Source organism: Pseudomonas sp. Marseille-QA0332 (genome assembly GCF_054950175.1).
The window spans coordinates 2,720,392-2,775,685 of the sequence record NZ_CM143106.1 but is presented as its reverse complement, the minus strand read 5'-3'; the positions used below and the strand labels follow the sequence as shown (position 1 = coordinate 2,775,685).

General features: G+C 62.3%; 54 protein-coding genes, 4 tRNA genes and 2 pseudogenes (2 of these 60 running past the window's edge). 32 read left to right on the top strand and 28 right to left on the bottom strand.

Translation table 11 applies throughout. From position 1 onward, the window contains the following. On the bottom strand, positions 1-606 hold the 5' portion of the coding sequence (locus ACY8GK_RS12910) for an outer membrane protein assembly factor BamD (RefSeq protein WP_196181463.1). 414 nt of this gene lie to the left of the window's left edge; only the first 606 of its 1,020 coding nucleotides appear in the window; its start codon is at positions 604-606; its stop codon lies beyond the left edge, outside the window. Positions 607-755: 149 nt separating this feature from the next. On the opposite strand from ACY8GK_RS12910, the gene rluD reads away from it, so the two are divergent. The 6 genes from rluD to ACY8GK_RS12880 all read left to right on the top strand — a co-directional run bounded on the left by rluD (position 756) and on the right by ACY8GK_RS12880 (position 5,723). Beyond that, the gene (gene rluD, locus ACY8GK_RS12905) at positions 756-1,718 is read left to right on the top strand and encodes a 23S rRNA pseudouridine(1911/1915/1917) synthase RluD (RefSeq protein ID WP_196181462.1); all 963 of its coding nucleotides are present in this window, start codon (positions 756-758) and stop codon (positions 1,716-1,718) included. Further along, positions 1,715-2,455 (top strand): peptidoglycan editing factor PgeF, encoded by a 741-nt coding sequence (gene pgeF / locus ACY8GK_RS12900; RefSeq protein ID WP_196181461.1) that lies wholly within the window; start codon positions 1,715-1,717, stop codon positions 2,453-2,455. Before rluD ends, pgeF begins: the two co-directional genes overlap by 4 nt. Positions 2,456-2,602: 147 nt before the next feature. Continuing rightward, the gene (clpB, locus tag ACY8GK_RS12895) at positions 2,603-5,167 is read left to right on the top strand and encodes an ATP-dependent chaperone ClpB (RefSeq protein WP_196181459.1); all 2,565 of its coding nucleotides are present in this window, start codon (positions 2,603-2,605) and stop codon (positions 5,165-5,167) included. Positions 5,168-5,484: 317 nt separating this feature from the next. Continuing rightward, positions 5,485-5,560: transfer RNA gene (locus ACY8GK_RS12890), tRNA-Asn, on the top strand. A gap of 4 nt (positions 5,561-5,564) precedes the next feature. Then, positions 5,565-5,641, top strand: a tRNA-Pro gene (locus tag ACY8GK_RS12885). A gap of 6 nt (positions 5,642-5,647) precedes the next feature. Continuing rightward, positions 5,648-5,723: transfer RNA gene (locus tag ACY8GK_RS12880), tRNA-Lys, on the top strand. Positions 5,724-5,901: 178 nt separating this feature from the next. On the opposite strand, the gene ACY8GK_RS12875 is transcribed toward ACY8GK_RS12880, so the two are convergent. From ACY8GK_RS12875 to ACY8GK_RS12845, 7 genes are all read right to left on the bottom strand, one after another. Next, positions 5,902-7,197: an NAD(P)/FAD-dependent oxidoreductase gene (locus tag ACY8GK_RS12875; protein ID WP_462401398.1), complete on the bottom strand. Its 1,296-nt coding sequence runs from the start codon at positions 7,195-7,197 to the stop codon at positions 5,902-5,904. A gap of 84 nt (positions 7,198-7,281) precedes the next feature. Then, the gene (locus ACY8GK_RS12870; protein ID WP_196181455.1) at positions 7,282-7,455 is read right to left on the bottom strand and encodes a DUF3094 family protein; all 174 of its coding nucleotides are present in this window, start codon (positions 7,453-7,455) and stop codon (positions 7,282-7,284) included. Between the two features lie 133 nt (positions 7,456-7,588). Next, positions 7,589-8,218, bottom strand: a complete 630-nt coding sequence (locus tag ACY8GK_RS12865; protein WP_196181454.1) for a DUF1780 domain-containing protein — start codon at positions 8,216-8,218, stop codon at positions 7,589-7,591. Between the two features lie 132 nt (positions 8,219-8,350). Next, on the bottom strand, positions 8,351-8,551 hold the full coding sequence (gene yacG / locus ACY8GK_RS12860) for a DNA gyrase inhibitor YacG (RefSeq protein ID WP_196181452.1): 201 nt from the start codon (positions 8,549-8,551) through the stop codon (positions 8,351-8,353). After that, positions 8,548-9,171, bottom strand: a complete 624-nt coding sequence (gene coaE / locus ACY8GK_RS12855; protein ID WP_462401397.1) for a dephospho-CoA kinase — start codon at positions 9,169-9,171, stop codon at positions 8,548-8,550. Before coaE ends, yacG begins: the two co-directional genes overlap by 4 nt. Further along, positions 9,168-10,037: a prepilin peptidase gene (locus ACY8GK_RS12850; protein WP_196181448.1), complete on the bottom strand. Its 870-nt coding sequence runs from the start codon at positions 10,035-10,037 to the stop codon at positions 9,168-9,170. Before ACY8GK_RS12850 ends, coaE begins: the two co-directional genes overlap by 4 nt. Beyond that, the gene (locus ACY8GK_RS12845) at positions 10,037-11,245 is read right to left on the bottom strand and encodes a type II secretion system F family protein (protein ID WP_462401396.1); all 1,209 of its coding nucleotides are present in this window, start codon (positions 11,243-11,245) and stop codon (positions 10,037-10,039) included. The genes ACY8GK_RS12850 and ACY8GK_RS12845 overlap by 1 nt, the downstream gene beginning before the upstream one ends. Before the next feature lie 191 nt (positions 11,246-11,436). Between ACY8GK_RS12845 and ACY8GK_RS12840 the strand changes: the two genes are divergently transcribed. The 6 genes from ACY8GK_RS12840 (at position 11,437) to trfA (ending at position 15,375) form a co-directional block, all read left to right on the top strand. Beyond that, a complete protein-coding gene (locus ACY8GK_RS12840) occupies positions 11,437-11,853 on the top strand; it encodes a pilin (protein WP_196181444.1) in 417 nt (138 codons plus the stop codon). An 81-nt stretch (positions 11,854-11,934) separates the two neighbouring features. Continuing rightward, a tRNA-Thr gene (locus ACY8GK_RS12835) sits at positions 11,935-12,010 on the top strand. 166 nt (positions 12,011-12,176) lie between these two features. Then, positions 12,177-13,382 (top strand): tyrosine-type recombinase/integrase, encoded by a 1,206-nt coding sequence (locus ACY8GK_RS12830; RefSeq protein ID WP_462401395.1) that lies wholly within the window; start codon positions 12,177-12,179, stop codon positions 13,380-13,382. Beyond that, on the top strand, positions 13,375-14,124 hold the full coding sequence (locus ACY8GK_RS12825; protein ID WP_462401394.1) for a hypothetical protein: 750 nt from the start codon (positions 13,375-13,377) through the stop codon (positions 14,122-14,124). Before ACY8GK_RS12830 ends, ACY8GK_RS12825 begins: the two co-directional genes overlap by 8 nt. 118 nt (positions 14,125-14,242) lie before the next feature. After that, positions 14,243-14,452 carry a helix-turn-helix transcriptional regulator gene (locus ACY8GK_RS12820; protein ID WP_462401393.1) on the top strand — a complete coding sequence of 70 codons (210 nt, stop codon included), beginning with the start codon at positions 14,243-14,245 and terminating at the stop codon, positions 14,450-14,452. 8 nt (positions 14,453-14,460) lie between these two features. Next, entirely contained in the window at positions 14,461-15,375 is a 915-nt protein-coding gene (gene trfA / locus ACY8GK_RS12815) for a plasmid replication initiator TrfA (protein WP_462401392.1), read from the top strand. 798 nt (positions 15,376-16,173) lie between these two features. Here the strand turns inward: trfA and ACY8GK_RS12810 are convergent. Further along, positions 16,174-17,100, bottom strand: a complete 927-nt coding sequence (locus ACY8GK_RS12810; protein ID WP_462401391.1) for a site-specific integrase — start codon at positions 17,098-17,100, stop codon at positions 16,174-16,176. Further along, entirely contained in the window at positions 17,093-17,335 is a 243-nt protein-coding gene (locus ACY8GK_RS12805) for a hypothetical protein (protein ID WP_008091975.1), read from the bottom strand. The genes ACY8GK_RS12810 and ACY8GK_RS12805 overlap by 8 nt, the downstream gene beginning before the upstream one ends. 636 nt (positions 17,336-17,971) lie before the next feature. Here ACY8GK_RS12805 and ACY8GK_RS12800 point away from each other — a divergent pair. The 3 genes from ACY8GK_RS12800 to ACY8GK_RS12790 all read left to right on the top strand — a co-directional run bounded on the left by ACY8GK_RS12800 (position 17,972) and on the right by ACY8GK_RS12790 (position 21,560). Continuing rightward, positions 17,972-18,289 (top strand): hypothetical protein, encoded by a 318-nt coding sequence (locus ACY8GK_RS12800; RefSeq protein ID WP_462401390.1) that lies wholly within the window; start codon positions 17,972-17,974, stop codon positions 18,287-18,289. After that, on the top strand, positions 18,289-20,148 hold the full coding sequence (locus ACY8GK_RS12795; protein ID WP_462401389.1) for a hypothetical protein: 1,860 nt from the start codon (positions 18,289-18,291) through the stop codon (positions 20,146-20,148). The genes ACY8GK_RS12800 and ACY8GK_RS12795 overlap by 1 nt, the downstream gene beginning before the upstream one ends. A gap of 899 nt (positions 20,149-21,047) precedes the next feature. Beyond that, positions 21,048-21,560 carry a hypothetical protein gene (locus tag ACY8GK_RS12790; protein ID WP_462401388.1) on the top strand — a complete coding sequence of 171 codons (513 nt, stop codon included), beginning with the start codon at positions 21,048-21,050 and terminating at the stop codon, positions 21,558-21,560. A 250-nt stretch (positions 21,561-21,810) separates the two neighbouring features. Here the strand turns inward: ACY8GK_RS12790 and ACY8GK_RS12785 are convergent, their stop codons facing one another. Both ACY8GK_RS12785 and ACY8GK_RS12780 read right to left on the bottom strand, forming a co-directional pair. Continuing rightward, entirely contained in the window at positions 21,811-22,944 is a 1,134-nt protein-coding gene (locus ACY8GK_RS12785; protein WP_462401387.1) for a hypothetical protein, read from the bottom strand. A 567-nt stretch (positions 22,945-23,511) separates the two neighbouring features. Beyond that, complete coding sequence (locus ACY8GK_RS12780; RefSeq protein ID WP_462401386.1) at positions 23,512-24,006, bottom strand: N-acetyltransferase family protein; 495 nt, start codon at positions 24,004-24,006, stop codon at positions 23,512-23,514. A 116-nt stretch (positions 24,007-24,122) separates the two neighbouring features. On the opposite strand from ACY8GK_RS12780, the pseudogene ACY8GK_RS12775 reads away from it, so the two are divergent. Continuing rightward, a pseudogene (locus tag ACY8GK_RS12775) lies at positions 24,123-24,761 on the top strand (IlvD/Edd family dehydratase); the annotation flags it as partial. An 83-nt stretch (positions 24,762-24,844) separates the two neighbouring features. Here the strand turns inward: ACY8GK_RS12775 and chrA are convergent. Then, on the bottom strand, positions 24,845-26,050 hold the full coding sequence (gene chrA, locus ACY8GK_RS12770; protein ID WP_462401385.1) for a chromate efflux transporter: 1,206 nt from the start codon (positions 26,048-26,050) through the stop codon (positions 24,845-24,847). A gap of 260 nt (positions 26,051-26,310) precedes the next feature. Here chrA and ACY8GK_RS12765 point away from each other — a divergent pair, with 260 nt between their 5' ends. Then, positions 26,311-28,170, top strand: coding sequence for a DUF3857 domain-containing transglutaminase family protein (locus tag ACY8GK_RS12765; RefSeq protein WP_462401384.1), 1,860 nt, complete (start codon positions 26,311-26,313; stop codon positions 28,168-28,170). Positions 28,171-28,357: 187 nt separating this feature from the next. Here the strand turns inward: ACY8GK_RS12765 and ACY8GK_RS12760 are convergent, their stop codons facing one another. Together ACY8GK_RS12760 and ACY8GK_RS12755 are read right to left on the bottom strand one after the other, a co-directional pair. Then, positions 28,358-28,513, bottom strand: a complete 156-nt coding sequence (locus ACY8GK_RS12760; protein WP_230375677.1) for a DUF3077 domain-containing protein — start codon at positions 28,511-28,513, stop codon at positions 28,358-28,360. A 225-nt stretch (positions 28,514-28,738) separates the two neighbouring features. Beyond that, positions 28,739-30,550 (bottom strand): putative bifunctional diguanylate cyclase/phosphodiesterase, encoded by a 1,812-nt coding sequence (locus ACY8GK_RS12755; RefSeq protein WP_196176827.1) that lies wholly within the window; start codon positions 30,548-30,550, stop codon positions 28,739-28,741. A 158-nt stretch (positions 30,551-30,708) separates the two neighbouring features. On the opposite strand from ACY8GK_RS12755, the gene ACY8GK_RS12750 reads away from it, so the two are divergent. From ACY8GK_RS12750 to ACY8GK_RS12740, 3 genes are all read left to right on the top strand, one after another. Further along, positions 30,709-30,942: a hypothetical protein gene (locus ACY8GK_RS12750; protein WP_196176829.1), complete on the top strand. Its 234-nt coding sequence runs from the start codon at positions 30,709-30,711 to the stop codon at positions 30,940-30,942. 146 nt (positions 30,943-31,088) lie between these two features. After that, positions 31,089-31,553 (top strand): hemerythrin domain-containing protein, encoded by a 465-nt coding sequence (locus ACY8GK_RS12745; protein WP_196176831.1) that lies wholly within the window; start codon positions 31,089-31,091, stop codon positions 31,551-31,553. A 68-nt stretch (positions 31,554-31,621) separates the two neighbouring features. After that, positions 31,622-31,891: a hypothetical protein gene (locus ACY8GK_RS12740; RefSeq protein WP_196176834.1), complete on the top strand. Its 270-nt coding sequence runs from the start codon at positions 31,622-31,624 to the stop codon at positions 31,889-31,891. A 257-nt stretch (positions 31,892-32,148) separates the two neighbouring features. Here ACY8GK_RS12740 and metE read toward each other — a convergent pair whose 3' ends face one another. Next, complete coding sequence (metE, locus tag ACY8GK_RS12735) at positions 32,149-34,455, bottom strand: 5-methyltetrahydropteroyltriglutamate--homocysteine S-methyltransferase (RefSeq protein ID WP_462401383.1); 2,307 nt, start codon at positions 34,453-34,455, stop codon at positions 32,149-32,151. A gap of 263 nt (positions 34,456-34,718) precedes the next feature. Here metE and fabV point away from each other — a divergent pair, with 263 nt between their 5' ends. Then, positions 34,719-35,930, top strand: coding sequence for an enoyl-ACP reductase FabV (gene fabV / locus ACY8GK_RS12730; protein WP_462401382.1), 1,212 nt, complete (start codon positions 34,719-34,721; stop codon positions 35,928-35,930). Between the two features lie 159 nt (positions 35,931-36,089). After that, entirely contained in the window at positions 36,090-36,770 is a 681-nt protein-coding gene (locus ACY8GK_RS12725; RefSeq protein WP_462401381.1) for an N-acetyltransferase, read from the top strand. Positions 36,771-36,814: 44 nt separating this feature from the next. On the opposite strand, the gene ACY8GK_RS12720 is transcribed toward ACY8GK_RS12725, so the two are convergent. Genes ACY8GK_RS12720 through folM form a run of 3 tightly spaced genes read right to left on the bottom strand, consistent with a single transcriptional unit; the run spans position 36,815 to position 38,147 of the window. Further along, complete coding sequence (locus tag ACY8GK_RS12720; RefSeq protein ID WP_462401380.1) at positions 36,815-37,156, bottom strand: HopJ type III effector protein; 342 nt, start codon at positions 37,154-37,156, stop codon at positions 36,815-36,817. Then, positions 37,149-37,445: a DUF1244 domain-containing protein gene (locus tag ACY8GK_RS12715; RefSeq protein WP_196176842.1), complete on the bottom strand. Its 297-nt coding sequence runs from the start codon at positions 37,443-37,445 to the stop codon at positions 37,149-37,151. Before ACY8GK_RS12715 ends, ACY8GK_RS12720 begins: the two co-directional genes overlap by 8 nt. 9 nt (positions 37,446-37,454) lie before the next feature. Then, complete coding sequence (folM, locus tag ACY8GK_RS12710) at positions 37,455-38,147, bottom strand: dihydromonapterin reductase (RefSeq protein ID WP_462403020.1); 693 nt, start codon at positions 38,145-38,147, stop codon at positions 37,455-37,457. A 176-nt stretch (positions 38,148-38,323) separates the two neighbouring features. Here folM and ACY8GK_RS12705 point away from each other — a divergent pair, with 176 nt between their 5' ends. Continuing rightward, a complete protein-coding gene (locus tag ACY8GK_RS12705) occupies positions 38,324-39,265 on the top strand; it encodes a MerR family transcriptional regulator (protein WP_462401379.1) in 942 nt (313 codons plus the stop codon). Here the strand turns inward: ACY8GK_RS12705 and ACY8GK_RS12700 are convergent. Further along, positions 39,250-39,864: a PilZ domain-containing protein gene (locus tag ACY8GK_RS12700; protein WP_462401378.1), complete on the bottom strand. Its 615-nt coding sequence runs from the start codon at positions 39,862-39,864 to the stop codon at positions 39,250-39,252. The genes ACY8GK_RS12705 and ACY8GK_RS12700 overlap by 16 nt on opposite strands. Before the next feature lie 62 nt (positions 39,865-39,926). Continuing rightward, complete coding sequence (locus ACY8GK_RS12695) at positions 39,927-40,364, bottom strand: PAS domain-containing protein (protein ID WP_196176849.1); 438 nt, start codon at positions 40,362-40,364, stop codon at positions 39,927-39,929. A 108-nt stretch (positions 40,365-40,472) separates the two neighbouring features. Between ACY8GK_RS12695 and ACY8GK_RS12690 the strand changes: the two genes are divergently transcribed. Together ACY8GK_RS12690 and ACY8GK_RS12685 are read left to right on the top strand one after the other, a co-directional pair. Then, positions 40,473-40,928 carry a flavodoxin gene (locus ACY8GK_RS12690; RefSeq protein ID WP_196176852.1) on the top strand — a complete coding sequence of 152 codons (456 nt, stop codon included), beginning with the start codon at positions 40,473-40,475 and terminating at the stop codon, positions 40,926-40,928. Positions 40,929-41,200: 272 nt separating this feature from the next. Next, positions 41,201-42,118, top strand: a complete 918-nt coding sequence (locus ACY8GK_RS12685) for an alpha/beta fold hydrolase (RefSeq protein WP_462401377.1) — start codon at positions 41,201-41,203, stop codon at positions 42,116-42,118. A 234-nt stretch (positions 42,119-42,352) separates the two neighbouring features. Here ACY8GK_RS12685 and ACY8GK_RS12680 read toward each other — a convergent pair whose 3' ends face one another. Then, positions 42,353-43,135, bottom strand: a complete 783-nt coding sequence (locus ACY8GK_RS12680) for an IclR family transcriptional regulator (protein WP_196176856.1) — start codon at positions 43,133-43,135, stop codon at positions 42,353-42,355. Positions 43,136-43,317: 182 nt separating this feature from the next. Between ACY8GK_RS12680 and hmgA the strand changes: the two genes are divergently transcribed. From hmgA to maiA, 3 genes are read left to right on the top strand one after another with little or no spacing between them, the layout of a single operon-like run. Continuing rightward, complete coding sequence (gene hmgA / locus ACY8GK_RS12675; RefSeq protein ID WP_196176858.1) at positions 43,318-44,619, top strand: homogentisate 1,2-dioxygenase; 1,302 nt, start codon at positions 43,318-43,320, stop codon at positions 44,617-44,619. Positions 44,620-44,621: 2 nt separating this feature from the next. Then, positions 44,622-45,917 (top strand): fumarylacetoacetase, encoded by a 1,296-nt coding sequence (gene fahA / locus ACY8GK_RS12670; RefSeq protein ID WP_196176860.1) that lies wholly within the window; start codon positions 44,622-44,624, stop codon positions 45,915-45,917. Positions 45,918-45,928: 11 nt separating this feature from the next. Beyond that, positions 45,929-46,561, top strand: a complete 633-nt coding sequence (gene maiA, locus ACY8GK_RS12665; protein WP_462401376.1) for a maleylacetoacetate isomerase — start codon at positions 45,929-45,931, stop codon at positions 46,559-46,561. 8 nt (positions 46,562-46,569) lie between these two features. Here maiA and ACY8GK_RS12660 read toward each other — a convergent pair whose 3' ends face one another. Beyond that, positions 46,570-47,376: a SirB1 family protein gene (locus ACY8GK_RS12660; RefSeq protein WP_462401375.1), complete on the bottom strand. Its 807-nt coding sequence runs from the start codon at positions 47,374-47,376 to the stop codon at positions 46,570-46,572. Between the two features lie 263 nt (positions 47,377-47,639). Here ACY8GK_RS12660 and ACY8GK_RS12655 point away from each other — a divergent pair, with 263 nt between their 5' ends. Further along, the gene (locus ACY8GK_RS12655; RefSeq protein WP_196176866.1) at positions 47,640-48,692 is read left to right on the top strand and encodes a Glu/Leu/Phe/Val dehydrogenase; all 1,053 of its coding nucleotides are present in this window, start codon (positions 47,640-47,642) and stop codon (positions 48,690-48,692) included. Between the two features lie 25 nt (positions 48,693-48,717). Here ACY8GK_RS12655 and ACY8GK_RS12650 read toward each other — a convergent pair whose 3' ends face one another. After that, the gene (locus ACY8GK_RS12650) at positions 48,718-48,981 is read right to left on the bottom strand and encodes a YebG family protein (RefSeq protein WP_196176868.1); all 264 of its coding nucleotides are present in this window, start codon (positions 48,979-48,981) and stop codon (positions 48,718-48,720) included. 244 nt (positions 48,982-49,225) lie between these two features. Here ACY8GK_RS12650 and ACY8GK_RS12645 point away from each other — a divergent pair, with 244 nt between their 5' ends. Further along, on the top strand, positions 49,226-49,696 hold the full coding sequence (locus ACY8GK_RS12645) for a phosphate-starvation-inducible PsiE family protein (RefSeq protein ID WP_196176870.1): 471 nt from the start codon (positions 49,226-49,228) through the stop codon (positions 49,694-49,696). 1 nt (position 49,697) lies between these two features. On the opposite strand, the gene ACY8GK_RS12640 is transcribed toward ACY8GK_RS12645, so the two are convergent. Both ACY8GK_RS12640 and ACY8GK_RS12635 read right to left on the bottom strand, forming a co-directional pair. Beyond that, positions 49,698-49,997: a DUF3509 domain-containing protein gene (locus ACY8GK_RS12640; RefSeq protein WP_196176872.1), complete on the bottom strand. Its 300-nt coding sequence runs from the start codon at positions 49,995-49,997 to the stop codon at positions 49,698-49,700. Positions 49,998-50,138: 141 nt separating this feature from the next. Then, the gene (locus ACY8GK_RS12635; protein WP_196176874.1) at positions 50,139-50,489 is read right to left on the bottom strand and encodes an HPF/RaiA family ribosome-associated protein; all 351 of its coding nucleotides are present in this window, start codon (positions 50,487-50,489) and stop codon (positions 50,139-50,141) included. A gap of 276 nt (positions 50,490-50,765) precedes the next feature. On the opposite strand from ACY8GK_RS12635, the gene ACY8GK_RS12630 reads away from it, so the two are divergent. Beyond that, positions 50,766-51,689: a LysR substrate-binding domain-containing protein gene (locus ACY8GK_RS12630; RefSeq protein ID WP_196176876.1), complete on the top strand. Its 924-nt coding sequence runs from the start codon at positions 50,766-50,768 to the stop codon at positions 51,687-51,689. Between the two features lie 87 nt (positions 51,690-51,776). Continuing rightward, positions 51,777-53,444: a gamma-glutamyltransferase gene (ggt, locus tag ACY8GK_RS12625; protein ID WP_462401374.1), complete on the top strand. Its 1,668-nt coding sequence runs from the start codon at positions 51,777-51,779 to the stop codon at positions 53,442-53,444. Between the two features lie 252 nt (positions 53,445-53,696). Here ggt and ACY8GK_RS12620 read toward each other — a convergent pair whose 3' ends face one another. Together ACY8GK_RS12620 and ACY8GK_RS12615 are read right to left on the bottom strand one after the other, a co-directional pair. Then, a complete protein-coding gene (locus tag ACY8GK_RS12620; RefSeq protein WP_462403019.1) occupies positions 53,697-54,560 on the bottom strand; it encodes a methyl-accepting chemotaxis protein in 864 nt (287 codons plus the stop codon). Then, positions 54,552-55,294: pseudogene (locus ACY8GK_RS12615) on the bottom strand (methyl-accepting chemotaxis protein); its annotated part runs 187 nt beyond the window's last position; the annotation flags it as partial. The pseudogene ACY8GK_RS12615 and the gene ACY8GK_RS12620, both read right to left, overlap by 9 nt.

Below are 55,294 nucleotides of genomic sequence, written 5' to 3'. Positions count from 1 at the left end.
CTCCACCACGTAGCGACCACGGTTGGCGGCGGCGACATAGGCCTGGCGGCTCAGGTAGTAGTTGGCGACATGGACTTCGTAGGCGGCCAGCAGGTTGCGCAGGTAGATCATGCGCTGCTTGGCATCCGGCGCGTAGCGGCTGTTGGGATAGCGGCTGGTCAGCTGGGCGAACTCGTTGTAGGAGTCGCGGGCCGCGCCCGGGTCACGCTTGGTCATGTCCAGTGGCAGGAAGCGCGCCACCAGGCCGCGATCCTGGTCGAACGAGGTCAGGCCCTTGAGGTAGTAGGCGTAGTCGACGTTCGGGTGCTGGGGGTGCAGGCGAATGAAGCGCTCGGCGGCGGACTTGGCGGCCTCCGGCTCGGCATTCTTGTAGTTGGCGTAGATCAGCTCGAGCTGTGCCTGGTCGGCATAGCGGCCGAACGGATAGCGCGACTCCAACGCCTTGAGCTTGCTCACGGCGTTGTTGTAGCTGTGGTTGTCCAGGTCAGCCTGCGCCTGCTGGTACAGCTCGGCCTCGCTGAGGTTCTCGTCGATGATTTCCTTGTTCGAGGAACAGGCAGCGGTGACTCCGAGGATGGCGATCAGCAGCAGGTGTTTCACTTGCATGGCGGCTTGCGTCCCTTTGACGGCCGCTGTCTTGGGCGGAGCCGTCCTGTTATGATGAGCGCCCCCGGACAGACCGGGGCGAAAAAGAGACCGTATTTAACCACAAGCGCGCAGCCGAAACCAAAGGCTGTGCGCCCGCCGATTCGAGCATGTCCGAGATCATCCAACTTAGCGCAGAAGTACCGTCCGAACTGGGCGGTCAACGGCTCGACCAGGTCGCCGCCCAATTGTTCGCCGAGTACTCGCGTTCGCGCCTGTCCTCGTGGATCAAGGAGGGCCGTCTGACGGTGGACGGCGCCGTCCTGCGTCCGCGCGACATCGTCCATGGCGGCGCGCTGCTGGCGCTGGAGGCCGAGCACGAGGCCCAGGGCGAGTGGGCCGCGCAGGACATCGAGCTGGACATCGTCTACGAAGACGAGCAGATCCTGGTCATCAACAAGCCGGCCGGGCTGGTGGTGCATCCGGCCGCCGGGCATGCCGACGGTACCTTGCTCAACGCCCTGCTGCACCATGTGCCGGACATCGTCAACGTGCCGCGGGCCGGCATCGTGCACCGCCTGGACAAGGACACCACCGGCCTGATGGTGGTGGCCAAGACCCTGCAGGCGCAGACCAACCTGGTGGCCCAGCTGCAGAAGCGCAGCGTCAGCCGCATCTATGAATGCATCGTGGTCGGGGTGGTGACCGCTGGCGGCAAGATCGACGCGCCGATCGGTCGCCACGGCGGCCAGCGCCAGCGCATGGCCGTCACCGAAGGCGGCAAGCCGGCGGTCAGCCATTACCGGGTCCTGGAGCGCTTCCGCTCGCACACCCATGTGCGGGTCAAGCTGGAGACCGGGCGTACCCACCAGATCCGCGTGCACATGGCGCATGTCAACTTCCCGCTGATCGGCGACCCGGTCTATGGCGGGCGCTTCCGCATCCCGCCAGCGGCCAGCCCGAGCATGGTCGAGGCGCTCAAGACCTTCCCGCGCCAGGCCCTGCATGCGCGCTTCCTGGAGCTCGACCATCCGACCACCGGCAAGCGCATCGGCTGGGAGTCGCCGTTGCCGGATGACTTCGTCTGGTTGCTGTCGCTGCTCAAGCAGGACCGCGAGAGCTTCATCGGATGAACGAGCTGACGCGCACGTTGCTGATGCCGGACTGGCCGGCGCCGGCCTCCGTGCGCGCCTGCGTCACCACTCGCGCAGGTGGGGTCAGCCTGCCGCCGTTCGACAGTTTCAATCTTGGCGACCATGTCGGGGACGACCCCGAGGCGGTCGCCGAGAACCGGCGCCGTCTGCGCCAAACCTGTGCCGCGCGTCCCGCCTGGCTCAGGCAGGTGCATGGCCGGGTGGTCGCCGATGCCGATCCGGACGTGGTGGCCGAGGCCGACGCCAGCTGGACCGACCAGCCAGGCATCGCCTGCACCGTGATGACCGCCGACTGCCTGCCGGTGCTGTTCTGTGACCGTGCCGGGACCCGTGTCGCCGCTGCCCATGCCGGTTGGCGCGGGCTGGCCGGCGGTGTGCTGGAGGCCACCCTGGAACGCCTGGCGGTACCGGCCGACCAGGTCCTGGCCTGGCTGGGGCCGGCCATCGGGCCGCAAGCCTTCGAAGTCGGCCTGGAAGTGCGCGAGGCCTTCACCGCCCAGCATCGGCAAGCCGAGCAGGCGTTCGTGCCCGGCGCGCGAGCCGGCAAGCTGCTGGCCGACATCTACCAGCTGGCGCGTATCCGTCTGGCTGCCCAGGGCGTCACCGCCGTGCATGGCGGTGGCTGGTGCACGGTCAGCGACCCGCGCTTCTTCTCCTACCGGCGCAACCCTCAGGGCGGGCGCTTCGCATCGCTGGTCTGGCTCGAGCCACGCTGACCCACGCAACGGCGCGCGCCCCTGCGCCAGGTCAATCCCGCCGCGCTTGAATCTTCCACAATCAACCTTATCTACAGGTTATCTCTGGCAGGTTTCGTCAATAGGTGTGTCCATCGCTCCGCCTGCCCTCATCAGGAAGGTATTCCCATGCGCATAGACCGTTTGACCAGCAAGCTGCAACTCGCTTTATCCGACTCCCAATCACTGGCCGTTGGCATGGACCATCCGGCCATCGAGCCGCTGCACCTGATGCAGGCGCTGATCGACCAGCAAGGTGGCTCGATCAAGCCGCTGCTGATGCAGGTCGGCTTCGACGTCAACAGCCTGCGCCAGGCGCTGACCAAGGAACTGGACCAGTTGCCGAAGATCCAGAACCCGACGGGCGACGTGAACATGTCCCAGGACCTGGCGCGCCTGCTCAACCAGGCCGATCGTCTGGCCCAGCAGAAGGGCGACCAGTTCATCTCCAGCGAACTGGTGCTGCTCGCCGCCATGGACGAGAACAGCAAGCTCGGCAAGCTGCTGCTCGCCCAGGGCGTGAGCAAGAAGGCCCTGGAAAACGCCATCAGCAACCTGCGTGGCGGCGCCGCCGTCAACGACCCCAACGCCGAAGAGTCGCGCCAGGCCCTGGACAAGTACACCGTCGACCTGACCAAGCGCGCCGAGGAAGGCAAGCTCGACCCGGTGATCGGCCGTGACGACGAGATCCGCCGCACCGTGCAGGTGCTGCAGCGGCGGACCAAGAACAACCCGGTGCTGATCGGCGAGCCTGGCGTGGGCAAGACCGCCATCGCCGAGGGCCTGGCCCAGCGCATCATCAACGGCGAGGTACCCGATGGGCTCAAGGGCAAGCGTCTGCTGGCCCTGGACATGGGCGCGCTGATCGCCGGCGCCAAGTACCGTGGCGAATTCGAAGAGCGACTCAAGTCGCTGCTCAACGAGCTGTCCAAGCAGGAAGGCCAGGTCATCCTGTTCATCGACGAACTGCATACCATGGTCGGCGCCGGCAAGGGCGAGGGCGCCATGGACGCCGGCAACATGCTCAAGCCGGCCCTGGCCCGTGGCGAGCTGCACTGCGTTGGGGCTACCACGCTCAACGAGTACCGCCAGTACATCGAGAAGGACGCGGCGCTGGAGCGGCGCTTCCAGAAGGTGCTGGTCGACGAGCCGAGCGAAGAAGACACCATCGCCATCCTGCGTGGCCTCAAGGAGCGCTACGAAGTCCATCACAAGGTGGCGATCACCGACGGCGCGATCATTGCCGCGGCCAAGCTCAGCCATCGCTACATCACCGATCGCCAGTTGCCGGACAAGGCCATCGACCTGATCGACGAAGCCGCCAGCCGCATCCGCATGGAGATCGACTCCAAGCCGGAAGTGCTCGATCGCCTCGAACGCCGGCTGATCCAGCTCAAGGTCGAATCCCAGGCCTTGAAGAAGGAAGACGACGAAGGCGCGCGCAAGCGCCTCGAGAAGCTGACCGAGGAAATCAACCGCCTGGAGCGCGAATACTCCGACCTGGAGGACGTCTGGACTTCGGAAAAGGCCGAGGTGCAAGGCTCGGCGCAGATCCAGCAGAAGATCGAGCAAGCCCGCCAGGAGCTGGAAGCGGCACGCCGCAAGGGCGACCTCAACCGCATGGCCGAGCTGCAGTACGGGGTCATCCCGGACCTGGAGCGCAGCCTGCAGATGGTCGACCAGCATGGCAAGACGGAAAACCAGCTGCTGCGCAACAAGGTGACCGAGGAAGAGATCGCCGAAGTCGTGTCCAAGTGGACCGGCATCCCGGTAGCGAAGATGCTCGAAGGCGAGCGCGAAAAGCTGCTGCACATGGAAGACCTGCTGCACCAGCGCGTGATCGGTCAGGACGAAGCCGTGACGGCGGTGGCCAATGCCGTGCGCCGCTCCCGCGCAGGGCTGGCCGACCCGAACCGGCCAAGCGGCTCGTTCCTGTTCCTTGGCCCGACCGGCGTGGGCAAGACCGAGCTGTGCAAGGCTCTGGCCGAGTTCCTCTTCGATACCGAGGAGGCGATGGTGCGCATCGACATGTCCGAGTTCATGGAGAAGCACTCCGTGGCCCGGTTGATCGGTGCCCCACCAGGCTATGTCGGCTACGAGGAGGGCGGCTACCTGACCGAGGCGGTACGTCGCAAGCCTTATTCGGTGGTGCTGCTCGACGAAGTGGAAAAGGCTCACCCGGATGTGTTCAACGTGCTGCTGCAAGTGCTCGAGGACGGGCGCCTGACCGACAGCCACGGGCGTACCGTGGACATGCGCAACACCGTCATCGTCATGACCTCCAACCTCGGCTCGGCGCAGATCCAGGAACTGGTCGGTGACCGCGAGGCGCAGCGCGCGGCGGTGATGGACGCGGTCGGCGCGCACTTCCGTCCGGAGTTCATCAACCGGATCGACGAGGTGGTGGTGTTCGAGCCACTGGGTCGCGAGCAGATCGCCGGCATCACCCAGATCCAGCTCGGTCGACTGCGCAGCCGCCTGGCCGAGCGTGACCTGCGTCTGGAGCTGAGCCCGGAAGCGCTCGATAAGCTGATCGCCGTCGGCTACGACCCGGTCTACGGTGCGCGGCCGCTCAAACGGGCAATCCAGCGCTGGATCGAAAACCCGCTGGCGCAACTGATCCTGGCCGGGCAGTTCCTGCCAGGCGCCGAGATCACCGCCAAGGTCGAAGGCGACGAGATTACCTTCGCCTGACACTGGCACCGGCGAAGGCCCCGGAATCCGGGGTGTTCGCCGGCCTCGACGATAACTCGTTGTCTGAAATGAAATTTTTGTTTGCATTTGCCTGCGAGTGGGCTTAATATGCGCCCCGCTGTCAGGCACTAAGCAGATCACCCGCAGTACCGGCGATCTGAAAACGATTTGCAAATCAGTAAGTTGAAAGCAAATTAGGTGTTGACAAGCAGTTTGAAGGGTGTAAGATAGCGCGCCTCGGAGACATGAACGCAGCGATGCGAAAGTCGAAGGGTTCGAAGGATACAGTCTTCGAAATCGGAAATACGAAGTGCAGTTCCGCGATAGCTCAGTCGGTAGAGCAAATGACTGTTAATCATTGGGTCCCTGGTTCGAGTCCAGGTCGCGGAGCCAATTTCGGGGTGTAGCGCAGTCCGGTAGCGCGCCTGCTTTGGGAGCAGGATGTCAGGAGTTCGAATCCCCTCACCCCGACCATTTTCCGGGTCGTTAGCTCAGTTGGTAGAGCAGTTGGCTTTTAACCAATTGGTCGTAGGTTCGAATCCTACACGACCCACCATGTAAAAAGGGCATCTCGAAAGAGATGCCCTTTTTCTTTTGTCCAGGGAAAGTGGTGACGAGCCTCAAGCCTCAAGCCTCAAGCCTCAAGCCTCAAGCCTCAAGCCTCAAGCCTCAAGCCGCAGGGCTGGAACGCGTAGTCTGCTCCAACGTGCTTGCAGCTTGAGACTTGCCCTACCTCAGTGCAGCTTCAGGCGTGGCTCGGTGCCTCGGCCGATACGGCTGCCAAGCATCAGCATCAAGGTGCGGAAGGTGCCATACAGCGCCATCTGGTGCATGCGGTACAGCGACACATAGAACATCCGCGCCAGCCAGCCTTCCAGCATCACGCTGCCAGTGAGGTTACCCATCAGGTTGCCCACCGCCGAGAAGCGCGACAGCGAGACCAGCGAACCGTAGTCGCGGTACTCGTAGGTCGGCAACGGCTTGCCTTCCAGACGCGCTTTCAGGCTCTTGGCCAGCATCGAGGCCTGCTGGTGCGCGGCCTGCGCCCGGGGTGGCACGTTGCGCTCGCTGTCCGGCTGCGGGCAGGCGGCGCAGTCACCGAAGGCGAAGATGTCGTCATCGCGGGTGGTCTGCAGGGTCGGGCGCACCAGCAATTGGTTGATGCGGTTGGTTTCCAGGCCATCGATGTCCTTGAGGAATGCCGGCGCCCGGATGCCCGCCGCCCACACCTTCAGGCTTGCCTGGATCACCTCGCCGCTGGCGGTCTTGAGGCCATCGGCGGTCACTTCGCTCACCGCGGCGTTGGTCATCACGGTGATGCCGAGCTTTTCCAGCGTCTTGTGCACCGGCACGCTGATGCGCTCGGGCAGGGCCGGCAGCACCCGCGGACCCGCCTCGATCACGGTGATGTGCATGTCCTTGGGCTGGATGCGGTCCAGGCCGTAGGCAGCCAGTTCGTGGGCCGCATGGTGCAGCTCGGCCGCCAGCTCCACGCCGGTGGCGCCGGCGCCAACGATAGCCACGCTGATCTTCTCGCTGGCGGCGTCGCCGGCATGGGCGCGCAGGTAATGGTTGAGCAATTGCTGGTGGAAGCGCTCGGCCTGCTTGCGGGTATCGAGGAACAGGCAATGCTGCGCCGCGCCCAGGGTGCCGAAATCGTTGGTGTTGCTGCCCACGGCAATGACCAGGGTGTCGTAGCCCAGGGTCCGTGCCGGCAGCAGCTCGCGGCCCTCTTCGTCGAGGGTCGCGGCCAGCTGGATCTGCCGACTTTCCCGGTCCAGGCCACTCATGCGGCCCAGCTGGAAGTTGAAGTGGTTCCACTTGGCCTGGGCCACGTAGTTCAGTTCGTCTTCCGACGAGTTCAGCGAGCCGGCCGCCACTTCATGCAGCAGCGGCTTCCAGATGTGCGTCAGGTTGGCGTCGACCAGAGTGATGTTGGCCCGCTTGCGCTTGCCCAGGCTCTTGCCCAGGCGGGTCGCCAGTTCCAGGCCGCCGGCGCCACCGCCGACGATCACGATGCGATGAGTCATGGAGATCTCTCATAAGGTTTACGGAATGCTTGGCCGCGAGGGCCGGCAGCGACCTGAGGCAGGGGAGGGCGAGCGCGAGGCAGCTCAATGCACCAGTCCACTCAACAGGCGGCTGAGAAGGCCCAGGCCGATGGTCACCGCCAGCAGCAGCACGAGGAGCAGCAACGGCCGGAAAGGCTTGCGCTCGACTCGGTGCTGAGGGGCTTGCAGGTACTGATCGACACGACGCTGATCTTCAGGATCAAGGCGACTGGTCATGTTGGGCCTCGTCAGGTAGACGCCGGTGACTGCGCGAAGGCTACAGTGCTCGCGCAGGGTCTTGATAACGAATGATAACGCTTTGCATCAATGAGGTTCAGTGTACGTCATTATGCGGCCCGGTGGCAGTCGATCAAAGGCTTATGCCGACGTCGAACAGGATGCTGCGGCCCAGGTTGGCGCGCAGGAAATCTGGCGAGTCAGGGTGGGCGAACAGCACCCGGGCGAAGGTCGGCCCGACCAGCGACAACGAGCGCCAGCCCTGGCGCAGGTATTCGGTAGGCGGAGGGAAATGGCTGTTGAGGTCGAGCACTTCGCGCTTGAGGCTGGCGAAGGCGATGATGTCCAGCTCGGCCAGGTCCAGGCCACGCTCGCGATAGTTGTGCGCCTTCTTGCGCAGCGTTGGCCCCAGGCGCTGCAGCAGCTCCTGGGCACCGATACGTCGCGGACGGGTTTCGCGCCGCACCAGCTGGCTCAGAGAGAAGGCGCTGCGCCGTCGCTGCAACTCCTCGCGCCACTCGTCGTTCAGCCGCCGACCTTCGTCGAGGACGAAGAACACTTCGAAGGCCGCATCGCGAAACAGCACGTCCGGTGGCTCCTGGCCGGCCGGGGTGAATTCCTCGCCACGGTAGGGAATGTTCAGCCCTTGCAACAGGCGCTGGCAGACCCAACGCTCACGCTCCCACTTGCGGGCATTGGACAAAAACGCATTGGCTTGTTCGGCCTGGATGGTGAGCAGGCGCAAGTAATCGGAGTCATCCATGCAGACAAGCTTAGCCGCAATCCATGACGGTAACGTGTTGTCGACACAGGGAAATCGTTGCAGGCGCGAGGCGGGCAGGCTTTCCGACCGGCGGGGCGCATGGCCGCGCGCCGGTGCGCCTGCCGGGCATGGTCAGTGACGCGGTTCCAGGTCGCCGGAGTAGAGTTCGTCCTCGGCTTCGGCCGAGCCGGGGATCTTGTGTTCCTCGGCGGCCCAGGCGCCAAGGTCGATCAACTTGCAGCGATCGGAACAGAACGGCCGGAACGGGCTTGCCGCGTTCCATTCCACGGGGGCGCCACAGGTCGGGCACTCGACGGTCAGTGGCTGGCTCATGGCTGGCCTCCTTTCAAAGTCAGGTAGAAGTGATGCAGGCGATCGATCTGCTCATGCAGCCAGGGCAGGTCGCGGTCATTGACCACCACGTCGTCGGCATGTCGCAGGCGCTCCTCGCGCGCCAACTGGGCCTGGAGAATGGCTTCGACCTGCTCGGCGCTGCTGCTGTCGCGCAGCAGCGTGCGCTGCACCTGCAGCTCGCGTGGGGTGTCGATCACCAGCACCCGCTGGGTCTTGCGGTGCTGGCCAGACTCGATCAGCAGCGGCGAGACGTATACCGCATAGGGTGACTCGGCCTTGGCCAGGTAGCCGAAGATCTCCTGGCCGATCAGCGGGTGCAGCAGGGCTTCGAGCCACTGCCGATGCATGGGCGAGGCGAAGATCACCTGGCGCAGCGCGGCGCGGTCGAGCTGGCCGTCGTCGAGCAGCACGGACGGGCCGAAGCGCTCGACGATGCTCGCCAGCGCCGGGCGGCCCGGCTCGACCACCCAGCGTGCCGCCTGATCGGCATCGACCAGGTGCACGCCCAGGTCGACGAAACGCTGCGCCGCCGCGCTCTTGCCACTGCCGATGCCACCGGTCAGGCCCAGGATCCAGGGTTTGAATGCCGCAGTCGTCATCGCAGTCCGATCAGTTGCAGGTAGGAGGCGTATATTTGATCACCCCAGAGCAATGCGATCCACCCCGCCGTCGCCAGATACGGACCGAACGGCATCTCCGAGCCGAGCGCTGCGCCCCTCAGCCGCAACAGCAACACCCCGACCAGCGCCCCGACCACCGACGACAGCAGCAGGGTCAGCGGCAGGATCTGCCAGCCGCCCCAGGCACCGATCAGCGCGAACAGCTTGAAGTCGCCATAGCCCATGCCGTCCTTGCCGGTCACGGCCTTGAACAGCCAGAACACCGTCCACAGGCTCAGGTAGCCGGCCACCGCGCCCCACAGCGCATCGGCCAGCGGCACGAACAGCCCGAACGAATTGAGCAAAAGCCCCAGCCACAGCATCGGCATCACCAGCACATCCGGCAGCAGCTGGTGTTCGCTGTCGATCAGGCTCAGGCCGAGCAGGCACCAGGTCAGCAAGGCCAGCGCCAGGGCTTGCTCGCTCGGCCCCTGGCACCAGGCCACCGCCAGCGTCAGCGCGGCGCAGCCCAGCTCCACCAGGGGATAACGCAAGCCAATGGCGCCGCCACACCCGGCACAGTGCCCACGCAACAGCAGATAGCTCAGCACCGGAATGTTCTCCCAGGCGCGGATCGGCTTGCCGCAGCGCGGGCAGTGCGAGGCGGGCAGGCACAGGTCGAAGCGCTCGTGCTCGTTGACCGGCAGGCCCAGCGCCTGCTGCGCCTCGCGTTGCCACTGACGCTCGAGCATGACCGGCAACCGATGGGCCAGGACATTGACGAAGCTGCCTACCAGCAGCCCCAGCAGGCCAGCCAGCGAGAGGAAATACCACGGCCGCTGGGCCAGGAAAGTCCAGATATCCATCAGATCAGGTTGCTCAATTGGAAGATGGGCAAGTACATGGCGACCACCAGGCCGCCGACCAGGACGCCAAGGACCAGTACGATCGCGGGCTCCAGCAAGCCCGTCAACTGTTCGAGGGTCTGCCGGACCTGTTCCTCGTAGTGGCCGGCCGCCCGCGCCAGCATGTCATCGAGCGTGCCGCTGCTCTCGCCGATCGCCGTCAGCTGCAGCAGCAGCGGCGGAAACAGCGGCTCCAGTGCCATCGCCTGGTGCAACCCCTGACCGTTGGCCATGCCCTGGCGCAGTTGCAGGATCGCCTGCTCGTGCAGCGGATTGCCACAGGCCCTGGCTACCGTTTCCAGCGCATCGAGCAGTGAAACCCCGGCCGCGTAGGCCGTTGCCAGACTGCGGGCGAAGCGCGCCAGCGCCGTCTGCCCGAGCAGGCCGCCGAACACCGGCAGGCGCAGCAGCCAGCGCATCGCGCGGCAGCGAAACGCCGGCTGCCGCTGCCAGCACGCCCGCCACCCCAGCCCGACCAGCACCGGCACCAGCAGCGCGGCGCCCACATGCCGCTGCAACCCGTCCGAGAGGTCGATCACCCACTGGGTGAAGGCCGGCAGCTGCCCGCCGAAACCCGTGAACAGCGCCTGGAAGCGCGGCACCACCTCGAGCAACAGCAACGCCGCCACCCCGAACCCGACCAACAGCAGCAACGACGGATAGAGCATCGCCTTGCGCAGCCGTCTGGCCAGCGCCTGGCCCTGTTCGAGCATGCCCGCCAGCTGCTCCAGCTGGCGATCCAGCGTGCCCGACTGCTCGCCCACCCGCACCAGGTTGCAATACAGTCCATCGAACCAGCCAGGATGGCGCTGCAACGCATCGGCCAGCCCGAGCCCGGCAGCCACGTCACGCTTGAGCGTCCCAAGCAGCGCCGCCTGGCTGCCGGAACAGCCACTGCGCCCCATCACCTCGAAGGCTTGCAGCAGCGGGATCCCCGCCTTGAGCAGCGTCGCCAGCTGCCGGCTGAAACCCGCAGGGTCGGCCCGGCCCTGGCGCGCAGGCCAGCGCCAGCCGAACCCGCCGGCCACGCCCAGCCGCGAAACCTTGATACCCTCGCGCAACAGCAGCGCGCGCACGATCGCCGGGTTGCGACCGCAGCGCTGGCCACTGACACGCACACCGTTGGCATCGATACCCTGCCAGGCATACACACGAGTCCTGTCATTCATGAAGCAATCCTTTGCATGGTCGACAAGCCCGGTAACAGCTTCCCGGGCCCTCCCGCCTGCGGGTAGGCGAGATGCGCACTAGAGTAGTCCAGCGCAGATGACGGCATGACCGGCAGGGCGTGACAAAAGGTATCCGCCGGCCACGCCCCGTCACCTTGCCCAGCCCGACCGACCCACAGGAGCAGCACCCCATGCAAGGACAAGCACAACGCGGCATCACCCTCATCGAACTGATGATCGTCGTGGCCATCATCGGCATCCTGGCGACCATCGCCATGCCCATGTACACCAACAACCAGTCACGCACCAAGGCCGCCGCCGGCCTGCTGGAAATCTCCGCGCTCAAGACTCCGATGGAACTGCGCCTGACCCAAGGCCAGGACGTCGCCGACGTCGCCAGCCTTGGTGGCCAGCCACGCACCGCCCACTGCGCCATCGACGCCAGCGGCACCGCCGCCGACGGTACCGCCCGCATCGCCTGCACCCTGGTCGACGCCCCCGCCAACGTGCTCGACAAGACCCTCACCCTGACACGCAGCCCAGCCGGCTGGCGCTGCACCACCAACCTCCAGACCGAGCACGCCCCCGCAGGCTGCGACGCCTCCTGAGGCAGGGCAGGGTGGAAAAGAATAACCGAGGCGAAACAGGGGTTTGCGTAACGACGCCGGCAGTGGTAGCGTTGCGCACACGCCGGTGTAGCTCAGTCGGTAGAGCAGCGCACTCGTAACGCGAAGGTCGCAGGTTCGATTCCTGTCTCCGGCACCAGTCAATAGGTTCATGCAGTGCCAAGCAGTCGCATGAAACCCCTCAGAAGCCCGCCTAGTGCGGGCTTCTTGCTTCATGCAGTGCCATCCAGTTTCATCCAAGCGCTTGTCTTGTGAGTACCTATCCGAGTACCTTAGATTGGTTCAATAATCTATGGGTACTCAGCATGCCTTTGACGGCTTTGCAGGTTAAGAATGCTGCACCACGCGAGAGGGACTATGGCCTTGCGGATGGCGGTGGTCTTTTCCTCTGGATTCGCGCGGCAGGCGGCAAGTCCTGGCGCTTTCGCTTCCGTCTGGATGGCAAGCAATCTCACATTTCCCTTGGCACAGTCGACAAGGTGACCCTTGCACAGGCGCGGCAGCTTGCTTCCGAGTCTCGCCAACTTGTGGCGCAGGGGCGGCATCCTGGGCTTGAACGGAAGGTTGCGCGAGCGCAGGCGGCAATCTCTCGTGCCAACACCTTCAAAAGCCTTGCGCTGGAGTGGCATCAACACAAGTCGCAGCGCTGGTCGGTAGGTTATGCCAATGATGTGATGGAAGCGTTTGAGCTGGACATCTTCCCCCTGCTGGGAAGTCTCCCCCTTACCGACATACAGCCTATGCAGTGGCTACAGGTTTTTCGTCGCATAGAGTCGCGGGGTGCTCTGGAGAAGCTGCGCAAGGTCAGGCAACGCTGCCAGGAGGTCTATCGTTTCGCGATTGCCACTGGCCGTGCTGAGTACAACCCTATCTCAGATATTGGTGGAGCTCTTCAGACGCCTACGTCTCGACACTATCCCTTCCTGCCTATTGCGGAGCTTCCGGAATTGATACGCAGTTTTCAGGCGTGTCCAGGGCACGACGTGGTGAAAATCGCTACTCGCCTGCTGATCCTGACGGGGGTGCGCACAGCTGAGCTGAGGGGAGCGCTCTGGTCGGAGTTTGACCTCAAGGACGCTCTCTGGCAGATCCCAGCTTCACGTATGAAAATGCGTCGCGCACATTTGGTCCCTCTTTCAAGGCAGGCGGTGGCTGCACTAAGTGAGCTGGAAGGTATTACCGGTGGCTACACGCTCGCTTTTCCTGGCCGCAACGATCCGGCCAAGCCTATGAGTGAGGCCGCTATCAACCAGCTGCTTAAGCGTTCTGGATATGATGGCCGGGCTACGGGCCATGGATTCCGTCACACGATGTCCACCACTCTACATGAGCAGGGGTATCGTAGTGAGTGGGTCGAGACCCAGCTTGCGCACGTTGATAAGAATAGTATTCGCGGCACTTATAACCATGCCCAGTATCTTGAGGGGCGCCGGGAGATGCTTCAGTGGTATGCGGAGCATTTAGAAGCCTTATCGCGTCCGAGAGCAATGGAGGGTAAGTCGCATGAGTGATGATGCCGTTCGCCTATCCGAATTGGTTCCGGAATACTCCCGTTACTATAAGGTCACGCCCAAAGAAGCTGCATATGCCCTGCATGAACTGATTGATGATCTGTATTTAGAGTATGGTGAAAGGCGTGGAAATAGACTTTCTATTAATGAGGTTCTCTGGGTGGGTAGATCTGAGTCCCCAGAGAAAACATCCAGGAAGTATAATTTCCACTTTCAGTTGGTGAATCAGTATTTTGAGGGTTTTTTTGCTTCGGAATCCGAGACGACCCCTGTTTGCATTAGCTGCTATTCTGAGTCTGATCAGAGGTTTAAAGATATTCCTGTGAGCTTGGTGTGGCTGTCCCGGCGCAAGTTCTCAGAGTGGGTTTTGGAGGCAGGAATTGATCCACCAGAATCTATATCCAAGGTAGGTGTAGCTAGCAAATCTTTAGCTGAGGGAACTGATAGCACCCTAAAAACTTTGGAGCTGGAAAGTATTAGGAAGATAATGGTTGGCCTGGTTAGGCTGATTAAGGAGGTTGACAGAGCCCACAGCGAGCAGCCAATCAATTATGATGAAAAGAGGCGCTCGGATAGGATTAAGCTTCGTGCTTCCAGGCTTAACAATCCACCACGAAAGAACTCGGATCTGTATAGAGAATTAATAGAATTTGCAGAAGATGCTGGATTTGAATTGGTCAAGGATCGGCAGACCCTTAGAAGATATATGCACGGCGAATCCAAAACCAGTAGCGGGGAATAAGCTTTCTTAGTAATGATTTTGGGATTCTCCCTGAAAACACGGGGATTCCCATGCTTCTTCGTTCGATGTGCCATTGAATACCTAGCCATCCAACCCGGTCCCAAGGAGACCCGTCCCGATGGCTAGTCAACCTATCTCACCTCTACTGCTGCGCTTGCCTGGCGTCTGTGCTCTGGTAGGACTTAGCAAATCTCAGATCTATCGCCTGATCCGGGCTGGAGAGTTTCCCGCCGGTATTTCCCTTGGGGCGAACTCTGTAGCTTGGCCCGCCGAGCAAGTTTGCGCCTGGGTGGCCGAGAAGATCAATGCAGCTACTTCTCCGCAATGAGTGCAAGCATGTCACCGTTACCGGCTCGTGTTTTTGTAAACATAGAGAAAAATTTTAAACGATCCGTCGCAGAGAAAGATCATAAACGATCCATCGCGAGGCACAAGGTAGTCGAGGTCGACGATGAGGTTGTCTCACTACCAAAATGCCCCGAGACGGTACGTCCCATTCCTAATGTAATTCTTCGCTCAGCGCTATTTGGGGTTGGGTCGATTGAAAAGATTGGGGATCGGCCATATCTAGAGCGAGTCAAGGTTTGCTCATTGGGTGGAATCAGTATGGTTTATACTGGAGCGATACTTGATCAGGGAGACTTGAATGTTTGGGGGGCAGTCTTGCACCAGGCGCAAGAACAGGGGTTGGGCTCGGAGTGTAAGGTCACAGCTTACCGGCTTTTAAAGTTGCTAGGCAAAACAGACTCGGGGAAAAACAGAAAAGATCTAGAAGCATGTATTAGTAGACTTAAAGCTACCGCCTTGCAGATTGAAGTGGGTGGATATTCATATGAAGGGAGTTTGATTCATGAGGTCTATCGGGGGCAGAGCGAGCGGAGTAAGCGTTTGTACGTCATTCGCTTGAATTCCAAGCTTCATGTGCTTTTCAATGGAAAACAGTATACCAATGTGAATTGGTCTGTACGCCAAGCGCTGCATGGAAAGCCGCTAGCTCAATGGTTGCATGGGTTTTATTCATCGCATGCAAAACCTTATGATTATAAGGTTGAGACCTTGCATCAATTATGTAGGAGTCGTGCAAAGTCATTGTCTGATTTCAAAAAAGACTTGCGCCGTTCGCTTGAATGTGTGGTGAGTGCTAGTGCTGCAGATGGGCAGCCGCTTAGTTATACTTTTAAAGGAAATCTTGTACAAGTTAACACCACGCCAAGCGCTTCTCAGCAGCGCCATTTGGCCAAAAAGCGCTAATACCGTTCCAGTACCCCCGAACCATGCCGTTCCAGCGCCCCTACCTTACCGTTCCTGCACCCTAAGCTACCGTTCCAAGACCCCTGCGATGCCGTACCAACACCCATGATATACCGTTCTATCACCCCGTGAACTCGACTGTGGAATAGCGCTCTAGCCCAGTAAATATAAGGGGTGCAGCGATTGTTGCTGTGCGCACTAATCTATTATTAATCAATTCTAATCCCTGCCGTTTCGGCTGAGCCTGTGAGGTTCCCAATGATGGTTTACGAACCTTTGTCAGGCACTTGGTTTAGTAAGGTGGCGCGGTGATCCATGAATGGGCCTATGGGAGATGGTGAAATTCGCGAGAGCGCTGGGCCCTGAGAGCATGTCTTACGGCGCAAGCTGTTTCGTCGCAGCCAGAGGCCCATGACTCCATCAATGCAGTGACTTGATCCAGCCGATCTTGCATCAGTCGGACCTGATCTTGGTCTCTGTAGGCGGCTCTCAATGCTACGTCTCGGTCTTGGTCAGAAATGGCAAGGATGTCACGCAAGCTTTCAATCTCTTGATGGTGACGTTTGGAAATGCCAGAAGCATGGCCAATGTGGTGTAGTTCCATCTCTTTGAGTGCGTCGCTGTGCTCCCTAAGCAGAGCTTTATGCCGCTCGACGCTTGCGTCGAGGGTGGCCTTGAGTCGCGCTCTGCATTTTTTGCCTTCCAAGAGCATCGCTGCCAAAACACCAATTACGATCACCGCTACGCCAATCACGAAGAGCAAGCTGCTGCTGATCCACGTAGGGTCGAAATTTATTCTCAACGCAGGTAAACCTCTGTAATTTCCGGCCGGAAGTGGCCCATTTCTTGCGAAACTACGGCCAGTGCCTGCCTTCGCGTTAAGTGGCTTTGCAATTTCGCCATGCGTTCCTGGGCGTAGGTATGCCGCAGCCCATGTGCGCCGTTCGTCCACCCGAGTGCTGCTTTGGAAGCTGCGCTTACGCTTTTGCTCCACGGCTGACCACCGCCAATCTCGTAAAACTGTTGGTAGTTGATTCCTCGATCTTTGACAGTTCGTGGCTCTGTCAGCCGGGTTCTTTCCAGTCGCTGGGCTAGGGGGATTGGAATGCGGACTTCGCGGATCAGCCCACCTTTGCCGTGAACGGTGTAGCTGATGGTCGATTCGCGAATTCCTGAAAACTTCATCCCATGCGCAGGACGTTGATCCGGTACGCGTTGGTGCGTTCTGCGAAGGCCGAGTAGCTCATGGGCACGGAGGCCTGCGGCATACGCGATCTCTGTCGCCAGGGCGTTGTGGGGAGCTTGACGAGCTGCAATCAATGACATTTGCTCGCCGTTGTAGGCTCTCGTTTGATCAGCCAGCCTACGGCCCAAGGCAGGATGGTTTGTCGTTCCTGTGCGACCTATTGCGGTGCTCTTGATGACTTCAAGGGTATGGCCCGGTGGTAGCTGGTGAGTGACATGCTGCATCATGGCTTGCAGAGCCTGGCGCTCCATATCCAAGGTTTTCTGGCCAACGATGGTCGCCCTATGGCGGAGGTACTCAAGGGCGCGGGCGGGGATCATTTCACGGAGGCTGCCGAGTCGATGCTCCTGAAGGTAAGCGGTAATGCGCACCAAGCGTTGCTCATAATTGCGAACGGTACCCACTGAGCGGATGTGAGAGCCTTGGAGGCTTTTCATCACGGACGCGGCTTGTTTTGCAGGCTTGGCAAACTTAGCCACTCAGGCGATTCCGATGTAGCCATCGGTGCACTGTCGAACGCTGAATCTTGATGCCTTTTTCTGCTATCCAGCGTTGCAATTCGGTGCCATTGCAGCCTGCTGAATCAAGCTGCAACAGCTCGTACTTGTAGTTATCCAGCAATGAGCGACGTTGGGCATAGGTTCGGGGCTTTCTCCGAATCCTAGATTCGGCCTTGAGGCGTGCAGTAATGCTCTGCGCATCGAATTCGCTCATGGGATTCTCTCTATCAGATGTAAGAACTCCTGACCGTTGCCGGTTCAGCGACACACCATCCGTGGATGGTTCGTTGTGTGCCTGTTCGCCCCCCTTGGCATGAGATGCAGGCGGGACTGTTCACGCCTACTCGGATTCTCCGAGTGAGTTCCTAAGTGTCCGCTCAGGTTCGGTTGCCATTGGGTCTGGCTGACCATGCTGGGTTGTCTTCTCTCCTCAAGTGGTTGGTTGTTGATGGTCCCGACACGCAGTCGGCGTTGGGCCGGGCACACATGCGATGACGCGGGTGTGACCGATGGGCTAGTGCCCGCGATGACGCAGGCCGAGCCCCCTGCCACTGTCTCAACCCATGAATCACACGGGTAACGAAACTTCCGGGCAGTGCGGTTTGGTTCCCAATCAGCTTACGAAAATGAGGATGGGCAGACAACGCAATGTCGCTGCGTTGTATTTGTTGCGTCAAATCGGAATGGTCGAGTGTGCCCGCTATGTAGAGCGCCGTTTAGGCGCGTTACATAGCGGGCACATAGGCGCCAAAAATCGAGACGGTAGTAACTACATCGAGTTGAGTGGAGACGCAGGAAGGGGAGCGATAGGCTGGAGGTCGTTCTACCTTTTTACCGGAGAGATGTGAGCATGAAACTGAGGATTTTTCTGGATTCAATGCACCTGCGGATGCCTTTTGCCACAAAGTGGGTTGGTAGGGCTGGCATCGTCCTCGGGCCAGTTCTTGGCCTGCTGCACTTGTTCGCTGCGGCAGTTATGCGGCCATACGGTCAGCACGTGGTGGAACAGTATGATGCCGTTCAACGCACGGGCAATTTGTTAGCTGCACCTGCGGCCCAGTATTTCATCCTGCTCGGTTTTGCACTGTGTCTGATCTGGTTTGGTTTGTGGGCCGCCAGGATTGGTTTGGCCCTTCGGAGCTGGATAATTCGGCGGCGGGCTGTTTGATGAGTGTCGCGTCGGCTGAGGATTTTGCAGGGTTCAACTGGGTATTCGGTCTATGGGAGAACGTCGCTTTGACGATCATGACCGCTACCGAACCGCTGTTCGTTGCGCTCAATGAGACGAGCACTGAACTGATCGTAGTGGTGGGGATCGGCTGGCTACTGCTGGTTGTGCTGCGGTTGGGTGAAGGTGCAGGGCGTACGTTTTTTGCCGGTGTCCTAATTTTCCTGCTATTGGCGTATGGAATGAGACCGGCGACTGTGACGCTTCCAAGTGGCGCGTCAGTACGAATGATCGAGGTCCAAGCGGTTCCGCTTAAAGTTGTCATGGCGATACACGTGATGTACCGGCAGGCATTTGACCAGGTTTTGAGCGACCAAACTGTGGCCGGCACCATCGTCCCAGCGCAGGCGGCAATCGACAATATGGTTGGGCGCTCAGCGGATGTGTTTGCGGGTAGCGATCTCGACCGGCTGATCAGGGATTACAACGCCAGTTGTGCCCCAGCACCGGCTGAGCTAGCAGGGCCTGAGCATGCAGCCAAGGTGGAGGCGTTGCATGCCATTGGCCTGTTGGGCGGCGGCGGACTTGGGATTCCTGATAAGGAAGTTGGTCTCATTGCGCAGGCGCGTACCGGTCTCGGAGGTGCATGGACATATGTTTTTGGCTCCGCTGAAGAAAATGGCGGTTGGGGGGCCTACTTGCTGGGAGGAGGGGCTGCTCGTACAGGTTTGGAGCGTGTGCTCGATCAGAGAGCTATCCAGTCACGCCGAGAAGCGGGTATACGGGCTTTAGAAACGGCAGGCCCATTCATGGGGAGCAGCTATGCGTTGCCAACTCAGTCACATTGGGCTGCAAGGCTTGCAGGTCAAGATGATGCGACGCCGTCCTATTTGCCAATCAGCAAAATGCCTAATCAGAAATCGACAATCGTCGGGGATGATCAGGGAATCATGTTTCGGCCATCCAGCTGTGTAGAGGCGTACCAGATCGCGCAGATGGGGGCAGAGCAGGCCTACCAAGCGCTGCGCGACTCAGGTCAGGTCATTGCGGGAGGGCAGCGAGTCAGCGCGGAGGTTGGAGCGGTCAGTACCGCCGTGGCATGGCAACGATTCATGGCTCGTTCTCTAGAGAGAACGACGGGGATGTCGGCTGGTGACACCGAGGTCGCCGGTGGAATCTTGGCCGCTGCGCAGATGTTCAAAAATTTCAGTAGCTGGCTGGACCTGCAAACGCTGTTGCCGGGATATGTCATCATGTCGGCTTGGTTGTTCTGGATTGTCTTGATCCTTGCCCCGCTTTTCCTGCTGCTCGCGCCACTGCGGGGTGCTACGATACTCGTTAATTGGCTATCTCTACTCCTTCTGCCGGTCATCGCGGTTATGACCGCCCAGATGATCACCGTTGCGATCTCACAAACTATGGCTGCTGTAGCCGTAGCGCAGGCGGGAGCCGCGAGTGGATGGACTGGAGTAGGGGCTGATTACGATGGTCTTCGTGGATTGATGTCAGCCGTAGCTGCCGTATCGCTTGGCCTTTCCACGTGGATTACTTCGAGTATGCTAGGCGTTTCGTTGGGAGGCCTGGCGGGCAGCCTGTCAGGCGCCGTGGCTACAGCTAGTGATGCGGGCCGCTTCGCTATGAAAGCAGTTGGCGTTGCCATGTTGGGTTCTAAATTGGCGGGGATAAGTGCTGCGGCTTCATCACGAGGCGGGGGTGGTTCGAGCCCACAGACCGGCGCTGGAGCGTCTCCAACGGCCCCACGGTCTGCCAATCCGGTGGGACCTAGCTCGATTCCACCACCTCGGCCAAGTAGTCAAGGTGCGGGGTGGTCGCTAAACCCCCCGAAACCTAACAAGTAGAGTTTGGGCAGGAGGGGCGGCGTTGACCACCCTGGTGCAGATGATGACGCCACGTTCAGTGGGGCGCGTCTGCATAAGCCCCCCATTTCGCAGGAGCTCTAGCGCTGCTGCATGTCCCCGGCAGAAATCTCAAGTTTCGTCCCGCCCCGGTACTAGGCCGCACCGCTTCGTCTTCGGCATGCCAGTGAGTCACACCTGGGCTGCCCGTCAATGATCCCCTCGAAACCTAGCGCTACCATCGACATGTATTCGTGCCAACTAATGGCGCCACTGCCGCACCAGTGACAGGCCGTTAGGATTCATCTTCATACCCTGTGGCACCCTGATATTTCCCTGGCGCACCTCGCGGCCTCTCAAGAAATCGTTACGGCATCCCCAAATCCCACTGGGGGAACTCAGCATTTTTTCTAAAGCGCAATGACACACCCTGAGATGGAGGTAACTTCGGCTTCAAATGAGGCTGGAGGTCGGTATGAAGCAGTTTTGGGTCACAGTTGTGTGTGCCGGCGCGGGTTTTTGGCTGGGGGCTCACCGTTTGGTTCCCCTATGGTTGATCGTCGTTCTCGCAGTACTAGGCGCGGGGTTGTGGGGAGTGGCCGAGTGGATTGAGCGTCGAGAAACGAATGGCGAGCGCAAACCATGATGCAAGCCGATCTGCAGGAGCTTCTGGTGCTCTCTGCGATGTTTCCCTCCTGGTCGTGGAGGCAGATGGCAGCGCGTCGGGTCATTGTGGCCACGGAGGGCTCCGTCATCCGCCTGTACTGGATGCCGGCGCTTTTATGTCTGGACGAATTACGCTGCCAACTGTTTGTGCAGCAACTCAATGCTGTAGGCGTATGCCGTAGCTTTGGCGAGAGGTAAATGGAATAATGGCACATTGTCATCAAGGAGCGTGCTGGGTGAAGCAATGGAAATTGGCGTTACTGGCTATGGTATCTGTGTCTGTAGCTGGATGTTGGCAGGGCGATTATGCGTTCGAGGGAAAGTATTTCGCCGCAGAGGGTGAGGACTGCACGACGCCGTCCAACGCCACGGATCGGGAGCAATACTTTTTGGAGATAACCAAGCAGGTACACAACGGCACTGCACTTTATTCGGCTAAATTTCCAATCGCGGCGCGGGCAGGAGCCCCGATTGTCGCCGCTCAAAGCGTCTCTGCAACAGACGATGATGAGCTTACCTTCAACTTCACCAAGCCAGAGGTGTCGGGAACGTTTTCAGGTAGCCCGGCAGTCGATATTGTCATCACCGTCATTCCTAACAAGAGTAAGGATGGTCATCTTTGGCTCAAAAAGGCAGAGCTCACAAGCGTGAGGAATGGAAAGGTCAGCGAAGCTGATCTTCTTGCGAACCTGAGAAGAGCCGCAACTATTGGCGAGACAGGTGCCTGTTTGAGGAAAAAAAGAGACTGACCAGGGGCACGGAGGGCCGTGTTTCTTTCAAAGGTGAGTACTCGGTGGGTGCTCACCCAAGTAATTATGCATTTACCGGCTGCAGTACCGACAGTTAACCCGCTGGCGCCGGTCAGTAATGGAAGAAACAGGGACCAAGCCGCCAGTTGAATTGGCGGCATTTGGCCAGAAGTAGGAATTTTCACTAGGACTAAGCTGGTCTTCCTAAGGCTCGTGGGAACGATGAAATCAGCAGCGGATCAGTAGTCAACTAGTCGTTAATTTGATCCGCCGTTTGATAGCCGGGGCTGAGCGTTGAAAAATATTCTGATAGATATAAATTTTGGTTTATGAAACTCTCCTTGGCGAGACGCTCACTTTCCAAGACTTTGAGCATTTCGTCGTACTGGTCAGCACTTGCTGACTGTTTAATAATTTCTAGCGCTACGCTATCGTTTGATATCTCCATTATTGTTGATCTGCAGGATACTAGAGAGTTATATGGAGGGCCGTTCTTGAATGCTTGTTTCAATTCTTTGTGGAATTTATATGGCTTGTTGAGGAAGTGGTAACACGTCGCAATTTGGAGTTCGATGCCGGGATTGGAGTAGCCTCGTTTTTTAGCTTGACGAAACGCCTTGATGCTTTTCTCGTACTCTCCCCTATTTTTATATTCCGCCGCTATCGAGTAGAAATCGTCGGACGATATGCATTTCTCGTTTCTCAAACCATCCGAGAGCTTATTAAAAAGCAGGTAGAGAGGGTAATAAGCGTAGACCAGATAGGCGCAATTAGAGATCACAGGCTTAAAGGGGCTGGGCTCCGGTTCAAGCGAGTATTTGTTTAGCTGGCTGCGAATGTCCTCAATCAGTGTTAACTCTTTTGTTGAGGCGAATTCGCTTAAGTTGAAGATTTTATCTATTTGCTCAATGGCGGATGCGCTTAGCTTTCTAAGCTTATCATCTATTGGGAAAAGCATCGCTGATATTTTAGGGTCGTTTTGGCAATCTTTTTCGAAGCATTTGTTCTGCGCCCCGAGATACATTTCTTTTCGTCGAAGCTTGCCGCTACTGATAGAAGTCTGGAAAGAGCCTGCGGAATTATAAACATTTTCCTGCATGACGGTGCAAAAAATGAAAAATAGGTCTTGCTTCAGCTTCTTTAGATCTCTCACTATCAGTAGTCGAAGTTTTCGCTTTCGTAGCCGTTGAGGTATGATATTAAAAGCCAAATAAAAAATTAATGCTGAAGATAGCGATAAGGTTAGTTGGTACCAAAACCCATTATCTTTTACCCAGGCTTGCATCGCATTCAAGCTTGTTGCTGATATGCCTATTATGTACGCCAGGAATGAAGCCCAGTTATCCTGTAATAGGCTCATGCATCTAACTGCAAACGCTTCCATCTTTCAATCTCATTAGTGGCTGAGCTTAAGCTCTACAGCGTTAATCAAGATGACCAACGGCCCCAGATTGCCCAGCTGACGGTATCAGAAAAGAGGAGATTACCTTAAATGGCCCAACGCAACCTGCTGCTGCTTTTTGGAGCTTGAACAGATGGCTCAATACGGCGCCGGAGATTTTGTTGATCTCAGTGTCCCGGTTCGATTCCGGTCTTTCCGGCCTCCGGGCACGCCCATGCTTTGGATTTGACGACCGCTTGGAGCGGCAGAATCGAGTACCCTAATGAGTGCCTTTCTCGAATCTGTACTTGTTGTGTTGCCCTATTTTATTGGCTCAGCTCCTTCAGGTTTGACTCCTGTCTCCGCACCAGTTCAGGTTCCAGCGAAGGCTACCAAAATCTCTGGAACCCCCGTAAAACCCGCCTTCTGGCGGGTTTTTTTGTTATGGCGTTCCGTCGGAGCCCGGCAGCTGCCAGCCGATTTAGGGGTAACGTTTGGGATAAGTCGAGTAAGCGTCTAGTCATTACCCCATTGGCAATGTCGGCCCTGATTCCAGTCTCCAAAGGACGATCAGAGCGCAAGCCGCATTTTGATGGGCTGTTCAATCTTGCCACACGGAAGCGTGCATGGTGGGAGGTCTTCAAGGCGGGCAAAACCAAGCTTTTCGTAAAGCGATCTGGCAGGCTTGTTTGATTCAAAGACACTGAGGTCCACCGAGGTGAAGCCGGCACCTCGGCAATGCTTGATCACAACTGAAAGCAGAGCAGAACCATGGCCATTGCGACGATGTTCTCGCTTCACTTGCATCCCTAGAATCCCGATGCTATCGCTACCACCAGGTCGGCAGAAGCTTTCTGGGTAGGCTTCTGCCGAGCCTACTATTTGCCCCTCATGCTCGGTTACGTATACAGGCCAAGATCTTTTTACAACCTCGATTAACGCTCGCTCTATTGCTTCTAGAGGAGGCGGGGTTGAGCGAGCTGAGTAACGACCTTCGGCATTCACTTCACAAAAAAGCGCATAGAATCCGTTAAGGTCATTGAGGGTGATTTGCCTAACTTCCATGTTTACCTCATCAATAGTGCTTAGAGCACTCAACTAGCTGATGGTCGCATCCATACGCCAAGTGTGGGGTAACAGTTTAGCAATTTCGTTGGTCTTCTGCGCCGGCAACCGCGTCAGTACTGCTCAGCGGCAATTTCTTCGACAGTGCGATCATGAAGATGTCGGTGGTTGGCGAGGCCTTCCGCAAGACCTATCTGGCCGAGCCGGGCAAGGAGAACAGTTTCGACGCTCGGGCGATCGTGTTCGAAGGTCCGGAGGATTATCACGCCCGCATCGACGACCCTTCGCTGGATATCGACGAGCGTTGCATCTTGGTGATCCGTGGCGCTGGCACCGTGGGTTATCCAGGCAGTGCCGAAGTGGTCAACATGGCGCCGCCAGCTGCACTGATCAAGCGTGGCGTCGACTCGCTGCCTTGTCTGGGCGACGGTCGGCAAAGTGGTACCTCGGCCAGCCCATCGATTCTCAACATGTCGCCAGAGGCAGCGGTAGGCGGCGGCCTGGCCTTGTTGCAAACCAACGATGTGCTGCGCATCGACCTCAACCAGAGGCGCGTCGACTTGCTTGTGGATGAAGCCGAAATGGCGCGCCGCCGCGCAGCCTGGAAGCCGTCCATCCCAGCCTCGCAGACGCCTTGGCAAGAGCTGCACCGGCAACTGGTGGGCCAGCTCTCCACCGGCGGTTGCCTGGAGCCGGCGACCTTGCATATGCGTGTGATTGCAAGGGAGGGTGGGATGCCACGGCATTCGCACTGACAGGCAGCACCAGCGTGCCTGGCCGCAAGGCCTCGCACGCCGATACCCTCTACCACGTGCGTCTCGGCGCGGCGCCGACCGCCTTACCCAGCGCTGCCTAGCAACCCGCCCACGCCAGCACCTGCGAGCACCACCAGCCAAGGCGGGCACTTCCAGAACATCAAGGCCACCAGTGCTACCAGCGCCAGGCCGAAGTCCCGTGGCGAGAGGATCGCGCTGGTCCAGACCGGATCATGCAAGGCGGCGAGAAGCAGGCCGACCACGGCCGCGTTGATGCCGAGCATGGCCGCGCGCATGTGGACGTTTTTCCGCAGCTGGGTCCAGAACGGCAAGACCCCCAAGACCAGCAGGAAGGAGGGCGCGAAGATGGCCAGCAAGCAGACCAGGCCGCCTAGCCAGCCGGCGGGCGCCTGATTCATCGAGGCACCGACGAACGAGGCGAAGGTGAACAGAGGGCCTGGCACGGCCTGGGCGGCACCGTAGCCTGCCAGGAAGGTATCGTTGTCGACCCAGCCCGCAAGCACGACTTGCGCCTGTAGCAGCGGTAACACCACATGCCCACCACCGAACACCAGGGAACCGGCACGGTAGAAAGTATCGATCAGTGACAGCGTCTGGCTCGGCAGCCACACCGCCAGCAGCGGCAAGCCCAGCAGCAGGACCAGGAAAAGCGTCAGCCAGGCCAGGCCTGCACGACGTCCGACAGGGATCGGCAGGTGCTCGTGGGCCGCCACTGGCCCAGGCCTGAACGCCAAGAGACCGATGGCTGCGGCCAGGCCGATCACGCCTGCCTGAGCCCATGCCGACGGGAACAGGATGACCATGCATGCGGCGGCTGCCATCAAGGTGATGCGCGGTACATCGGGGCACAGGTTGCGAGCCATGCCCCAGACCGCTTGCGAGACGACTGCCACGGCTACCACCTTCAAGCCGTGCAATACGCCACGAGGCACTGCGGCCTCGTATGCGCCGGTGCTTAGGGCGAAGAATACCAGGGCGATCGCCGAAGGCAGGGTGAACCCTATCCACGCGGCCAGCATGCCGGCATGACCACAGCGAAACAGGCCAAGCGCCATGCCGACCTGACTGCTGGCCGGTCCTGGGAGAAACTGGCACAGGGCGACGAGGTCGGCATAGTCGAGCTCGCTCAGCCAGCGCCGGCGCACCACGAATTCTTCGCGAAAGTACCCCAGATGGGCGACCGGGCCACCAAAGGCGGTCAACCCGAGACGCAGAAAGACCAGAAAGACCGGCCAAGGATGGCGATCATCGCGCAGCGTATGAGTCACGAAGTTTTCCTGATCATGAGGCCGGCCCGGGTCGGTCGATCCGCAATCGTCTCCAGCCGCCACCTGCCGCGCCTTGTTCTGCCAGTGGCGAAACGCCGACAGCCTGGTAGGGCTTGAGCCGCGCGCAACGATAGCACGTCGCATTGGGCATCGGACACAAGCTGAACCGGCGAGGCCTGTCATTTTGCCCTACAGGCGATGGTCGCAAGTGCGTATCATTACCGGCTGCAGTCTTGTTTGTCTTGTAGAAAAGGATCTTCATGTTCAAGTCGTTTTATCGCGCTGCGCTTCGTGTCGCTGGCGTATCGATGATGGTGCTGGCCTGGTCTGCGCTCGCGCAGGCCCGGGCCGATGGTACCGACCGCTCGGTCACCCTGGAAAAGGCCATCCAGCGCTTCGTCGTGCAGCCCGACGGCAGTTTCCGTCAGGACGTCGAAACCGTTTCGCGAATCGACGAAGAGCGCGGCATCCAGGCCGTCGCCCAGCGCCCGCTGAGCTACAACCGTTCGCTCGAGACGCTGGAGGTGATCGAGGCGTTCACCCAGAAGCCCGATGGCCGCAAGATCAAGGTCGACGCCGCGCACATCAAGGAACAGCAGGAGCCTGCCTCCTCGCGAGCACCGATGTTCCAGGACTCGGTGAACAAGGTGGTCATCTTCCCCGAGGTCGCGGTGGGCGACCGGTTGGTGCTGCACTACCAGCGCAAGCGCTTCGCCGCGCTGTTTCCCGACAATTTCGAAGACCTGACCGTACCGGGCTTCCACCCGATCGAGCATTTCGCCCTGACCTACGACATGCCCGTCGGCATGTCGCTGCATGCCCAGGCGCAAGGTTTCAAGGCGAGCCAGGAACGGGGCGCGGACGGGCGTGTCCGCTATCGCTGGGACTACGTCCCGGCGCCCAGGCCGCGTATCGAGACCAGCGCGGTGTCCTACATGGACTATGGCCAGTACCTGGCGGTCTCGACCTTCGCTGATTTCGGGCAGTTCGCCCAGGCCTACCAGGCCCGGGCCGAAGCGCAGGTGAGCCCAGCCATCGGCGCGCTGGCGCGACAGCTGACCGAGCACGCTGCCAGCCCACGGGAAAAGGCCCTCGCGCTCAGCGACTGGGTGCGCAAGAACGTTCGCTATGTGGCGGTCTATGTCGGTGCCGGCGGGGTAGTGCCGCATTCGCCGCAGACGGTGCTGGACAACCGCTACGGTGACTGCAAGGACCATGTGGCCTTGCTCGGCGCGCTGTTGCAGGCAGCAGGCATCGAAAGCACGCCGGCGCTGATGAACCTGGGCAATGCCTACGCCTTCCCCAAGGTGCCGACCCTGGGTGTGCTGAACCATGTGATCACCTACGTGCCGAGCCTGGACCTGTACCTGGATTCCACCGACCCTTCGATCGCGTCGGGCTACCTGCCGCCGGCCGCTCTGGACAAGCAGGTACTGCTGACCGTCACCGGCACGTTCGGACACACGCCCGTCAATCAGCCTGGCAAGGCAGTCGGCGAACTGGTGTTCAAGGTCGCAGACAACGGCGCGGCGGATTTGCGCAACGTCTCGACGGTGGAAGGCTGGGCCAGCGCGTTCAACGAGCATGCCGTCAAGTCGATGAAGACACCCGATCGCCAGGTACTGGTGCAAAAGGTGCTCGCCGCCTACGGGCAGCGTGGCGCTGGCAGGTTCAGGACGCGGATGCTCGACAGCGGTGCCTTCGAGACCGTGATCAAGGGGCACACGGAAAACCTCGTCAACCTGCCAGGCCCCGTCGGCGTGGTGGCGTTGAGCAGCCTGGCCGGTGGCATTGCGCAGAATGTCTACGGCTTTGCCGCGGAGAAGGAGCGGACCCAGGGCTTCGTCTGCATCTCGGGCGAGACCCACGAACGCTCGCGCTACGAGTTCCCCAGCGCCGTGAACGTGCTGGCCGTGCCCAAGGCGGTGAGCATCGAGCAGGACGACATCCGCTACAGTGCCAGCTACGCCAGAGACGGTAACGCGGTGGTGATCGAACGCCGCTTCCACTTCGACCACCCCAGCGCCGTCTGCACGCCGGAGCAGTTCAAAGTGATGAAGCCGGCGATCGAGGCGATGGTCAAGGATCTGCAGAGCCAGATCATCGTGCAGGCGAGCTGACAGATCCGGCGCCCCGACGCTAGCCGCTCCCAGTTTGTGGTCGTGCTTCCAGCACCATCGGTGGGTGTTGCACGGCCCGTGCGTAAGCGGCCGCCGTGCCGCGAGGGGTCGCCTTGCGGCCCCAGAACCAGGCGACGCCATCTTGAAAGCCATTCATCACTCCACCGGCAACCTTGGCCTGCCCCACCTACCTTGCGCTGTCACCCGTATCCAGCAGCCGCCCCATGGCCATGTCCTCCGTCAGTGCCTTGGCCATGCCGCTCAGGTAATAGGCAGCTGTCACCAGCGTATCTTTTCGCTCGAGGCTGGCTTCGCGGGTTAGCTTGTACACGCAGTCGATCATAGATTGGACTGTTCCAGCAGGTAGTCAGGACGATGGCCAGGTACCACTCGAAACAGGCGATGGAACACGCTGCTGTCTGCACCTTCGCCAAAGGTCCCGCTACCAGGTGAGTGATCCGATGGGGTTTGCGGTCGAAAAAAGGAAACTGAAGACATCCTCAGAAGATTCTTCAATTTTTACCATTAACCGCACAAGCAAGGCCGCCACGGAGGCCTTTCGACAGGCCTAGCCGTCGGTCGCGCAAGCCACCGGCGGCAATCCTTGCCCATGCGCCGCCCACCAGGCCGCAAACGCCTCCGCCGCCATGGGTCGCGCGAACAGGTAGCCCTGGCCCTCGTCGCACCCCCACTGGGCCAGCAAGGCCTGCTGCGTCTCGGTCTCGATCCCTTCGGCGATCACCTTGTAGCCGATCTTGCGAGCCAGGTTGATGATGGTGCTCACCAGCCGTTGGTCCTTTTCCTCGGTGGCGAGGTTGTGCACCAGGGTGCGATCGACCTTCACGTATTCGGCCGGCAGGTCGCGCAGGTACACCCAGTTGCTGTAGCCGGAACCGAAGTCGTCGATGGCGATTCGCACGCCCGCCTGGCGCAGCCTGTGCAACTGGTTGCAGACGATGTCGGGCGAGCGGATCAGCGAGCTTTCGGTCAGCTCGATGGACAGCAGGTGCTTGGCCAGCCGATGGGCCTCGAGCTGTTCGAGGATCAGGTTGGCCAGCTGGGGGCTTTCCAGGTCGGACACGCTCAGGTTGATGGCGACCGGGATAACGATGCCCTGGCGCTGCCAGGCGGCGGCCTGCTCGATCGCGGTCCGCACCACGATGCAGCTCAACCCCTCGATCAGGGCGGTCTTTTCCGCCAGCGGAACGAACTCGGCTGGCGAGATCATGCCCAGCAGCGGGTGGGTCCAGCGCAGCAGGGCTTCCACGCCCGTGCAGCGGCCGGTGACCAGCGAAACCTTGGGCTGGTAGTCGAGGCGGAACTGTTCGCCCGACTGGATCGCCACCGACAGGGCGCTGACCAGGTTCAGGGCACGCTGCTGGGCCGCATCGATTTCCGGCTGGTAGGACGTCCAGCCGAGGCGCTTGAGCCGGGCGTTGTCCGAGGCGCCGACCACCAGGCGCACGTGATCCTGGTCGGCCGGGGTGCGATGATCCAGCGGCAGCACACCGATGCCGATGTTCATGTGCAGGGGGATACCATCGTTGACCAATGGCCGGGCGAAATTGTCGAGGATCGAACGATACAGCGCCGGGCCGGTTTCAGCCTGCTCGAGCAGGAAGCCGAAGCGGGTAGGGCTGATCTTGTACAGGCTATGCCCGGGCGGCAGCAGCGACAGCAGCTGGTCCTTGATCCCCAGGATCAGTTGGTTGGCGAAGGTGTAGCCGAACGCCTTGACCACATCGTTGAGCGCCTTGGGAGCGATCACGTCGACGGCCACCAGGTCCGCGGGGCGTGCTTCCCTCACCAGTACCTTGATGTCCTGCTCGAGCTTGGTGCGGTTGTACAGCCCGGTAGGCTGGTCGACATAGGTGGCATTGCGCAGGTTGTCCAGGCGAATCATCACCAGTTCGGCCATCTGCTTGAGGAACGCGCCATGTTTCTCCGTCATCGCCGCACGTGGAGAAGTATCGGCGATGCAGAGGCTGCCCAACCCGAGCCCCTCGTCGGAAAGAATCGGATAACCCGCGTAGTAGCGCAGCCCAGGGGCGTTCAACACCAGGGGATTGCGGGCGAAGCGCGGGTCCAGCGTGGTGTCCGGCACTTCCAGCAGGCGTGGCTCGAGAATGGTGAATGCGCAGAAAGCCGTGCCGCGCGGGACGATCTCCAGGTCAACGCCGATCTGTGCGCGGAACAGCTGGCGATCGCTCTCGACGATGGTGATGAAGGCGATGGGCGCTTCGAGCATCGAGGCAGTCATCTGCACCAGCTTGGCCAGTACCGGGTCCTGCCTGCTGCGCTCTTCGACCTCCAGGTCCCTGAGCTTGTGCAGTCGGGCATCTTCGTTTTCCGGCTGCGGGCCGCATGTCTCGATGTACATCGTAGGTCCAGGGAATAAGGGCTCGAGTACCCATGATATCGGCTGGCCAGCTTTGCGCCTGAGGGCAGCTGATGAGCGGTACGCAGGCAGATCGAACCGAGTGATTCGGCTGTTCCTCAAATTATCACAAGCCTTCGCTCGCGCCAGAGGACAATCGCATGCCTGCGCCAGACAACCACGACATTCCGCCGGTCGATCCGCTGCCGACTTCCGGCAACCCGCTGAGCCCCGGGCGCACGGATGTTCATCCGTCGCGCGAGGCCGGGGTGGAGGAGCTGCCGGACGATCACGACCAGCGCCCGGTCGAGGGCGACGACACCCAGCTCGACCCGCGCCCGACAGACCAGGAAACCGACAACGCCGAGTTCGACGACCAGCCCAACCCGCGCTGAAACACGGTTGCGTGTGCTCTTGTGGCCCGCCTTGCGGGCCTTTTTTCATGGATGTGCCAGCCGTCGAAAGGTAGGGAACCCCGCTGCGCTTGCACCACTCCATCTCATGCGACCCCCGTGTTTGTCCTGGTACTGATGAGGTGCTCATGAACGCTATCGAACTGCTGGTCAACGACCACAAGACAGTCAAGAAACTGCTGGAAGAGCTGGAATCGACTACCGAGCGCGCGGTCAAGAAGCGCGCCGAGTTGCTGCACAAGCTCGAATACGAGCTGCAGCTGCATACGCAGATCGAAGAGCAGATCCTTTACCCGGCGTTCAAGGAAGCCGGCAAGAAGGAAGAAGCCAAGATGTACTACGAGGCCAAGGAAGAACACCGCGCTGTCGACTCGCTGGTGCTGCCGGACCTGCTCAACACCGAGACCGGCACCGTGGAGTTCTCCGGGCGTGTCAAGGTGATGAAAGAGCTGCTCGAACATCACATCGACGAGGAAGAGTCGGAGATGTTCCCCAAGGTCAGGGAGCTGTTCGACCAGCAGGCGCTCGAAGCGATGGGACAGCGCATGGAGGCGTTCAAGAAGCAGTACAAAGGCGCGCAGAACGCCGCCTGAGCGGTGGCGCACGGTCGACGCTGAACGGCGATACGTGCGCCGGTTGTCACTTGATGGAGCAAGGGATCATGTCCAAGTACCTTTACCTTGTCAGCTACACCCATGACAACCAGGCCGGCACCTGCGAGCTGCACAGCGACGACGAGCAGGTCAGCGTCGAGCAGGCTCGCAACTATGTGCTGGGGGTGAACCGCTGGGAACTGGCGTCGATTACCGCCGTGCAGGTACAGCGCCAGCAGCGGTATCACGAGCCCGACCTGGCGCCAGGCGCGCTGTCGGCGAGCCTGGGTGCCGGAGGCGGGCGGGAGCGGTCGTCGTGCTTGCCTGGTAGGGGATGATTGCCGAGCGTTCCGGGGCCCGTCCCATGGCCCCGGAATCCACGGCTCGGACTGATCGATGGGACTGCAAGCACGGCCAACACCGCAGGCGCGGCCGCAGTGCCACGATGGCCCGCAAAAGCGGATCCGAGCACCAGGCCACTGCCGCTGTCTCCCTCGCTGGCACGGCTCGCGCAGGAACTCCCCCTTTTGAACCTGCCAGGTCCTGAGGCCGCAACGCAGCCCCCGAACCTGCCTCAAAGAGCTACCGCCGCGACTCACCCCTCCAATTCACTCCGCAACTGCCGCGCCGCCGCCACCATGTTCACCAACGCCGCCTCGGTCTCCGGCCAGCCACGGGTCTTCAGCCCGCAATCGGGGTTGACCCACAGGCGCCGCGCCGGGATACGGCGTGCGGCCTTGCGCAGCAACTCGACCATTTCCTCCTTGGCCGGCACCCGTGGCGAATGGATGTCGTACACGCCTGGTCCGATCTCGTTCGGGTAGGCGAAGCGCTCGAAGGCTTCGAGCAGCTCCATGTCCGAGCGCGAGGTCTCGATGGTGATCACGTCGGCGTCCATCGCCGCGATCGATTCGATCACATCGTTGAATTCGCTGTAGCACATGTGGGTATGGATCTGGGTATCGTCCCGCACCCCGGATGCGCACAGCCGGAAGGCTTCGCTGGCCCATTCCAGGTAGCCGGCCCAGGCGCTCTTGCGCAGCGGCAGGCCTTCACGGAAGGCGGCTTCGTCGATCTGCACGATGCGAATGCCGGCGGCCTCCAGCTCGAGCACTTCGTCGCGAATGGCCAGGGCCAGTTGCCGGGCCTGGGCCTGGCCGCAGATGTCCTCGCGCGGGAACGACCACATCAGCATGGTCACCGGGCCGGTCAGCATGCCTTTCATGACCTTCTCGGTCAGGCCCTGGGCGTAGCGGATCCATTCCACGGTCATGGCCTTCGGACGGCTCAGGTCGCCAAGGATGATCGCCGGCTTGACGCAGCGCGAACCATAGCTCTGTACCCAGCCGAAGCGGGTGAACGCATAGCCGTCCAACTGCTCGGCGAAATACTCGACCATGTCGTTACGCTCGGCCTCGCCGTGCACCAGCACATCCAGCCCCAGGTTCTCCTGGATCTGCACGGCATGCCGGATCTCGCTCTGCATGGCCTCGACATAGTCGGCCTCGGTCAACCGGCCTTGCTTGTACGACTGGCGTGCCAGGCGGATGGAGGAGGTCTGTGGAAACGAACCGATGGTCGTGGTGGGCAACGCGGGCAGCTCGAGACGGGCGCGCTGGCGCTCGATGCGTTGCTCGAATGGCGACTGGCGCTGGCTGTCGGCAGGCCTGATCGCCGCGACCCGGGCCTGCACGGCCGGCTTGTGGATGCGTGGCGAGGCAGCGCGGCTGGCCTGTGCGGCCCGGCTGCGGGCCAGCGCGGCGGTTACTTCCTGGGCCTCGGGCTGGTCGAGCGCCAGGGTCAGTACGGCCACTTCCCGGCATTTCTGCACGGCGAACGCCAGCCAGTCCTTCACCTGCTCATCGAGCTGGTCTTCGCGAGCCAGGTCCACCGGGCTGTGCAGCAGCGAACAGGACGGCGCCACCCACAGGCGTTCGCCCAGGCGTTCGGCGGCATGACGTAGTACCTCGAGCGCCTTGTCCAGGTCGCAACGCCAGACATTGCGGCCATTGACCAGGCCGAGGGAGAGGACCTTGTAGGCCGGCAGCCGATCGAGGATGGTCGGGTACTGCTCCGGTGCGCGTACCAGGTCGATGTGCAGACCGTCCACCGGCAGGTTGGCGGCCAGGCCCAGGTTGTCCTCGAGGCCGCCGAAGTAGGTGGCGACCAGCTTCTTCAACGGCGCGCGCTGGAGAATGTTGTAGACCCGCTCGTAGGCGTTCTTCCAGTCCTGGGGCAGGTCGAGCACCAGGATCGGTTCGTCGATCTGCACCCACTCCACGCCTTGGCCAGCCAGGCGCTGGAAGATCTGGTCATATATCGGTAGCAGGCGGTCGACCAGGTCGAGCTTGTCGAAGTCGCCGCCCTTGGTCTTGCCCAGCCACAGGTAAGTCAGCGGGCCGAGCAGCACGGGTTTCACCGCGTGGCCGAGCTGATGGGCTTCGTCGACTTCCTCGAACAGTTGCTCCCAGCTCAGGGCAAACCGCTGCTGGGCAGTGAACTCCGGGACCAGGTAGTGATAGTTGGTGTCGAACCACTTGGTCATTTCCTGGGCGTGAGCATTGCCGCAGCAGCCTCGCGCGCTGCCCTGACTGGTACCGCGAGCCATGGCGAACAAGGTGTCCAGCGTCGGGCTGGCATCGCCGTGCGGGCGAAAGCGCTCGGGAATCACGCCAAAGGTCAGCGAGTGGGTCAGCACCTGGTCGTACCAGGCGAAGTCACCGGCCGGCAGCAGCTCGATGCCCGCCTGCTTCTGCGCCTGCCAGTGCGCGGCGCGCAGTTCGCGCCCGGTGGCACGCAGGCCGGCTTCGTCCAGCTCGCCCTTCCAGTAGGCTTCCAGAGCCTTCTTCAGTTCTCGATCGCGCCCGATGCGAGGAAAGCCTAGGTTGTGTGCGAAAGCCATGTAGCCAGTCTCCATGAATTGATGCGTTCATTCTGGAGAGTGGGCCTTTTTGAAACAAACTCATTGAATTTATGTTTAAAACAAATTTTCCTCATGTTGTCGGCGGAAGGCGGTTGCCTGGCCAACGGCAGGTCGTTTGGAAAGCGCAGGGGCAGCCCTTAATATGTGTCGGATGACTTGTGGGTGTAGTCTCACCCTCTGATCAAGCGGAACCGCCGCGTGCCGGACGGTTCCTGAGCCCAACACCTGACGAGGTACAGACATTGGCCATCATTCACCCTAAAGTCCGCGGTTTCATCTGCACCACGACCCATCCCAAGGGCTGCGAGCTCAACGTGCGTGACCAGATCGAAGCGACCCGCCAGCAAGGCGTGCGCGAAGACGGGCCGAAGAAGGTCCTGGTGATCGGTGCTTCCAGCGGTTACGGCCTGGCTGCGCGCATCACCGCGGCGTTCGGCTTCAAGGCCGATACCCTGGGCGTGTTCTTCGAGAAGCCGGGCACCGAGAGCAAGGCCGGGACGGCCGGCTGGTACAACGCCGCCGCGTTCGACAAGTTCGCCAAGGCCGAGGGCTTGTACAGCAAGTCGATCAATGGCGATGCCTTCTCCGACGAGGCCCGTGCCAAGGTCATCGAGCTGATCAAGAACGAAATGGGTGGCCAGGTCGACCTGGTGGTCTACTCCCTGGCATCGCCGGTGCGCAAGCTGCCGCAGACCGGCCAGGTGGTTCGCTCGGCGCTCAAGCCGATCGGCCAGCCGTACAAGTCGACTGCCATCGACACCAACAAGGACACCATCATCGAGGCGTCCATCGAGCCGGCCAGCGAGCAGGAAATCGCCGACACCGTCACCGTCATGGGGGGCCAGGACTGGCAGCTGTGGATCGATGCGCTGGCCGAGGCCGGTGTTCTGGCCCAGGGCGCGCGTACCGTCGCCTTCAGCTACATCGGCACCGAGATCACCTGGCCGATCTACTGGCATGGCGCGCTGGGCAAGGCCAAGCAGGACCTGGACGATACCGCCATGCGTCTGGACGCCAAGCTGTCCGGCGAAGTCGGCGGTGGCGCCAACGTGGCGGTGCTCAAGTCGGTGGTGACCCAGGCCAGCTCGGCCATCCCGGTGATGCCGCTGTACCTGTCGATGGTCTTCAAGGTCATGAAGGAACAGGGCCTTCACGAAGGCACCGGCGAGCAGCTCAACCGCATGTTCCGCGAGCGCATGTACCGCGCCGACGGCCAGCCGGGCGAGGTCGACGAGAAGGGCCGCCTGCGCCTGGACGACTGGGAGCTGCGTGACGACGTGCAGGACGCCTGCAAGGCCCTATGGCCGCGGGTCACCACCGAAAACCTGTTTGAGCTGACCGATTACGCGGGCTACAAGCGTGAGTTCCTGAACCTGTTCGGCTTCGAGCGCAGCGATGTCGACTACGACCAGGACGTTGCGACCGACGTGCAATTCGACTGCATTCAGCTATAAGGTTTCATTCCAGTCCCGCGCGCTTTCGAAGTGCGCGGGATTTCTTTCGATCTGAAACTATTTGAAACAAAGTATTTCCTGCAATCGCCGCGCATTCTGCCCATACCTGACCTATACCGCTATCTGGGGAGTACGTTAAACCAGCTAGGGGGACGGGATGTGGGTACGATTGCGCTGCTGCAGCGACTCAGGCGCAAGGGCCTGAAACGTTCACTGAAAACAGCTTTTGAACGGTATGTGTTCTTTCACTGGGAACTGATCTGGACGGAGCGGGACCTGAAGCTGCCGGTAGAGCAGGTCAGGCTGCGCGATCATCCGCCGCTCACTCGCCTGGACATCACCCCGGCCGAAATCCATCGTTTCGAGCGCCACTTCGGCGACCGTGTCGAGGTGATGCGAGAGTTTGCCGAGCAGGGCCACATCGGTCACATGTGGGTGGACGAGGCGGGCGATGTGGTGGGCGTGATGTGGTCCACGACCAGCGATTACCACGACAAGCACTACTATGGATGCACGTTCAAGGTGCAGCCAGGGCAATACTTCGCCCACAGCGGGGAGCTGATCCGGCGCTACTACGGCACGCGACTGTCGCACACGGCACAGGTGACGATGTGGAAGGCCATGCTCGACAAAGGCTGCACGTCGACCATCGACGTCGTCGAAAGCCACAACGTACCGGCCATGCGCCTGCACCTGCGCATGGGCTACACCGAGATGGGGCGCATCACTCATGTGTACGGGCTGTTCGGGCGCTGGCGGCTGTTCCGCGAAACCACCTACGAGGGCTCACGCCTCGAGCAGCTGTGCAGGCCCGTGCCTCGGGCCGTGCCGGCCACCTGAAGCGGCCGTGGCCCGGTCGGACCCTGGCCACGGCAAGGCTTCGCTCAGGCCAGGCGCTGCAACGGTTGGGCGGCGAACCTGACGCCGGCCAGGCCGTGGGCAATCAGGGCGCGGATGTTGGCATGGTCGCTGCCATCCGGGGTGGCCTGCACGCTGCGGTAGTGTTCACCGAACGCCAGCAGGGCTTCCTGGTCGCTCAGACCTTCGAGCAGGGCCAGGCCCAGGGTCTTGCAGGAGCCTTCGTTCTGCCCGGCGGCGTTATGCACTTGGCCATTCTCGAAGGCTTGCGGCGTGTAGCGGTAGTTGTCGGCGATGAAGGCCAGCGTGTCGGCGAACGTGTGTTCGCCGCTGGTCAGGCTGGCGCGCAAGGTGGCAAGATCAGTCACGGGGTTTTCCTTTTTCGAACGCCGCCTGCTGCTCGGCGCTGGCTTCTTTCTGGTATTGGCTTTTCCACTCGGCGTAAGGCATGCCGTACACCGCTTCGCGGGCATCGTCCAGGCTCAGGTCGAGCTGACGTTCGTCAGCGGCGGCCTTGTACCACTTGGACAGGCAATTGCGGCAGAACCCGGACAGGTTCATCAGGTCGATGTTCTGCACGTCGGTGCGCTCACGCAGGTGGGCGACCAGGCGGCGGAAGGCGGCGGCTTCGAGTTCGAGCTGTTCTTGAGGAGTCATGGGCGTCTCTCAGGCGATTCGGTTCTTCAGATGGCGGCCACCATTGATGACCACCTGGCTGCCCGTGCTGTAGCGGCTTTCGAGCAGGAACATGACCGCTTCGATCAAGGGCTCGGCTCCGGGCTCGAATTCCAGCAGGGCTTTTTTCAACGCATGTTCGCGATAGGCCTGGTCGCCGTCTTCCTTGAAGATCAGCAGGCCAGGCAGGATACCGTTGACGCGCACCCTCGGCGCGTACTTTTCGGCGAATGACAGCACCATGTTCTGCAGCGCCGCCTTGGTGGCGGCATAGCCGATGTGGCTCTTGCTGCCACGCGAGGAGGTTTCGTCGCAGATATGGATGATGTCGGCCTTGTCCACCTTGGCCAGCTGGTCGGCCAGGGCCAGGTTGAGATGATAGGGCGCCTCGACGTGCAGGCGGAACATGGTATCCAGGTTGGCCAGGCCGTCTTCGAGCCACAGCGAAGCGTTGTGGATGATTGCCCGCAAGCCTGGATACCCGGTTTGCAGGTGCTCGACCAGCGCTAGCCGGTCGGCCTCGCGGCAAAGATCGGCCTGGAACTGGATGATGTTCGGGTGCGCCGCCTCGGGGCGGATGCTGCGGCTGGCGCTGACCACCGTGTGGCCGGCCTTGGCCAGTTCGAGCGCCAGCGCCAGCCCGACCCGCTGGCTGGCTCCGGTTACGAGGATTGGGCTGTTCATGTTCTGCGCGGTCAATTCATCGGTCTTCGGCATGGGTGGGCCCAGCATACCCGAACTGCCGTACCGCGTGCGCCCCTTCGCCTGCGGGGAGCCAGGAACGTTGGCCGACGCAAGGGCGCCGCGCGACAGAATTCGTCGCGTAGACTGTAGGCCTTCCGATGCCAGACGATCGACCCATGGAATCCCAGCCCAGCACCCCTGACCTGTACATCGACGTCACCGCCGAGGGGCTTCTGCCGATTCGCGAAGTGGCCCGTCTGACCGGCGTCAACCCGGTGACCTTGCGCGCCTGGGAGCGTCGTCATGGGCTGATCGAGCCGACGCGCACCGCAAGCGGTCATCGCCTGTATACCCTCGCGGATGTGGAGGACATCCGGCGGATCCTGGGCTGGCTCGAGCGTGGCGTGGCGGTGAGCCGGGTCGGTTGCATCCTCGCGCGCGAACGCCTGGCCCGGGAAGATGCCGGCGGCACGGCAGCGCCTGGCGAGCATGCCTGGTGGCGCGCGCAGTTGCGTCAGGCAGTGCACGCCTTCGATGCGCCAGCGCTGCAGCGATTGTGTACGCAACTGACGGCCCGCCAGGCTCGCGAGCAGGTTTTCGGCCAGCTGCTGGTGCCGCTGTGGCAGGCGCTGCGCGGTGGGCAGCAGGCATTTGGCCAGACCAGCGAGTGGCTTTTTCTCGATCAGCAATTGCGGGCCTGGGCACACCAGCAACTGAGCGCGGACCATGAGCCGCAGGGGCGCCAGGTCGTGCTGGCTGGGCTCCTGGCACATTGTCCCGAGCTCGAGCTGTTGCTGGCTGGCCTGCTGCTAGGTGGGCAAGGGCTCAATGTCACGGTGCTGCCGATCGGGCAGCCGCTGGAAGAATTGCCCCTGGTGGTCGAGCGCATGGCGCCGGCAGCGCTGGTGCTGTTCTGCAACCAACCCGCCTTGCCTCGGCTGGAACGGCGTCTGCAACGCTTGGCCGGCGCGGTGGCATGCCCGCTGCTGCTGGCCGGCGAGGTCGCCGAGCAGATCGGGGACGGCCTGGCAGGCGGCGCGGTGGGGCTGCTCGGCGGCGATGGCAGGACCATGCGCCGCCGCCTGCGGCAATTCCTGAAAAGTTACAGCGAGACCTGAGTGTGCAGGTCGGGGTGGGCCTGGCGATGGGCCTGGAGGATATAGTCGCGCAAGCGCTCGATGGCCTCCTCGGAGCTGCTGCTCAGGTCGTAGGCGGCCAGCCTGGCATGGATACGCCGACGTAGCACGCCGCTCAGGTCGATCGGCAGGCCCGTGCCGGGGGCGAAGCGCAGGTCGAAGCGGGCAGGCGCTTGTGGCAGGTCACGCACTTCCAGCAGCGCGCCCTTGAGCGAGATGTCCCGCACAAACAGCCCGCTGCGCTTGCCTTGTGCGTCGAGCAGGGGCAGCGGCGTGGCCAGGGCCAGACGCCACGGACGCAGCCTTGGCCCATCTTCGTAGATGTCCGGCGCGCCCAGTTGTAGGTGCAGGGAGTGGGATTCATCCTCGACCAGCTGCAGCGGAAAGCTGATCTGCTGGTTGTTGAAATGCGCCTGCAGGGTGACTTGCTCGTTGGCCACCAGGCGGGTGAGCAAGTCCTTGAGCCGGCGATCGCCGTTGACCTGCAAACCTGACGTGGATGCCTGGTCGAGCGGCGAAACCTGCTGCATGTCCAGGATGAAATCCAGTTCATCCTTGGTAAGAAGAGCGTCTGCTTGCATGTCCGAACTCGAAGGTTGCAATCGTGCGACTCCACGGATGGACCGTGGCGACGGTGCTTGGTTCAAAGGCGGTGGAGGTTTTCCAGCTCGTCCAGCCGGTTCCTCAGCTGGGCAAGCTCGCGCTCCAGTTCCACCTGGCGACTCACATCCTTTTGCACGCCAATGTAGTAGAGACGCTGATCTGTCTCGTCACGCACGGGGGTGATCGACAGTTCGTTCCAGAAGGCGCTGCCGTCCTTGCGGTAGTTGCGCATGATCTCCCGGCAGGGCTGGCCCTCGGCCATGGCCTTGCGGATCCGCAGGCGCGCCAGTTGATCGCGATCGTTGCCCTGCAGGAAACGGCAGTCCTGATAGAGGATCTCGCTGGCGGCGAAGCCGGTCAGGCGCTCGAACGCCGCGTTCACATAGATCAGGATGGTGTCGTCACCTTCCTGTTCGGCGATCACGATGCCGTCGTTGGAGGCATCGACCATGGCGTGCAGCAACTGAGCGTCGATCATGTTCGATGGGAGCGTGCCTTGCTGGGAAAATCGCCGCGCAAAAGCGGCCTATTGCTACTGTCGGATGCTAGTATCCTACTTTTTCACTCTGTTTCGGAATCCTTCCCGATGAAAGTCGCCATTATTTCCGGCACGGTCTACGGCACCGCCGAAGACGTCGCCCGTCACGCCAGGACACTGCTCGAAGCGGCCGGCTTCGAAGCCTGGCACTCGCCCCGGAGCACCCTGCAGGAAATCCTCGACTTTGCCCCCGATGCGTTGCTGGTGGTGACCGCCACCACCGGCATGGGCGAGTTGCCGGATGACTTCGCGTCGCTGTTCGACAGCATTCGTGACGCTCTGCCAGGCCAGTGGCGCGGGCTGCCTGGCGCGGTCATCGGCCTGGGCGACTCCAGCTACGGCGATACCTATTGCGGTGGCGGCGAGCAGGTTCGCGAGCTTTATGCCGAGCTGGGCGTGCGCGAAATCGTGCCCATGCTGCGCCTGGATGCCAGCGAGACGGTCGACCAGGAGACCGATGCCGAACCTTGGCTACAGCAGTTCATGGCGGCGCTTGGGCACTAGCCCGCCGTCGGGGAAACGGCGCGTGCGGCCGATTCATGCGCTCGGCGAGCCGTATCGCTGGCACCTGGCCGCATGAAGGCAGACGACCGTTCGGGCCACTGACCCAGCAAGTCATCAAGCTGGCTGCCAACGCAACTTCCGTCGTGCCTGGCTGTGTCTAGACTGAGTCGCTACACAGAGCACACGAATGTGCCGAAGGAGCCTGCAATGACCGCAACCGTGAGCATTTACCCCACCCCCACCTCCAGTCCCACCCTCGCGAGACTCGTCTGATGCCATTGGCCGAAATCCCATTGAGCGTCTGGCGTACCCGGGGCGCGAACTTCACCTTCCGAGGCCAGAACGTACGTTACTGGACAGCGGGGCAGGGCGAGCCCCTGCTGTTGCTGCACGGCTTCCCCACCGCCAGCTGGGACTGGCACTACTTGTGGGCGCCGCTTGCCCAGCGTTTTCGCCTGGTCGCCTGCGACATGCTCGGCTTCGGCGACTCGGCCAAGCCACTGGATCATCACTACAGCCTGCTGGAGCAGGCCGACCTGCAGCAGGCGTTGCTCGACCACCTGCGCATCACCCAGCCGGTCCACGTGCTGGCCCATGACTACGGTGGCAGCGTCGCCCAGGAACTGTTGGCGCGACACGCCGAGCAGCGCGCCAGCCTCGCCAGCTGCGTGTTCCTCAACAGTGGCTTGTTCCCCGAAGTGTCCCGCCTGCTGCTGGTCCAGAAGCTGCTGCTCAGCCCGCTGGGCTGGCTGGTTGCCCGTTCGTTCGGTCGTGACGACCTGGTCCGCAGCGTGATCCGCATCCATGGTCCACGCACCAAACCCAGCGAGAGCGCGCTGGACGACTACTGGAGCCTGATGCTGTCCAATCGTGGCACCCGAGTACTGCACAAGCTGGCTGGCTATCTGCTCGAGCGCCGTAGCCAGCGGGCGCGCTGGGTTGGCGCATTGCGCAACAGCGAGGTGCCGTTGCGGCTGATCAATGGCGTGGTCGACCCGATCTCGGGCGCGCACATGGTCGAACGTTACCAGCAGCTGGTGGCCGAGCCGGATGTGGTGGTACTCCAGGGCATCGGCCACTATCCGCATACCGAAGCTCCGGTGCAGGTGCTCAGGCACTACCTGGCGTTCCGTGAACAGCTGTTGTCGAGCGTGGCGTCACCGCTCGCCTGGTCCGAAGCGCGGGCATAAAAAAGCCGCTGCCCAGGCAGCGGCCAATCAAGACGTCAGATCAAGGAGCTTCAAAATCCGCGTCGGAGCACTGCCGATGCGCAAGCTGGGGGAAAATGCCTTGCGCGTCAGCAATAGGGCCAGCATAAGCGTCTGAGCAGCAAGGAAAAACCGTCCCCACTGACATTCACTTTTGCACAGCGGGTAACAGTCGACCGCGCAGACCTTTCGGCCCTACAGGCAACAGCGTGCCAATCAGGGAAGCGGCTGATGGCCCATGCGCCAGCTGGCGGCCTGCGTCGCGGCCAGCAGCCGGCGCGCAGCGGGGCCGTCCTCGTCGGCGTGGAACATCGAGGTCGGGCCGACCACGGTCATGACCGCGGCGACCTGGCCAAGCGCGTTGAAGATCGGCGCGGACAATGCATCGACGCCTGGCAACAGCAGGCCATGGACATGATGCAAGCCGCGCTGTCGGATCCCGGCCAGCAGGCTCTGGTAATGCTCCGGCGCCTGGCCGAGGACCGCCAGTTCACGATCGCGCAGCTCGACCGTCTCGCGTTCGGGCAGGTAGGCGGCGAACACCAGCCCGGTGGACGAGGACAACAGCGGTAGCACCGAGCCGATCTGCGTGACCACGGTCACCGCGCGAACGGCCGGCTCGATGTTCACCACCGTCGCGCCCTGGTTGCCCCAGACCGCGAGGAAGCAGCTCTCGTTGAGCGCGTCACGCAATTGCGAAAGCGGCAGCGCGGCGACCTTGAGCACATCGATGCTGCCCAGCGCGGCCAACCCCACCCGCAAGGCCTCGCGCCCCAGTCCATAGTGGTTGGTGGCGACATCCTGCTCGGCGAAACCACTGGCGATCAGCGCTTGCAGGTAACGGTGGACCTTGCTGGCCGGCATGCCGACATGCTCGGCCAGGCGCGAGAGCGAGGTGGACGGCGCCAGCTGGGCCAGGGCCTTGAGAATATCGGTGCCGACCTCCGCCGAACGGACCTTTTGCCTGGCGTTTTCTACGGCGGGACTGGCTTTGGCCATGACCTTGGACATCCTGTGAAGCGGGAAAGGGCGTCTTTATAGCTTGACGGTTGGCAGTCGGCAAATTACGTTATTCGTAATTTGGTTACGATAAAAACAACAGGCACTGTCGTCGCAGGCCCAGCGCAGCTGCTTGGCCTTCGCCGCATGGCCATCGAGGCTGCCAAAGCCGGGAGGCAGGGATGAACCACGCATCGTGCGCCGAAACCCGCTACCAGAGTGGATTCGGCAACGAGTTTGCCAGCGAGGCCCTGCCGGGCGCCTTGCCGGTAGGGCGCAACTCGCCCCAGAAAGCCCCTTATGGCCTGTATGCCGAGCAGCTGTCCGGCACGGCTTTCACCGTGCCGCGCAGCGAACTGCGGCGTACCTGGCTCTATCGCATTCGCCCGTCCGCCTTGCACCCGCGGTTCGAGCGGCTCGAGCAGCAGCCCATGGCCGGTCCATTGGGCGCGATTTCACCGAACCGGCTGCGTTGGGATCCGCAGCCCATCCCCGAGGTGCCTACCGATTTCATCGAGGGCTGGCTACCGATGGCCGCCACGGCGCTGCCGGAGCAGTCCGATGGCGTGAGCGTGTACGTCTACCGCGCCAACCGCTCCATGGACCGGGTGTTCTACGATGCCGACGGCGAGCTGTTGCTGGTGCCGGAGCTGGGCCGCCTGCGCATCGTCACCGAACTGGGGGTGCTCGAGGTGCAACCGCTGGAAATCGCCGTGTTGCCACGCGGCATGAAGTTCCGCGTCGAGTTGCTCGACGCACAGGCGCGTGGCTATATCGCGGAAAACCACGGCGCGCCGTTGCGCCTGCCGGACCTGGGGCCGATCGGCAGCAATGGCCTGGCCAATCCGCGCGACTTCCTGGCGCCAGTGGCCTGCTACGAAGAGCGCGACGAGCCAGTGCAACTGGTGCAAAAGTTCCTCGGCGAGCTGTGGGCCTGCGAGCTGCCCCATTCGCCGCTGGACGTGGTGGCCTGGCATGGCAGCAACGTGCCCTGCAAGTACGACCTGCAGCGTTTCAACACCCTCGGCACCGTGAGCTACGATCATCCCGACCCGTCCATCTTCACCGTGTTGACCTCCCCGGGCAGCAGGTCTGGCATGGCCAACATGGATTTCGTGATCTTCCCGCCGCGCTGGATGGTCGCCGAGGATACCTTCCGTCCACCCTGGTTCCACCGCAACCTGATGAACGAGTTCATGGGGCTCATTCAGGGTGCCTACGACGCCAAGGCCGAAGGGTTCCTGCCGGGCGGGGCCTCGCTGCATCCGTGCATGAGCGCCCATGGCCCCGACGCCGAGACCTGCGCCAGGGCCATCGAGGCGCGCCTGCAGCCGCAGCGGATCGAGGCCAGCATGGCCTTCATGTTCGAGACCAGCCAGGTACTGCGGCCGAGCCATGCGGCCTACGGCAGCGTGCAATTGCAACCGGACTACGACGCTTGCTGGGCGACCTTGCCGAGCACCTTCAACCCACAGCGGAGATGAGCATGAGCCAGACCGATTTCCCTCGCAGCTGGGTCGCGCACGCCAACGGGCATGGCGACTTCCCGCTGCAGAACCTGCCCTTGGGCATCTTCAGCCGGCCGGGCGAAGTGGCCCGCTGTGGCGTGGCCATCGGCGAGGCCATTCTTGACCTGGAAGCCGTGCTGGCCAGCGGCCTGCTGGCCGGGCCGGCCAAGGTCGCCGCCGAAGCGACCCGCGGCGGGGCGCTCAATGACTTCTTCGCCTTGGACGCTGGCAGCCGGCGAGCCTTGCGCGAACGCTTGCTGGAACTGCTCGGCGAGCACAGCGAGCACCAGGCTTGCCTGCAGATGGCGCTGTATCCGGCGGCCGAATGCCAGATGCACTTGCCGGCGCGGGTCGGCGACTACACCGATTTCTACGTGGGCATCGAACATGCCACCAATGTCGGCAAGCTGTTCCGTCCGGACAATCCGTTGCTGCCCAACTACAAGCATGTGCCCATCGGCTATCACGGCCGTGCCTCGACCTTGCGGCCGTCCGGCACTCCGGTGCGCCGGCCCAAGGGGCAGACGCTTGCGCCTGGGCAGGATGGGCCGAGTTTCGGGCCTTGCGCCAGGCTCGACTTCGAGCTGGAGCTGGGCATCTGGATCGGGCCGGGCAACGCGCTTGGCGAGCCTATCGCCATCGCCGATGCCGGGCAGCATGTGGCCGGGCTGTGCCTGCTCAACGACTGGTCGGCACGGGACATCCAGGCCTGGGAGTACCAGCCGCTGGGACCGTTCCTGTCCAAGAGCTTCCTGACCAGTCTGTCGCCGTGGGTCATCACCGCCGAGGCCCTGGCGCCGTTCCGCTGCGCCCAGCCGGCGCGCCCCGAAGGCGATCCGCGGCCGCTACCCTACCTGTTCGACAGCGCCGACCAGGCCCAGGGAGCCTTCGACATCGAACTGGAGGTACTGCTGCTCACCGAGCGCACGCGCCAGCTGGGCCTGCCGGCGCATTGCTTGACCGTGAGCCATGCCGCTTCGAGCATGTACTGGACCGTGGCGCAGATGATCGCCCATCACACCGGCAATGGCTGCCAGTTGCAGCCGGGCGATCTGTTCGGCTCCGGGACGCTCTCTGGTCGCGAGGTTGGCTCGTTCGGCAGCCTGCTCGAGATCACCCAGGGCGGCAAGTTGCCGGTCGAGCTCGACAGCGGCGAGGAGCGCTGGTTTCTCCAGGACGGCGACGAGATCATCCTGCGCGCCCGCTGCAAGCGCGATGGCGTGCCCAGCATCGGGTTCGGCGAATGCCGTGGCAAGATCATCCCCGCCGACTGAAGGGGCAAGGCATGCAGCTCCATACCTACTACCGCTCCACTTCGGCCTATCGGGTGCGGATCGCCCTGGCGCTCAAGGGGCTGGACTACCAGGCGGTGCCGGTCAACCTGCTCAAGGGCGAGCAGCACGAGCCCCGTTACCTGGCCATCGACCCGCAAGGCCGCGTGCCGGCCCTGCGCCTGGATGACGGCACGGTATTGTTGCAGTCGCCAGCCATCATCGAGTACCTGGAGGAGGCCTGGCCGCAGCCTGCACTACTGCCCACCACGCCCGAGGCGCGAGCCCGGGCCCGGAGCATCGCCGCCCTGATCGGTTGTGATATCCACCCTCTGCACAACGTCAGCGTGGCCCATCGCCTGCGTCTCCTGGGGCATGACGAACAGCAGGTCCAGGCCTGGAATGCCCACTGGATAGAACAGGGCCTGGCAGCGATCGAACGACTGATCGGCGACAGCGGCTACTGCCTGGGGGACGAGCCGGGCCTGGCCGACATCTTTCTCATCCCCCAGCTATATGCCGCCGAACGCTTCGCCGTCGGGCTCGATGCCTGGCCACGAATCAGACGCGTGGCCGCGCTGGCTGCCCAGCATCCGGCCTTCATCGGCGCCCATCCCGTCCGGCAGGTCGACACACCGGCCCAGTAAGCATCGGCTCAGTGAATCGAGCGCCTGGCCGTGGGCAATTGGCCGAGTCGCTCGCCCAAGCGCAGGCGTTGCAGCGGATCCTCGCTCAGCAGCAGCGCATGCTCGATATCGAATCGCTCGGCCTGCGGGCAGTCCAGGCGCCGGTAGAGCGCGGCGCGGGCCAGGTAGTCGCCGACCGTCACCGGGCCGAGCTGCATGACCCGCTCGGCATCCACCAGGGCTGCCAGGTCGTTGTCATTACTGGTGTGCAGTTGGCGCAGGTTGCGTGACAGACGTTGCATCATCTGTCGTGGGCTGGCGCTGCACAGGTGTTCGGCATCGAGTGCCATTTGCGGGCCGAACTGGCGGCCCAGCAGCTCGCGACAGTCGGAAGGGTACAGGCGCCGTCCTGCGCAAGGGTCGAGCAGATGATCGGCGCCGGGTGTGCGCAGCAGGAAATGGCCGGGAAAGTTCACGCCCTCGAGCGGAATCGACAGCCGTCGCGCCAGCTCCAGGGCCAGAATCGCCAGCGTCAGCGGCTGGCCGCGACGACGTACCAGCACTTTGTCGAGCATGGCCGCCTGAGGACGCAACGGATGGTATTCATCCTGCTGGAACCCCAGGGCGGTGAGCTGGCGCAGCAAGGGTTGGGCCAGCTCGCCAAGCGGCAGCAGCGGCAACTGGACGCTGATTTCGCGTTGCAATGCCTGCATCTGGACCAGGCAGGCGGCAGGATCGACGCCGCGATCATGTTCGGCGGCGATCCACAGGGCCGCTTCCAGCAGATCGGCAGGCTCGCGCTCCAGGCAGGCCAGGCAGGTTTTGCGTGGGTCCATGGCTTGTCTCCCAGGCCTTGTACGAACAGCGCTGAACGTCGAACGTGTAGCGTTGGAACAGGCCCGGAATGCGTATCCACAACCCATCAACCACGCTCGCTCAACCGCTTTCGCCTCGTCCGATCGAGGCTCGACGACTGTTCGTACCCATCCTAATGTTTAACTTGTAGCCGCGCCCACGGTGTTCGTCCAGTGATCCGCCGCGCAGGCGAGCTGCATCGAGCTGCCTATACTGTGGTGAGCGCCTCGCCGAGGAGCCGTCGATGTTCGCGCCCATGCAAAGCACTCGCACGCAGTCGCTGCACCTGTGTGTCGACCCCGTCACCGGGCTCAAGGCCGTGATTGCCATCCACAGCGAACAGCTGGGCCCGGCCTTGGGCGGGTGCCGCTACCTGGCCTACGCCGACGACGAAAGCGCGATGATCGATGCCCTCCGTCTGGCCCAGGGCATGAGCTACAAGGCCGCGCTGGCGGGCCTGCCCGTGGGGGGCGGCGAGGCTGTGATCAAGCGCAATCCACACGTCGAAAGCCGGGCCGCCTTGTTCGAGGCATTCGGACGTTTCGTCGAATGTTTGCAGGGGCGATTCATCTGCGCCGTGGACAGCGGCACCTCGATGCTGGACATGGACTGCGTCGCCCGGAGCACGGCCTATGTCAGCAGCACCACGGCGTGCGGCGACCCCTCGCCGCATGCGGCCATGGGTGTATTCGCCGGAATTCGTGCCACTTCCATGGCGCGCCTGGGCAGCGACAACCTGGAGGGATTGCGTGTCGCGGTGCAGGGGTTGGGCAATATCGGCTACGCACTGGCCGAGCAGCTGCACGCGGCCGGCGCCGAGTTGCTGGTCAGTGATCATGACCAGGGTCGGGTGCAGCTGGCCATGGAGCAGCTCGATGCGCACCCCGTGGCCAACGAGGCGCTGGTCAGTACGCCGTGCGACATCTTCGCACCCTGCGGTGTCGGCCCCGTGCTCACCGGCCAGAGCGCCATGCAGCTGCGCTGTGCCGCCGTGGCCGGGGGCGCCAACAACCAGCTGACGACCTTGCAGGTCGCCGACCAGCTGGAAAAGCGCGGCATCCTCTATGCCCCGGACCTTGTGATCAATGCCGGAGGGCTGATCCACGTGGCGCTCAGCCACCGTGGCGAAAGCCTCGCAACCATCACTGCGCACCTGGCGCGTATCCCGTCGCGCCTGACCGAAGTGTTCGCCCATGCGCAGGCCGAAAAACGCTCGCCAGCCCGAGTGGCCCAGTCACTGGCCGAGCGGCTGTTGTACGCGGCGGACACAACCGGGGCGCCGCAGCGGCCGCGTTAAGGGCAAGCCGCGGCCCCGGCGAAGGTCACTCCAGCTTGCCGTTTTCGAGCAGCTCGGCCAGTGCATCGGGCTGGCTCTTGAACGCCCGGGCGAACACGTCGCGGTTCTTCGCCATGTAGATCCCTGCTTCTTCGACCTGCTGTTCGCTCAGCGACGGTACTGCCTTTTGCAGCACCTCGGCCAGGCGCTCGGCCAGTTCGAGCATCTTGTCGTGACGGTCTGCCTCGGCCTTATCCATGAACAAGCGCTCCGGATCGCGACTGCTGCGGTATACCACTTCGACGGCCATTCATCACCTCTGTGCCTTTTTTTGCTGTGTGTAGATTGCTGTATCTATATACAGTATTCCCGATTCGCGCCCCGTCTGCAACCGCAGCGTTACCCGACGGTCGTGACAGCTTCATGCGCCTACCGGGCAAGTGCCTTGCGGCAATCGGTCGCCTTCTCATGCAGGGGCCTGGCCCTTTTACTGCATGGCCAAAATGTCACATCGGTGACGCACCATTCTTGCTGTCGTATCGGGAACGCACATCGTGAACATCAAATGGGCTGAAAAACTGCGCGCGAGCCTGCACGGCTCCGCCGACTCGCTGGGCAATCTCTGCGTCGAGTCCTTCCACTACCTGGCGTTGTTCGGCATCGGCGGGGTGACGGCCTGGGCCGCCTTGATGAGCTTCCTGGACATGCTCGGCAAGGGTGGGGTGAGCGTGGACGACATCCTGCTGCTGTTCATCTACCTGGAGTTGGGAGCCATGGTAGGGATCTACTTCAAGACCAACCACATGCCCATTCGCTTCCTGCTCTATGTGGCGATAACGGCGCTGACCCGCCTGCTGATCGGCGACGTCTCGCACCACAAGGCCCCGGACGTGGGCCTGTTGTACCTGTGTGGCGGTATCCTGCTGCTGGCGTTTTCCATCCTGGTGGTGCGCTACGCGTCGTATCGCTATCCCTCGACCCGGGTGCTCGATGCCAATGGCAAGGATATGGACGACGGCAAGTAGCTCAGCCGGGCACGCCGGCCTGTGACGCCTGGCTGGCTTGGCGCCGGTCGTGGCCCAGGCTGGCCAGGACCTCCAGCGTGTTCTGGCCCTGTTCGATGGCCAGACCCAGGCGGATGCTGTCGATCAGCCGACGCAGGTGCCTGGGGTCGTTGCGTTGTTCGCGGGTGATCAGGCGCTTGGCGGCGATACCGCTGTCGTCGGACAGGGTCAGCATGATGCTGCCGTCCAGGCGCTCGATGCTCAGGTTGACTCGATAACGCGGGGCGAAGGCGTCGCTGATCAGGTCGAAGGGATTGTTCATGATGCCGGTTCTGCGCAAAGGGGCTTGCAAGGGTGGACCGGGACGTGCGGCGGTTGGTTCAGTCGGTACCACCGTACAGGCGATCCGTGGCCGGCGGCTCGAACGCAAACGCCCGGCGCGATGCGCCGGGCGCTTTGTCGGTCATGCTTCTGGATCGACGACCTGCTCGGGTACCGCGCGCTTGCTGCGCAGCTTGCCGTACAAGTGCTCGAGCGCATTGTGCAGTTTGTCCGCGGCGCCTTCGACGGCCTGGTCGAGCGATGGCGCGGTATGGGTCACGGAAATCGGCTGGTGCCCCTTGGGGCGAGCTTCCAGCTGGCAGCGCTTGTCATCCGGGCCGGACTTTGAGCCGTTCTCGTCGCTCAAGTGGACTTCGATGCGGGTAAGGTCTTCGTCATAGCGATCGAGCGCGCTTTCCAGGGTACTGGTCACCCATTCGTTGAGTCGGATGTTGCCTTCGATCTGGTTGCTGCTGTTTACCTGGATCTGCATGATTCAATCCTTATTCAGCTGGCTCGCAAGAGGCTTGCCCAGGCCGTGGAGGCCATGGGATCCGATTGCCTCTTGACTCTAAGGTCAGGCAAACGCAGGGCAAATTCAACCCCTGGGGCAAGTTAAATTTCCTGTTGCATATGACGCTGGCCGATCGTCGAACGGCCGGCCTGAAAGCCGAACTTGCGGCGCAATCGCGGGTATGTCCGGCCGACGCTTGCATCGCCTGGCGCAACCGGCCGACACTGTCACGGACTTTCGCCACAGGCCTGATATGTGAAAACCCGTTCCGATGAATTGCAGGTGTTCGTCTCGGTCATCGACAGCGGTTCGATTTCCGCGGCCGCCGAACACCTGGGGCAGACGCCGTCGGCGGTCAGTCGCAGCTTGTCGCGCCTGGAAACCAAGCTCGGCACCACCTTGGTCAATCGCACTACCCGACGCATGGAGCTGACCGAGGAGGGCCGCTTCTTCGTCGAGCGGGCTAGGTCGATCCTGGCGCAGATGGACGACATGGAAGAGCACCTGTCGCTTCATCGCCAGACCCCGGCGGGGCGCCTGCGCATCAATGCCGCCGCGCCTTTCATGCTGCATGCGATCCTGCCGTGGATCGGCGAGTTCCGCCAGCGCTACCCGGCCATCGACCTGGAGCTGGACACCGACGACCTGATCATCGACCTGCTGGAACAGCGTACCGACGTCGCCATCCGTATCGGCGAGCTGGCCGACTCGAGCCTGCACGCGCGCTCGCTGGGTTGCAGCCCGCTGCAGGTGCTCGCCAGCCCGGCGTACCTGGCGCGCCATGGCGTGCCGGAGCGGGTCGAGCAATTGCAGGCGCATTGCCTGCTCGGCTTCAGTCGCCCGGAACTGCTCAACCAGTGGCCGCTGCGGCATGCCGATGGCGACCGCTGGACGATCAGGCCGAGCCTGCTGGCCTCCAGCGGCGAAACCTTGCGCCAGCTGGCGCTGGCCGGGGAGGGCATCGCCTGCCTGTCGCACTTCATGACTCACGAAGACATCCGCGCCGGGCGCCTGCAGGTCATCCTCGCCCATGCCAACAGTGGCTATCGTCAGCCGATTCACGCGGTGTACTACCGCAATACCCAGCTGGCCTTGCGCATCCGCTGCTTCCTGGACTTCATCCAGCACAAGCTTGCGGTCTATGCCTGCTTGCCGGCGGGCGACACGCCTGCCGCTTAGCCGACCAGCCGCTGTACGAAATTTGCCGATTCGGCCGCCCTCGGCCTTTAATGAAGGTTCGACTAGAACAACAACCAAGGAAGTCCCATGCGAATCGTCATGTTCAAGCCTCTGACGCTCGGCGTTGCACTGCTGGCCAGCTCCGGAGCGTTCGCCACGAGCCTGGAAGGTGGCGCGGTGGCCGCGCCCGACGAGTATGCGGCCAAGGTGGCCGCCGATATCCTGAAAAAAGGTGGCAGCGCCGTGGATGCCGCCGTCGCCACGGCGTTCACGCTGGCGGTCACCTACCCGGAGGCGGGCAATATCGGCGGCGGCGGTTTCATGACCTTGTATGTCGATGGCAAGCCGTACTTCCTCGACTACCGGGAGGTCGCGCCCAAGGCCGCCAGCCGCAACATGTACCTGGACGACAATGGCGAGATTGTCGAGAACATGAGCCTGGTGGGCGCACGGGCGGCCGGTGTGCCGGGAACCGTCATGGGCCTGTGGGAAGCGCACCAGAAGTTCGGCAAGCTGCCCTGGAGCGAGCTGCTGACGCCAGCCATCGGCTATGCCCGGGAGGGTTTCAAGGTCGCGCAGAAGCAGTACCAGTACCGCGACGATGTGCAGGGCCTGTTCAAGGGCGCCACCAACTTCAATGACTACTTCGGCAACATGAAGGTCGGCGAGCTGTTCCGCCAGCCGGAGCTGGCGCAGACCCTGGAGCGTATCGCCGACAAGGGCGTGAGCGAGTTCTACCAGGGCAAGACGGCCGACCTGCTGGTCGCGCAGATGCAGGCCGACAAGGGCCTGATCAGCAAGCAGGACCTGGCCGACTACAAGGCGGTCTGGCGCGACCCGATCGCCATCCAGTGGCGCGGCAACACGGTGTACACCGCCCCGCCGCCGAGCTCCGGCGGTGTCGCCCTGGCCCAGCTGCTGGGCATCAAGGAAGAGCGCGCGGCGGACTTCAAGGGGGTGGCGCACAACTCGGCGCAGTACATCCACCTGCTGGCCGAGATCGAGAAGCGGGTGTTCGCCGACCGCGCCGACTACCTGGGCGACCCGGACTTCGCCCAGGTGCCGGTGGACAAGCTCATCGACAAGGCCTACCTGGCCAGCCGCGCCGCGCAGGTCGATGCAAAGGCCATATCCGCGACCGAGCACGTACGCCCGGGCCTGGAATCGCACCAGACCACCCATTTCTCCATCGTCGACAAGCAGGGCAACGCCGTCAGCAACACCTATACCTTGAACCTCGACTACGGCAACGGCGTGGTGGTCAAGGGCGCCGGCTTCCTGCTCAACAACGAGATGGATGATTTCAGTGCCAAGCCGGGCGCGGCCAATGCCTTCGGCGTGGTCGGCGGGGACGCCAATGCCATTGCTCCCGGCAAGCGCATGCTCTCGTCGATGAGCCCGAGCCTGGTCACCCGTGATGGCAGGGTCACCCTGGTGATCGGCACACCGGGCGGCTCGCGGATCTTCACCTCGATCTTCCAGGTGATCAACAACCTGTACGACTACGGCATGCCACTGGAAAAAGCCGTAGCCGCCCAGCGTGTCCATCACCAACTGCTGCCCAAGGACACCATCTACTTCGACAGCTATGCGCCGTTGACCGGGCCGGTGGCCGAACAGCTGAAGAAGATGGGCTATGTGCTCGAGGATCAAGGTTGGGAAATGGGCGACATCCAGGCGATCCGGGTCACCGGCGACAAGCTGGAAACCGCCTCGGACCCCCGTGGACGGGGGGTCGGCCAGGTGGTGAAGTGACTGCAAACCCCCACCCAAGGTGCCTATGGGACCGGCCGCGCTAGGGCGCGCAGCGGCCCCAGGGTCTGGCAGGTTTGCAAAGCAGCCGCTGGCGCGCGGGTCGTGCCTGCGCGGTAGAGCGGCGGTGGCTTGGTGGATAGAGGGCCCGCTTGCTGGCCATCGCGGCACTGCGGCCGCTTCTGCACGGGCCTGCAGACCCCACCGATGGTGCCAGGAGCACGGCCGCCGAGCCCACCGAATCAGGCGCCTGCCTCAGACCCGAAACTCGCTCACCAGCGTCTGCAGGCGCGCGCCCAGGCGCGCCAGTTCGACGCTCGAGGCGGCTGTCTCGTTGCTCGCGGCGGCGGTCTGTTCGGACACGTCGCGGACATTGAGCACGCTGCGGCTGATTTCCTCGGCGACGACGCCCTGCTGTTCGGCAGCCGCGGCGATCTGCTGGTTCATCGCCTGGATGCTGGCCACCGTGCTGGTGATGTTGCCCAACGAGGCCCCGGCCTTGCGCGCCAGTTCGACGCTGCTGTCGGTCAGTGTGGTGCTGTCGAGCATCACCGTGGCCACTTGCTGGGTACCGCTCTGCAAGCTGGCGATCAGCGCCTCGATCTCCTCGGTCGACTGCTGGGTCCGCTGGGCCAGGCCGCGAACCTCGTCGGCCACCACGGCGAATCCGCGTCCGGCTTCGCCGGCACGTGCCGCTTCGATGGCGGCATTGAGAGCCAGCAGGTTGGTCTGCTCGGCAACCGACTTGATCACATCCATCACGCTGCCGATGCGCTGGCTTTCCTGTTGCAGCTCGCCCATCGCGGCGCTGGAACGGTGCACTTCCTGCGCCAGGCGTTCGATCTGCGCGATCGCCTCGTTGACCACCTGATCGCCTGCCTTGGCTTCGTCATCGGCCTGAGTCGCCGCGCGTGAGGCGTGCTCGGCATTGCGCGCGACTTCCTGGACGGTGGCCGCCATTTCGTGCATGGCGGTGGCTACCTGGTCGGTCTCGACCTTCTGCGCGTTGGCGCCGCTGCTGGTCTGCTCGGTCACTGCCGAGAGCTCCTGCGCCGCACCGCTGAGCTGGGTGACGCCATCGCGGATCCCGCGGATCAGTTCGCGCAGGGTCGTGCCCATGCGTGCGATGCCCTGTTGCAGCACGCCCAGTTCGTCGCGTCGGGTGACCTGCATCTGCTGGCTGAGGTCGCCGCCGGCGATCCGCTCCACGGCGGCCAGGGTTTCCTGCAAGGGGCGGGTGATCTGCCGGGTGATGAGCACTGCCGCCAGGATGCCGAACAACATTGCCAGCAAGGTGGCACCGACCTGCCAGGTACGCGCCTGGGCACTTTCGATGTCGCGGCGCTCCAGCTGGATCTGGTACAGCGCTTCGCTGCGCTTGACGATGTCGGCGCCTTGCACGGTCATCTCCTGCCGTGCCACGGCCACCTGGGCGGTCGCGTCTCGCCAGTGGCGCAGGGCATCGCGGAAACCGAGCACGGCGGTTTCCAGGGCCTGGACTCTAGCGCCTTCCTGGGGCAGCTGGGTGGACAGTCGGGCGACTTGCGCCAACACCGCCTCGATCCCCCGCACCGCGACCTCTTCGCTGGCGCTGGTCGGCTCGGCCAGGTAGCTGCGGGCATCCAGGCGCGCCTTCAGCAGTTGCTGGTAGACCTGGCTGGCGGCCCGGTACTGGTCGAGCCGAGTGGCGTCGTCGAACGAGCGTGCCATCACCTGAGCCATGACCGCCTCGATCGTCTCGCCGGCCTGGTCCATGGCACGCAGCATGGCGGCACGCGCGCTCGCGGCGGTCTTGTAGCCGCTGCGCATCTTGTCCAGCGATACCCGATAGTCGCTGATCGACTGCGCCTGTT

Coding starts and splice junctions, on each gene's coding strand:
- ACY8GK_RS12870 (WP_196181455.1), bottom strand. CDS start 7,455: ATGACCAGTCGCCTTGATCCTGAAGATCAGCGTCGTGTCGATCAGTAC.
- ACY8GK_RS12695 (WP_196176849.1), bottom strand. CDS start 40,364: ATGATCGACGCTCAGTTGCTGCACGCCATGGTCGATGCCTCCAACGAC.
- pgeF (WP_196181461.1), top strand. CDS start 1,715: ATGAACGAGCTGACGCGCACGTTGCTGATGCCGGACTGGCCGGCGCCG.
- ACY8GK_RS12740 (WP_196176834.1), top strand. CDS start 31,622: ATGTCCAAGTACCTTTACCTTGTCAGCTACACCCATGACAACCAGGCC.
- ACY8GK_RS12795 (WP_462401389.1), top strand. CDS start 18,289: ATGAGTGTCGCGTCGGCTGAGGATTTTGCAGGGTTCAACTGGGTATTC.
- ggt (WP_462401374.1), top strand. CDS start 51,777: ATGCGAATCGTCATGTTCAAGCCTCTGACGCTCGGCGTTGCACTGCTG.
- ACY8GK_RS12690 (WP_196176852.1), top strand. CDS start 40,473: ATGAAAGTCGCCATTATTTCCGGCACGGTCTACGGCACCGCCGAAGAC.
- metE (WP_462401383.1), bottom strand. CDS start 34,455: ATGGCTTTCGCACACAACCTAGGCTTTCCTCGCATCGGGCGCGATCGA.
- ACY8GK_RS12875 (WP_462401398.1), bottom strand. CDS start 7,197: ATGACTCATCGCATCGTGATCGTCGGCGGTGGCGCCGGCGGCCTGGAA.
- ACY8GK_RS12745 (WP_196176831.1), top strand. CDS start 31,089: ATGAACGCTATCGAACTGCTGGTCAACGACCACAAGACAGTCAAGAAA.
- ACY8GK_RS12655 (WP_196176866.1), top strand. CDS start 47,640: ATGTTCGCGCCCATGCAAAGCACTCGCACGCAGTCGCTGCACCTGTGT.
- ACY8GK_RS12715 (WP_196176842.1), bottom strand. CDS start 37,445: ATGACTCCTCAAGAACAGCTCGAACTCGAAGCCGCCGCCTTCCGCCGC.
- ACY8GK_RS12785 (WP_462401387.1), bottom strand. CDS start 22,944: ATGGAAGCGTTTGCAGTTAGATGCATGAGCCTATTACAGGATAACTGG.
- ACY8GK_RS12845 (WP_462401396.1), bottom strand. CDS start 11,245: ATGAATGACAGGACTCGTGTGTATGCCTGGCAGGGTATCGATGCCAAC.
- ACY8GK_RS12750 (WP_196176829.1), top strand. CDS start 30,709: ATGCCTGCGCCAGACAACCACGACATTCCGCCGGTCGATCCGCTGCCG.
- rluD (WP_196181462.1), top strand. CDS start 756: ATGTCCGAGATCATCCAACTTAGCGCAGAAGTACCGTCCGAACTGGGC.
- yacG (WP_196181452.1), bottom strand. CDS start 8,551: ATGAGCCAGCCACTGACCGTCGAGTGCCCGACCTGTGGCGCCCCCGTG.
- ACY8GK_RS12660 (WP_462401375.1), bottom strand. CDS start 47,376: ATGGACCCACGCAAAACCTGCCTGGCCTGCCTGGAGCGCGAGCCTGCC.
- coaE (WP_462401397.1), bottom strand. CDS start 9,171: ATGACGACTGCGGCATTCAAACCCTGGATCCTGGGCCTGACCGGTGGC.
- ACY8GK_RS12755 (WP_196176827.1), bottom strand. CDS start 30,550: ATGTACATCGAGACATGCGGCCCGCAGCCGGAAAACGAAGATGCCCGA.
- ACY8GK_RS12840 (WP_196181444.1), top strand. CDS start 11,437: ATGCAAGGACAAGCACAACGCGGCATCACCCTCATCGAACTGATGATC.
- ACY8GK_RS12705 (WP_462401379.1), top strand. CDS start 38,324: ATGGAATCCCAGCCCAGCACCCCTGACCTGTACATCGACGTCACCGCC.
- ACY8GK_RS12780 (WP_462401386.1), bottom strand. CDS start 24,006: ATGGAAGTTAGGCAAATCACCCTCAATGACCTTAACGGATTCTATGCG.
- folM (WP_462403020.1), bottom strand. CDS start 38,147: ATGAACAGCCCAATCCTCGTAACCGGAGCCAGCCAGCGGGTCGGGCTG.
- ACY8GK_RS12765 (WP_462401384.1), top strand. CDS start 26,311: ATGTTCAAGTCGTTTTATCGCGCTGCGCTTCGTGTCGCTGGCGTATCG.
- ACY8GK_RS12830 (WP_462401395.1), top strand. CDS start 12,177: ATGCCTTTGACGGCTTTGCAGGTTAAGAATGCTGCACCACGCGAGAGG.
- clpB (WP_196181459.1), top strand. CDS start 2,603: ATGCGCATAGACCGTTTGACCAGCAAGCTGCAACTCGCTTTATCCGAC.
- ACY8GK_RS12760 (WP_230375677.1), bottom strand. CDS start 28,513: ATGATCGACTGCGTGTACAAGCTAACCCGCGAAGCCAGCCTCGAGCGA.
- ACY8GK_RS12640 (WP_196176872.1), bottom strand. CDS start 49,997: ATGAACAATCCCTTCGACCTGATCAGCGACGCCTTCGCCCCGCGTTAT.
- ACY8GK_RS12805 (WP_008091975.1), bottom strand. CDS start 17,335: ATGAGCGAATTCGATGCGCAGAGCATTACTGCACGCCTCAAGGCCGAA.
- ACY8GK_RS12685 (WP_462401377.1), top strand. CDS start 41,201: ATGCCATTGGCCGAAATCCCATTGAGCGTCTGGCGTACCCGGGGCGCG.
- ACY8GK_RS12635 (WP_196176874.1), bottom strand. CDS start 50,489: ATGCAGATCCAGGTAAACAGCAGCAACCAGATCGAAGGCAACATCCGA.
- ACY8GK_RS12620 (WP_462403019.1), bottom strand. CDS start 54,560: ATGGGCACGACCCTGCGCGAACTGATCCGCGGGATCCGCGATGGCGTC.
- ACY8GK_RS12850 (WP_196181448.1), bottom strand. CDS start 10,037: ATGGATATCTGGACTTTCCTGGCCCAGCGGCCGTGGTATTTCCTCTCG.
- ACY8GK_RS12680 (WP_196176856.1), bottom strand. CDS start 43,135: ATGGCCAAAGCCAGTCCCGCCGTAGAAAACGCCAGGCAAAAGGTCCGT.
- ACY8GK_RS12800 (WP_462401390.1), top strand. CDS start 17,972: ATGAAACTGAGGATTTTTCTGGATTCAATGCACCTGCGGATGCCTTTT.
- maiA (WP_462401376.1), top strand. CDS start 45,929: ATGCAGCTCCATACCTACTACCGCTCCACTTCGGCCTATCGGGTGCGG.
- ACY8GK_RS12650 (WP_196176868.1), bottom strand. CDS start 48,981: ATGGCCGTCGAAGTGGTATACCGCAGCAGTCGCGATCCGGAGCGCTTG.
- ACY8GK_RS12825 (WP_462401394.1), top strand. CDS start 13,375: ATGAGTGATGATGCCGTTCGCCTATCCGAATTGGTTCCGGAATACTCC.
- trfA (WP_462401392.1), top strand. CDS start 14,461: ATGTCACCGTTACCGGCTCGTGTTTTTGTAAACATAGAGAAAAATTTT.
- ACY8GK_RS12820 (WP_462401393.1), top strand. CDS start 14,243: ATGGCTAGTCAACCTATCTCACCTCTACTGCTGCGCTTGCCTGGCGTC.
- ACY8GK_RS12865 (WP_196181454.1), bottom strand. CDS start 8,218: ATGGATGACTCCGATTACTTGCGCCTGCTCACCATCCAGGCCGAACAA.
- ACY8GK_RS12700 (WP_462401378.1), bottom strand. CDS start 39,864: ATGCAAGCAGACGCTCTTCTTACCAAGGATGAACTGGATTTCATCCTG.
- fahA (WP_196176860.1), top strand. CDS start 44,622: ATGAGCCAGACCGATTTCCCTCGCAGCTGGGTCGCGCACGCCAACGGG.
- hmgA (WP_196176858.1), top strand. CDS start 43,318: ATGAACCACGCATCGTGCGCCGAAACCCGCTACCAGAGTGGATTCGGC.